This is a genomic window from Mycobacterium sp. 1245111.1 (assembly GCF_001673405.1).
Taxonomy (GTDB): Bacteria; Actinomycetota; Actinomycetes; order Mycobacteriales; family Mycobacteriaceae; genus Mycobacterium.
This window is the reverse complement of the sequence record NZ_LZLV01000147.1, coordinates 1-47873: the sequence shown is the minus strand read 5'-3', so window position 1 is coordinate 47873 and position 47873 is coordinate 1. Positions and strand designations below refer to the sequence as shown.

Genomic DNA, 47873 nt, shown 5'->3' with positions numbered 1-47873 from the left:
AATCGAGTACGAAAAGATCGCTGCCATCCAGTCGGAGGCAGCATAAAGAATGCCTCCACGATTTCGGGGGAAGCCCACGTCGGCTGGCGCGCCAGTCTGGTTGCTAGTCTTTCGCGATGACCCCGCCGGCACTGCTGCGGATCAGCATCGCTGCGCTTGTTGCCTTCTCCATCAGCGTCCCGAGCGCGTCTGCGGCCCCGAACATCGCGGGGACGACCGTGTTCATCGACCCGGGCCACAACGGAGCGCAGGACGCCTCGATCAGCCGCCAGGTTCCGAATGGCCGCGGTGCGACGAAGGACTGCGACACGGGCGGCACGGCGACTGCCGGCGGCTACCCCGAGCATGCGTTCGACTGGGACGTCGCCCTGCGCGTGCAGGCAGCGCTCAACCAAACGGGTGTCCGAACTGAGATGTCGCGCGGCAACGACAGTTCCGTGGGACCGTGCGTCGATCAGCGGGCCGCGCTGGCAAATGCCATGCACCGCGACGTCGTCGTCAGCATCCACGCGGACGGCGGCCCCACAACCGGCCGTGGGTTCCACGTCAATTACTCCAGCCCACCGCTCAACGAGGTGCAGTCCGGACCCGCCGTCCAATTGGCCCAAACGATGCGGGATACGCTCGCCGGTGCCGGCATGCAGCCATCGACCTACATGGGATCGAATGGTTTGTACGGGCGCGCCGACCTGGCCGGGCTCAATCTGGCCCAAAACCCCGCTGTCCTAGTCGAATTGGGCAACATGAAAAACAGCACCGAGGCCGCTCAGATGGAGAGCCCTGACGGCCGCGCGGCCTACGCCGCGGCGGTCACGCAGGGCATCGTGGCCTACCTCAGCCACCAGGCCGCATCCAGTTAATACAATACTTTACAGATCGGCCGCTTTTTGTAACGCTGCTCGGGTGAACAACGTCGTGCCCGCCCTCGGGTTGGCCGCGCATCTGGGCCGCGGACTGCAGCGGGTGGCCACCGACGCAGCGCTCGGTCGCTTGCGCTCGCTGCCGCGATCGGTCAACGAGCTTGACGCCCAAGCACTCTCGAAGATTATCGGCCGCCAGGTCACCTCGGTCTCGATTATCGGCGGAGACGCCGGAACCTCCTCACGCGCCCGGCTGGCCCTGACCGGCGACGGCGTACCCGCCTCGGTCTTCGTCAAGATGCCCGCCGAGACCGCCGCCACCCGAATGATGGGCGAACTGGGCCGGCTCGCCCACACCGAGGTGATGTTCTATCGCCAGCTAGCCCCAGAGCTCACCGGGCTACCCGAGTGCTATGGATCGGCGTTCGACTCGCTGACCGGCCGCTTCGTCCTGGTCCTCGAAGACCTGGCGGTCGACCCCTGCGTATTCCCAGACACGCTGCATCCCCTCGACCATGATCAGGCGGCCAAGCTCGTCGAACTGCTTGCCGAATTGCACGCAGCGTTCTGGGAACGACTGCCCGCCAACGCAAGTCGATGGGTGTACTCGGCCTCCGGCGATCACACCTCCTTGCTGACCGGACCGCTGCTCAACACGTCGGCCCGGCGCCTCGCCGAGAGAACTGATATCCCCGTCGAAGACGGTCGCTTCATCATCGACAACTACCGCGCGGTCGCGAAACTGATTGACGAGCAACCGAACACGGTCACACACGGCGATGCACATCCGGGCAACGTCTACTTCCGCAACGGCCAAGCCGGCTTGCTCGACTGGCAGGCGGTGCGTCGCGGGCACCCCGGCCGCGAACTGTCCTACACACTGGTCACCGGAATGACCACCGCCGATCGCCAGGCCTGCCAGCGTGATCTGCTGGCCGTCTACCGTCGTGCACTGGCCGCCGCGGGCGGCCCAGACTTGGACGCCGACGAGCTGTGGCTGCGCTACCGGCAAGGCGCGCTGTACGCGTATGTGGCGCCGCTGATCACCGCCGGGATGGGCGGCATGCAGGACGAAAGCATTGCGCTGGAAGGTGTTCGACGCGGTGTGGCCGCGCTGACCGATCTGGAGACCGCCGCCGCGCTGCGGCTATCGTTGGCGTCATAAACGCTCTATCCATGCGGTTGACGGTTCTCGGGAGCGGTGGATGGATACCCACCAGCTCCCGCCAGACCAGCTGCTATCTGATCACCTCGGGCACCGAGGCGTTAATACTCGACGCCGGAACCGGTTTCGGCACCCTACACATCAACCCCTCGCTGCTCGACGGCGTCGAAAAGGTGACCGTCGCGCTCAGCCACTTCCACCTCGATCATGTGGCCGGCCTCGGCTTCGTCAGCGCACGCGCGCTGGGCGGCCGCGACCTCACGATCGCCGGGCCGGGCTCGATGGCGTATGGCCATCCCACCCGCGCGATCGTCGAGGAGCAGCTCCTGGCGTCCCCGTTGCAGACCACGTCGCCGTTGGCATCGGCGCGCTGGGCGGAATTGGGTTGGGACACGTTGGGGTTTGCCGGACACGAGATCCAGACCTGGGAGCAGACTCGCCACCCGCTGCCATCGGCGGGCTTTCGCGTCGGGGACCGCTTCGCCTACTGCACCGACACCGAGTTCGATCCGGAGACCATCCGGCATGTGGCAGGTGTGGCCACATTGCTGCATGAGGCGTGGGAGCCCAACAGCGCCGAACGCGGGCACACGTCGGGCGAGCAGGCCGGCACGATCGCCGCGGAGGCCGGGGTGTCACGCCTGCTGATCACCCACAACCATCCCCTGCCCGGTGTGGCCGAACGCACCGCCGAGGCAGCCCAGGCCCATTTCGACGCCGCGCTGTCGGCCCTCGACAGGGCCATTTTGGACCTCTAGCGGCACGATTTGGCCACAATTGGTACGCAACTGCAGAAACCCTGTGAGCGCACATCACCGCAGCTCAACCCGCTTTTGACCTAGTCGTCAAATTGAGAAGTTAGCTGGCTCACAGAACGCTGCTCAGCAAACTGCCGCATACTAGACGGCAAGTACCAATCAGCGCACATACATTTCATCCAGGGTCAGGCGCGGACCCCTACTACAGCCGAGATTGTCATGGGAGACGTGCAGCGACCCAGCTCCAAGCATCGCCACCGTGCGACGACGCCCACCAAGGGGCGCCACTCGCTGGCGCATGCCATCGGGGCGATCGTCGCGACGGGCGCGCTGCTGATGACCGCGTCGGGCTACTGGATGGCGCACGGCATGCTGAGCGGGATCACCGTCTCGCAAGCCCTGAGCCCCGAGGACCCGAAGTCCAACGGCAACGGGATGAACATCCTGCTGATCGGGCTGGACTCGCGCAAAGACCAGAACGGCGACGACCTACCGTGGAGCCTGCTGAAGCATCTGCACGCCGGCGACTCCGATGACGGTGGCTACAACACCAACACGTTGATACTTGCCCACATCGGCCCCGACGACAAAGTGTCCGCGTTCTCCATCCCCCGCGACGACTGGGTCGCGTGGAACGGCGTCCCGGGCTACAACCACATCAAGATCAAAGAGGCGTACGGCCTGACCAAGCAGTACGTCGAGCAGAAAATGATCAACCAGGGTGTCAGCAACCAGAAAGAGTTGGAGACCAAAGGCCGCGAGGCCGCCCGCGCGGCGACCCTGAAAGCCGTCCGCAAACTCACCGGGGCACCGATTGACTACTTCGCCGAGGTCAACCTGGCCGGCTTCTACGACCTGGCCAGCAGCCTGGGCGGTGTGGACGTCTGCCTCAAGCATTCCGTGTACGACGAGTACTCCGGCGCCGACTTCCCGGCCGGGCGCCAAAGACTCGATGCCGCACAGGCTTTGGCATTCGTCCGACAGCGCCACGGCCTGGAGAACGGGGACCTGGACCGGACGCACCGTCAGCAGGCCTTCCTGTCATCGGTCATGCATCAACTGCAAGACGCGGGCACGTTCACCAACATCGGGAAGCTGAAAGACCTGATGGCGGTAGCGCGCAAGGACGTTGTGCTGTCGGCGGGCTGGGATGAGGACATGTTCCGCAAGATGGGCGAGTTGGCCGGCGGTTCCATCGAATACCGGACCCTGCCGGTGGTGCGCTACGACAACATCAACGGCCAAGACGTCAACATCGTCGATCCGGCGGCGATCAAAGCCGAAGTAGCCGCGGCGTTCGGGACGTCCTCGGCGTCGACGCCATCGACCACTGCCGATGCACCCAGCCCATCGACCGTCGTCGATGTCGTGAACGCCAGCAGCACCGGCGGCCTGGCCAGCAAGGTGGCCCGCACGCTGAAGCACGACGGGTACACGACCGGCTCAGTGCGTGACCGGGTCAAGGGCGAACCCACCTCCACCACAATCGAATACGGGCCCGGCGCCGACGCTGATGCACGGGAAGTGGCAAGCCTGCTGGGCATCGACGCGCCCGACAAGGCCAACCACGAGCTGCAGTACGGCCACGTCCAGGTGGTCGTCGACGACAGCTTCTCCGTCCCCACCCAAGACGAATCTCTGGCGGAATCCACCACCGAATCCACCACGCCGTCAACGCTTTACGGCAGCTACGGGTGGAAGTCGAACATGACCACCACCACTGATCCTTCGCCCGATCAGGGTGCGCCGATCGATGGCGGCGGCGTCCCCTGCGTCAACTGACCTCTTTACGCAGCAAGAACGCCAACACCGCACTCTCGAAGGCCTCTTTCGCCTCGATCATCGCCCAGTGACCGCAGTTCGGGAACACATGCAATTCGGCGTTCGGAATGGTCCGCATCGGGAGCAGCGCCATATCCAGCGGGCTGACCCGGTCGTCGCGACCCCAGGTGATCAGCGTCGGCGCCTGCACCCGGTGCATGACCGCCCACGGTTGCGGGCCTTTGGACGACTCGAGAGCCTTCATCATCTGCGTGAACGCTTCTTTGCCGTACATCCGTCGGGCGCCGGCCAGTGTCGCCGGATCGGTGGCGTGCGTCCAGCGCTCCTCGATCAGCTCCTCCGTCACCGTGGCCGGGTCGTAGACCATGGACAGCAGCCAACGAACCAGTCCCTCCCGGGTCGGCTCATCGGTGAACTCCTGCAACAACCGGATACCTTCAGCGGGTGCGGGAGTCAGAATATTGCGGCCGATCCCGCCGATCGTCACCAACCGGCGCACGCGCTCCGGATGGGCGATCGCATAGTTGATCCCAACCCCGCCGCCCATCGAATTACCCAGGATGTCAACAGTTTCCAGGCGCAGCGCGTCGACGAATTGCACAACCGCGTCCAGCGCCGTGACCATCGGGTGGCCGCCGAAATCGTCGCTGACTCCGAATCCGGGGAACTCCAGGACCAGACAGCGGAAAAAGTCGGCGAACGCGCCCAGCACGCCGCGAAAATTACGCCAGCCCGTTACGCCCGGACCGGAGCCGTGGAGTAGCAGCAGCACTGGGCCGTCGGCCGCGCCGGCTTCGTGATAACGCAGAACGCCTGTGTCGGTGGCGATTTCACGAAGGGTGCTTTCATAGGTGAAATCTGTCGTCACGCGTGCGTACCGCCGTCGATCCGGATTTCGGTTCCGGTGATGAACGCGCCGTCGTCGGACACCAGCATCGCGATGACGCCGGCAACCGCGTCCGGACTGGCCATCCCGGCCCCACTGGATTCCTCGGTCGTGGGCAGGATCGGCATCAGCCTGGTGAACAGACCCCAATCCGCGTCCTGCGGAATGTATCCGCCTGTGGCATCGGTGATTCCGGACTTGATGCTGCCCGGCGCCACACAGACTGCTCGAAGACCCTGGCTGGCGTACTCCAGTGCCAAAGCGTGCGTGAAGGATTGAACCCCGCCCTTGCTCGCCGCGTACGCGGCCATGTACGGGTGCGCGAATGCCGCAGAGGTGGAACTGAAGTTGACGATCGCGCTGCGCGGGTTCTCCAGCAGGCTCGGCAGCGCCTCGCGGACCACCAGGAACGTTCCCGTCAGGTTGACCGCAATGATCTGATTCCACAGCTCCAAGGCCATCTGCTCGGTATGAACCGCCCGCAGAATTCCGGCGGCGTTGACCACGGAATCCAAACCGTGTAGGGAGTCGACCGCCGATTTCACCCCATCGACGACCGAGCGCTCGTCGCCGATGTTCATCTCCAGCGTGGTCAGACGATCACCATCGCCGGCTTCTGCGGCCTTCGCGCGGGTCTTCTCCAGTCCATCCGCGGCGACGTCGGCGGCAACCACCTTGGCCCCTTCGCTGAGCAGGCGCAGCGCGGTCGCCTGCCCGATGCCCGAGGCCGCCCCGGTCACCAGAATCCGGTTGTCTGCTAGTCGATTCATCTGCGCACTCCTGTCTAATGTCACTGGCCCATTGCATATTTCAACGTCGGCCCGGCGGTCCATCCCCCGTCGACGGCAATCTCCGCGCCGTTCACGTAGGCAGCGTCATCGGATAGCAGATAGCCGACCGCCCCGGCGATCTCCTCCGGCACCGCGATGCGGCCCATCGGGACGTCGGGGTAGTTGCCCTCACCGACCTGGACACCGACATGGGCGGTCATCGGGGTGGCGGTCATGCCGGGATGTACCGAGTTCACCCGGATCCGCTCGGGGCCCAGCTCGACGGCGGCGATCTTCGACAGACCGCGCACACCCCACTTCGAGGCCCCGTAACCCGCGGTGAACGCCAGGCCGAACAGGCCGGCGGCCGACGAGATGTTGACGATCGACCCACCGCCCACTGCACGCATCGGCTTGATCACCGCCTGTATCCCGTTGAACACACCAACCAGGTTGATGTCCAAGACCTTTCGGAAATGTGCAAGTGGCTCGTGCTCGAGAAACTGTCCGGTCGAGATGCCGGCGTTGTTCACCAAACCGGTGAGCGAGCCGAACTCCTCGACCGTGAGCTGCACGGCCGCCGCCCACTGGTCCGGGTCGGTGACGTCGAGGTGGGTGTAGCGCGCCTGAGCGCCGAGTTCACCGACCAGCGTGCCGCCCTCGTCGTCGAGCAGATCAGCGAGCACGACGCTGCCCCCGCGGGCCAGGATGTGACGCGCAAACGCCGCACCGAGGCCACCTGCCCCGCCGCTGATCAGCACCACCTTGTCCGCGAGCTGGCCGGAATCACTCTGCATAGCAACGGAATCCCTTGTATCCGGCGTCGGCCACCCCGGCGCAGATTTCGTTATAGACGGCGAAGCCGCCAACGAACAACATGAAGACACGCGGCTTGCCGGGGACGTTGGCACCCATGTACCAGGAGTTGGCTTTGGTGAAGAGCGTCGAGTCAGCGCGGCGGGCGCATTCGGAAACCCATTCGTCCACCGCGTCAGTGCTGGCTTCGATGCCGATATAGCCGCGGGCGTCGAGGTAGCTGATGCAATCGGCAATCCAGTTCACGTGTGCCTCGGCATGCAGAACCATGTTGGCCAGCACCGCCGGTGCACCGGGACCCGACACGATGAACAGGTTGGGAAACCCGTCAACACCCAGTCCCAGGTACGTTCGCGGTCCATCTCGCCAATTGTCGCGCAGCACCTCGCCATTTCGGCCGACAATGTCGATCTTTGCCAGCGCTCCCGTCATCGCATCGAAGCCCGTGGCGAAGATGATCGCATCCACGGCGTAATGGGCTTCACTGGTGTTGATGCCGGTGGCATCGATCGACGTGATCGGCGTCTCGCGCACACTGATCAGGCTCACGTGTGGCTCGTTGAACGTCTCAAAGTAGTTGCTGTCGGTGCAGATTCGCTTAGTTCCAATTGGGTGATCGGATGGAATCAGAAGATCTGCCACCTGCGGGTCATTAATGACCGCCCGGACCTTCTCCTCGTAAAACCTCCGGGCCTCTTCGTTGGCCTCGGGGTCGATCATCTGGTCCGGGAAAGTCTTGCTGAACAGCACACCACCTAGCTGCCAACGCTTTTCGAACGCGGCACGCCGCTCCTCGGGTGAAACCTCCATCGCCATTCTGTTGGTGCCGAGATACGGCGAACCCCCACCGCTGCGCCAGGACAGCCGCCGGCGCTCGTCGTAGCACGCTTTGATCTCGTCGACTTGCGCGGGAGTTAGTGGCTGGTTGCGAGCCGGGACGCTGTAGTTGGGAGTGCGTTGAAAGACGAAGAGCTGGTCGGCCTGCTCTGCGATCACGGGCACCGTCTGGATGCCGGATGATCCGGTCCCGATCACCGCGACACGCTTACCGGTGAAGTCGACAGCCTCGTGTGGCCAGTGAGCGGTGTGGTAGACGTCGCCGCCAAAGGTGCTCAAGCCGTCGAAGTCCGGTGTCATCGCGGCCGATAGCGCACCGGTGGCCATCAGGCAGAACCGGGCGGTGACGACGTCGCCGCTGTCGGTCGTGACGGTCCAGCGGAGCGTCTGCTCGTCGAGGACGGCGGAGGTCACTCGGGTGCTCAGCCGGATATCACGACGCAGGTCGAACCGGTCGGCGACGTGGTTGATGTACCGCAGTATCTCGGCCTGCGTCGCGTATTTCTCGCTCCATGTCCACTCCTGCTGGAGTTCTTCGGAGAACGAGTAGCAGTAGTCGACACTTTCCACGTCGCACCGCGCGCCGGGATATCGGTTGTGGTACCAGGTACCGCCAACGTCGGGCGCCGCTTCAAACACCCGGACCGTAAGCCCCTTGGAACGCAGTTTGTGCAGCGCGTACAAGCCCGAGAAACCAGCTCCGACGACCACGGCGTCGACGGTGGCTGTCGTCGGGTCAAGACTGTCGGTCACAACTTCGCAAGTTACGCGCTACTCCCACGACCCCGGCGAGCTATCCCAGTCAATGGACCCTCACCGGAGCGTTTTTGTCCGCTCACCGGGATCGCCCTCGAATTGGGCACGGCTGCGGTAGACCATTACTTAGCTCCCAAACTTAAGGACCAACAACATGACCGAGCGGGTAATCGACCGGGTGATGGCCATGGCCGATCAATTGCGTGACCAGGCCGCGGAAGCCGAGAACATCGGCCGGCTCACGGACGACAGCGTCAAGCTGATGAAGGGCGCCGGACTGATCCGGCTGCTGCAGACCAAGCAATACCAAGGCTTCGAGGTACACCCCCGCGAGTTCGCCGAGACGACGATGGCGACTGCGGCGCTGGATCCGGCCGCCGGCTGGATCGTTGGCGTAGTAGGCGTACACCCGTACCAATTGGCCTACGCCGACCCGAAGGTCGCGGCCGAAATTTGGGCCGACGACGTCGACACCTGGATGGCCTCTCCGTATGCGCCGCAAGGTGTGGCGAAACCTGTTGACGGTGGCTACATCTTCAACGGCCGATGGCAGTTCAGCTCGGGCACCGACCATTGCGACTGGATCATCCTGGGCGCGATGCTCGGCGACGACAAAGGCATCCCATTGATGCCGCCCCAGATGCTGCACATGATCCTGCCACGCAAGGATTACGAGATCGTCGAGGACTCGTGGAATGTGGTGGGGCTGCGGGGAACCGGCTCCAAGGACGTCATCGTCAAGGATGCGTTCGTCCCGAGCTACCGGACGATGGACGCGACAAAGGTCATGGATGGCACCGCCCAGCGCGAGGCCGGCATGACCGAGCCGCTGTACCTGATGCCGTGGTCGACGATGTTCCCGCTGGGCATATCCGCGGCCACCATCGGCATCGCCGAAGGCGCACTCGCCGCGCACCTGGACTACCAACGAGCGCGCGTCGGCGCCACCGGGACCGCGATCAAGGACGACCCCTACGTCATGCACGCGATCGGCGAGGCGGCCGCCGACATCAACGCCGCCCGCCAGGAGCTGCTGGCCAACGCCGACCGCATCTACGACATGGTCGCGGCCGGCAAGGAGGTGTCGTTCGCCGATCGGGCGGCCGGTCGGCGCACACAGGTGCGCGCGGTCTGGCGCGCGGTGTCGGCGGTCGACGAGATCTTCGCCCGCTCGGGCGGCAACGCGGCGCGGATGGACAAGCCTCTACAGCGGTACTGGCGCGACGTCCATGTCGGGCAGATGCATGCCATCCATGTCCCCGGAACCACCTATCACGCGGCGGCGCTGAGTTCGTTGGGCGTCGAGCCGCCGGATGGTCCACTACGGGCCCTGATCTAGAGAGCTTTAGGAAAGCATGCCGATGAGTGACTTGAAAAGCCTTGGCTACATTACGATTTCAACTAATGATGTCGAGCGCTGGCGGCATTTTGCGTTCGGCGTCTTGGGTTTCGCCGAGGGCAAGGGGCCGGACGCTTCGGCCCTGTACCTGCGGATGGACGAGCGTGCCGCCCGGCTGATCGTGGTGCCCGGTGAGACCGACCGGGTGCTCACCGTGGGCTGGGAAGTGCGTGACCATCCGGCACTGCAGCGGGTCAAAGCCGCACTCGACGGCGCCGGAATTGCGTTCAAGCAGCTGTCCACCGACGACGCCGGGGCCCGTCGTGTGGAGGAAGTGATCGCCTTCGAGGATCCTGCCGGCACCACATTGGAGGTGTTCCATGGCGCGGTGCTCGACCACAGCCCGGTGATAACGCCGTTCGGCGCGAAGTTTGTCACCGGCGATCAGGGACTGGGCCACGTCGTGGTGCCCGCGACCGATCCCAACGGGCTGTTCGATTTCTACACCGAGGTATTGGGATTTCGTTCCCGAGGGGCGTTCCGGGTGCCATTGCCGAAAGAGTTTGGCCCAGTGCGGGTTCGCTTCCTGGGGATCAACGAACGCCACCACAGCCTGGCGATTGTGCCGGCCGCGCACCAGCGTGACCCACGCCTGGTGCACATCATGGTCGAAGTCGACACGCTCGACGCGGTGGGTCAGGCATTGGACCGTGTCAACGCCGAGGGCTTCCAGTTGTCCTCCACGCTCGGGCGTCACACCAACGACAAGATGGTGTCCTTCTATGTCCGCGCACCCGGTGACTGGGACATCGAATTCGGCACCGATGGCATGCGGGTGGATGAAAACTATTACACCGCTGAGGAAATCACCGCCGACAGCTATTGGGGCCACCAATGGGTCGGCGAGATGCCCGCGGCCATGAGGCTATGACGCCAGACTTGGACGTCACACCGGTCCCGGGCGCGTCGATCACCTCCTGGGACGACGAGGCCGACGTTGTGATCGCCGGCTACGGGATCGCCGGCGCCGCCGCAGCGGTCGAAGCGGCCCGCGCGGGCGCCGACGTCCTGGTCCTCGAGCGAACCGGTTCATGGGGTGGAGCCGCCTCGATGGCCGGGGGCTTCATTTATCTCGGCGGCGGCACGCCGATCCAAAAAGCCTGCGGTTTCGAGGATTCCGTCGAAAATATGGCCGCGTTCCTGAACGCGGCGATGGGACCCGGCGCCGACGAGAACCGCATCGCCGACTACTGCGAGGGCAGCCTTGCCCACTTCGATTGGCTGGTCGACTGCGGTGTCGTGTTCAAACCCGAGTTCTTCGCCGAGCCCGGCTGGGAACCGATGGGCGATCAAGGCCTGATGTACAGCGGCGGCGAAAACGCGTACCCGTTCAACACGATCGCCACCCCCGCGCCGCGAGGACACGTCCCGCAGATGCAGAACAAGAAGCAAGGCGAAGCCAGCGCCGGCTTCATGCTGATGAAGCCGTTGGTCGATACCGCGACAGCGGCCGGCGCCCGGGGTCTCTACGACGTGCGGGCGCAGTGCCTGATCGTCGAATCGGACGGCAGGGTCGTCGGTGTGCGCGCCCGCCGGTACGGCACCGAGATGACGATTCGGGCACGCCGCGGCGTGGTGTTGGCGACCGGCAGCTTCGCCTACAACGACGCGATGGTGGCCCGATTCGCACCCCGGATCGCCGGTCGTCCGGCCGCGTCGATCGAGCAGCACGACGGTCAGGCGATCCGGATGGCCCAGGCGCTCGGCGCCGATCTGGCCCACATGGACGCCACCGAGGTCGCGATCTTCATCGACCCCCAACAGCTGGTGCGCGGCATCTTGGTCAACGGCCGCGGACAGCGATACGTCGCCGAGGACACCTATCCCGGCCGCGTCGGCCAGCTGACGCTCTACCAACAGGACAACACCGCTTACCTGATCATCGACAGCGACGCCCAGGACAACGCGATGAATTCGTGGTCGCCCAAGATGATGTTGCGACAGCCGACCTGGGTCGCCGACACCGTCACCGACCTGGAACGCGACATCGGTCTGCCGCCGGGATCGCTGCAGGCGACCGTTGCCGCCTATAACGAGGGCGCCGTCCGCGGTGAAGATCCGCTGCTGCACAAGAAGCCGCAGTGGATCAAGCCGATCGGGTCCCCGGTCGGCGCGATCGATCTCCGGGAGAGCACCGGCGGCTTCACGTTGGGCGGACTCGCTACGACGCTGCAGGCTGAGGTGCTGCATGTCAGCGGTGAGCCCATCCCCGGGCTCTTCGCCGCCGGCCGTTCGACCGCCGGGCTGGCCGCGTGGGGTTATGCCAGCGGTGTCTCGCTCGGCGACGGCAGCTTCTACGGCCGCCGCGCGGGCTGGTCGGCCGCTAGGGCCTGACCTGCGCTGATTCACCTCTCGCCGTCGAACACCGATTGTGTCCGAGGGCAAATGTGCGCGCCTAGTGACAACGACCACATTCCCGGTGTATTACTAATAGTCATATACCACTCAGGAATAGAGCAGTCGGGAGAACGCGATGTCCGGGACCGTAGAAGCCGTCTCTGTCGAACCAGCCACCCCCACCGCCGTCATCGACCGAATCTCACTGGTTCTCGATGCATTCGAAGGACCGGGACGGCTGACGCTCGCGCAGATCGTGCGTCGCACCGGTCTGCCCCGCTCGTCGGCGCACCGGATGCTCGAGCGCCTGGTGCAGCTGCGGTGGCTGCGCCGCAGCGGTCGCGATTACGAGCTCGGGATGCGGCTGGTGGAGTTGGGCTCGCTGGCGGTGCATCAGGATCGTCTGGTGCGAGCCGCCGGCCCGCTGTTGTCCGAATTGCACCGTGCCACAGGCCTGGTCGTGCACCTCGCAGTCCTCGACGGACCCGACGTCGTCTACCTCGACAAGGTGGGCGACCGGATGGTCGGCGCACTGCCGACCCGCGTCGGCGCCCGCCAGCCCGCCCACTGTACGGCCGTGGGCAAAGCGATCCTCGCCTACCGCAACGAGGAGGCGGCCGTGGATCTGCAGGCGCGGAACACCAAGTACTCGATTGCGAGCAGCTCGCAACTGGCCGCCGAGTTGGCCAAGGTGCGGGCGCACGGCATCGCGTTCGAGCGCGAGGAGTCGCTACTCGGATTCGGTTGCGTCGCAGCGCCTATCGGAAGTCCGGGTGAGGCCGTCGCCGCCGTCTCGGTGTGCGGCCCGATGAACCGGATGGTGTTCGACCAGCGTTTGGCGGCCCCGGTGCGCGTGACGGCGATGGGCGTCTGGCGCAACGTCGAAGACGGCCCGCAACGGGTGGCACCGACCCTGCAGCCGCTGCGGCCTCTGCGTCCTGCGCGGCCCGCAGTGCAATACGCGTGAGGCTCGATCCACAAATCGCCCCGCTGATCGAGGCGCTGGACGCGGGTTTCCCGCCGGTCCACACCATGACCGGGGCGCAGGCAAGGGCGACCATCCGCTCCCGCTTCGTGCCACCGCCCGAGCCGGAACCGGTGGCACAGATCGTCGACGACACCGTCCCCGGGCCCGATGGCAATATCCCGGTACGGATGTATCGGCCGGTCGGCGAGGAGCTGCCGATCGCGGTCTATGCCCACGGCGGCGGTTTCGTATTTTGCGACCTCGATAGCCACGACGGCCTGTGCCGCAATATCGCCAATCGTATTCCCGCCATTGTTATTTCGGTCGACTACCGGCGGGCGCCCGAGAATCGGTGGCCGGACGCGGCCGAGGACGTCTACGCGGTCACCCAATGGGCGGCGCAAAACGCGCACGCCATCGGCGGCGACGCACGGCGAGTCGTGGTGGGTGGGGACAGCGCAGGAGGCAACCTCGCCGCCGTCACTGCGGTGATGGCGCGCGACCGCGGCGGACCTTCGATCGCGGCGCAGCTGCTGATCTACCCGGTGATCGCCGCCGACTTCGACAACGAGTCATATCGGTTGTTCGGCACAGGTTTCTACAATCCGAAGCCGGCGCTGCAGTGGTATTGGGATCAGTATGTCCCGGCGCATGCCGATCGGGAACATCCGTATGCCTCGCCGCTTCACGCCAACCTGGCCGGACTGCCGCCCGCAGTCATCGTCACCGCCGGACACGATCCCCTTCGCGACGAGGGCCACGCCTACGCCGACGCCCTCGAGGCCGCGGGTGTGGTTACGGTGCGCTGCCCGTTCCAGGGTGGCATCCACGGATTTATGACGATGCCCATGCTCGACATCGCACACGAAGCCCGTCGCCAGGCGTGTTCGGGACTGTCCCGAGTGCTGACCCATGGCTGAGGGCCGGGTGTTCGTGATCGACCGGGTGGTGACCAAGCCCGGCTCCGCGAAAACATTCGTCGACACCTACCTTGCCGAGTATGGACCCGGTGCCCGCTCCCGCGGCATGACATTGTGCAACGTCCTCGTCAGTCCGCCGATCTGGTCCGATGATCTCGCCAACGTCGTCACCATCACCTGGACGCTGCCCAACGTCCACGCATGGTGGGAGATGACATGGAAGGGTCGCTCGGATTCGGCGCTGAGCGAATGGTGGTCGCAGATCAGCGAACTGGTCACGGAGCGGTCCCGGTCTTTCGCCGCCGCCGCCGATGACGTCGAAGGCCTCTGCGATGTATAGCGTCACCAGGCTCATCGACGTGGCCGAGGAAGATCGCGGCCCCGTACTGGCGGGCCTATGTTTAGCGGCCGAAGCCAGCGGTGCGCACCACCATCTCGTCGAGCCAACATTGCCGGGCTCACGCAACGGCGGTGACATCCTGGTCCACTTGAGTTTCGAGTCCCGATCCCAATGGCTGTCGGCGGCAGATGATTTCGCTGCTGCGCTTGGGGACCTCGGAATCACCAGAGTTAACGGCGCCACTTACCCAGGTACTCCGACGCGCAACGACGACGAGCCGGGCAGCGTCTATCGTGCCTTGTTGTTGCGGGTATCGCCGGCGACCGACGCAGCCACGCTCGCACGTTTTGAAGCCGAGCTGTCCTCGATGCCCCACTACATACCGGCCATCAGAGCGTGGCAACTGAGCCGGGTCGACGATGCGATAGGAACATCGCCGTGGACGCACGTATTCGAGCAGGAGTTCATCGATCTCGACGGGCTGATGGGCCCGTACCTGATGCATCCCATCCACTGGGCCGTAGTGGACCGGTGGTTCGATCCGGAATGTCCTGAGGTAATCGTGCGGGATCGCGTGTGCCACAGCTTCTGTCGATGCGACGCAGTCTCGCGCAAGTAGCTGCGGGCTATCGCCCGGCGGCGAGGACATTGGGGTTGGCGGACGCCGGCGGTTCCAGTGGCGGCAGCTCGGACTTCCCGTCGAGGCTATGCACCGGTAGTTGTTGCGACCACGGGTAGTGCAGGCTGAAGGCCACCAGGCCGGTGCGGTCCGCGGCGGGCAGATGACACATCGCGAGCACGGTCTCGGCCAGATACTCCACCGGTTCGGTGAAGAATTTCTCCGGAATCAACTGTGCTGCACCAGGTGTGCGAATGGCTGTCGACGGACCGACACAGTTGACGGCGATGTTGGCGTCCAGCAACTCGGCGGCCACACCCTGGGTGAAGCGGTGCAGAGCGGCTTTACACGACGCGTAGACGACGTCGCCGGAGGCCTTGTTGTACTCCCGGTATGGCCGCACCGGGGCCACACCGGTGATCGAGCCGATGTTGACGATCCAACCGCCGCACTGTTGGCGCATGTGCGGCACAACGGCTTTGGTCAATACAAACGGCGTCCGTAGATAGTGCTCGACGGTGCGGTCGAAGGTCTCCAGCGACATGTCCTCGACCAACGAGTAGTCGGCGAAACCGGCGTTGTTGACCAGGATGTCTATCCGGCCGGTGCGGTCGAGCACCGCGTCGATCAGCCCGTCGCGCGCGGTGCTGTTCTCGAGGTCGGCGGTCAGCCCGAATGCAGATCCGCCGCCATCCTGGATCAGGGCAACGGTTTCGTCGATGGTTCCCGGTATCGCCGACGTGATCCCACCCCGGGTTGACTGGGACGGTTGGTAGGCGCGCGCCGTAACCGCGACGGTGGCACCCTCCGAGGCAAGCCGCTGGGCGATCGCGCGTCCAATCCCTCGGCTGCTGCCGGTGACCAAAGCCGTTTTACCGGAGAGTAATTGGCTCATCGCAACGTGAAATCCTCTTCGATCGGCGCGCGATGCTGATGCCAGATGTCGACCAGTCGATACGGGTTCGCCACCACCACGCGGCCGGAGCCCGAGCGGTAGTAGGTATGCGCATTCGGGGTGTGGCACCATACGGTGCCGCTCATCGTCTCGTCGATCGCCTCGACGTAGTCCTCGTAGGCCCGCTGCGTGACCTCCATCGTGCTGGCGCCGCGCAGCGCCATCAACTGCAGGCATTCGATGATGTAGTGTGCGAGCACCTCCATCGAGAAATTCGCGCCTGCACCGTGACCGGGACTGTAGTTCGGCGCCGACATGGTGAACAGGTTGGGGAAGCCGGGCACAGTGCCGCCGCGGTAAGCGCGCGGGCTGTCGCCCCATTCGTCGGTAAGCTTCATGCCGTCGCGCCCGCGGATGTCGATTGTGGACAGGAAGTCCAGGTGGTAGCCGGTGGCATAGATGATCACATCGAGATCGATCTGCCGACCGTCCTGTGTGACAATGCCTTTCGCGTTAATCTCGGCGGGTTCGCTGGCCTCGACGTCGACATGATCGCGCGTCAACGCCGCGTAATACCCGCCCGGATCGCGGATGATCCGCTTGCCGTACGGCGCGAAATCCGGCGTGACCTTCTTGGCCAGCTCGGTGTCATTGCCGAAAGTCTGCTCTATGTACTCCAGACACATCTGCAGCAGCACATCGTTGGCCGCCGATATCGACAGGTGATCCTTGGCCCACTCAGGATCCTGCAGAATCACCGGATAGTTGTTATCCGCGGTGCCCCAATACGATTTCAGCCGATTCCAATTCGCGTAATACGGCAGGTAGCGGCCAAGGTACCGTCGATGCGCCGGAACTTCGTCGGTGGGACGTCTACGGGGTGCCACCCAGTGCGGCTGGCGCTGGAACACCGTCAAGTGGTCCACCTGGTCCACACAAGCGTCGACGATCTGCACCGCTGTGCAACCCGCCCCGATGATCGCCACTTTCTTGTCCGTGAGATCCAGCGACGAATCCCATCGCGCCGAGTGAATACTGATGCCCGCGAACGTGTCCCGGCCCTTAACCTCTGGCCAGCGCGGGCGGTTGAGGTAACCGGCCGCGGTGACCACGACGCTGGCGTAGCTCACGTCGCGACGGCCATCAGCATCCACGGAATGGATCTGCCACTGGTTGCGATCGGAGTCCCACCGCAACGCATCGACCTCGGTGCGGAACCGGGTCCGCTCGCGCAGCTTGTACTTGTCGGCCAGCGCCACCAGATAGCGTTGATACTCCGCGCCTTGCGGATAGTAGTTGCTCCAGTCGGGGTTGACTTCACACGACAGCGAGTAGTACGCGGACGGTGTGTCGACGCCGATGCCCGGATACGTTGTGGTCAGCCACGTTCCGCCGACTTCGTCGTTGCGGTCGAAGACCTCATAAGACACGCCCTCGGCTGCGGCCGCCAGCGCGACGCTCATCCCCGCGATGCCCGCGCCGACAATCGCGATGCTGACGGTATCCGGGATCGGTACCGTGCGCGGCAATGTCGGCTGTGAACGGTGAAAGCCGCCCTGCTCGAGCAGCAGGTCCACCTGTTCGTCGTCGACGGGCGAACCCAATGCCATCGGAAGCAGTCGGGCGAACATGTCCCGATCGGTGGCTTGCACCTCCTTAGCATGAGGCTGCTCCAGCGCGTCGACGACAGCGTTCACCAGCGCCTCGGCGGTATCGGGATCGGTGACGCCGGCCCGTTCGGGCGGGTCGGGAACGTGTGAGATTTTGGGCGCGTACGTATCGATCACCGATGCGTCGCCGCTGAGCTGAGCCAGCACCGCCACCAGCACACCCGGATCAGCCTGACGCAGGTTGTCCCGCAACTCGACAGGGTCGGGACGGGCGGGGCCAGTGGGCGACATCGATTCCGTGGCGGCCGTCATGCCGTCGAGTATCGAGGCGAACTGCCGCGTCGGGCAGCCGGCTGTCTACTCAGCGGGAGGCAGACGCCACATGATGTTCCACTGACCGGGCATTCGCGGTGTTATCGGGGCCTGGCCAGGGTTGACTCGGCGACATGAGCTACGACGTCACGGTGCCGGAACTGCAGGAGTTCATCGGCACCTTCTGGTACCACTACGACGAAGCGCACTACGACGAGCTCGCGGCGAGCTACGCCGACGACATCCACTACATCACCCGCAGCGATTCGGGTGCCAGCCCCTTCGAAGACCTGATGTCACCCGAACTGCACGGACGCGATGCGGTGATGGAATGGTTGGCCGACCATCGCAAGCAGAGCCCATACCCGTTGCGCCACCACGCGACCAACGTGCACCGCACTGGAACCGACGGTGACGTCACCCGCGCGCGCTTCTATATCCTCGTCAACCAAATCGCCAACTTCGTACCGTTCGCGGTGTCCAGTGGAGTGGTCAACGTCGTTGTCCGGCGCGCGGCGAGCGGACTGGTGTTCAGCGAAATGGAAGTTGTTCTGGACACGCAGAACTCCGTCCTGCTGTCGGAGCTGGCCGCCAACGGCGCCACTGGTTCGTGAGCGCGCACGAGACATTCTCTGGCGGCGTCGCCGTCATCACCGGCGCCGGTGCCGGGATCGGTGCCGGACTGGCCAGGCACGCAACCCAATTGGGCATGACCGTGGTCCTGGCCGACATCGACGCTGGTGCCGTCGCCGCGTTGCGCGCCGAACTCAGCGCAGCGGGCGGCACGGCGATCGACATCCAGTGCGACGTCACCGACCCGGACGCCGTGCAGGAACTCGCCGACCGCGTCTACCGTGACGTCGGTCCGGTGCGGCTGTTGGTGAACAACGCCGGCATCGAACAGTTCGGCTACCTCTGGGACACACCGCTGCCGAACTGGCGGCGCATCGTCGACATCAACATCAGCGGAGTCTTTTTCGGCGTCCGGGCGTTTCTGCCGAAGATCATGGCCACCGCCGAGCAGGCCTGGGTGTGGAACCTGTCATCGGTCGGCGGTGTGGTGGCAATTCCGTTGCAGGCGCCCTACATCATGAGCAAGCACGCCGTGCTCGCATTGACCGAATGTCTGCGTCTGGATGTTCAATCGGCTGGGCACGACGACCACATCCACATCCAGGCCGTGTTGCCTGGCGCGGTGGTATCCAACATCTTTGAGGCTGCGGGCGGAGTCGACCCTGACGCCGGCGATATCGCTGCCGCCGAGGCACAGCGCTCCGCGATGCTCGACATCAAAGCGGCGGCGATGGATCCGCTGGCTGCCGCCGAGAAGGTGTTCGAGCAGGCCGCGGAGGGCCGCTTCTACTTGCTCACCCAGCAATCCGTCGCATCAGCCATGACAGAGCGCGCCAACGTACTTGCCGCGCAACGACCGCCGGCACTGAGATGACACCGGCACTTGATCCCGACGCCGCTGCGCGGGTCGCGGCGTTCGGGCCGATTCCGCCGATGCGCCAACGTGGCCTGGCCGCGGTGCGCGCCGAGATCGAAGCCGCGCCGATGCCCGACAAGATGCCCGTGATGGCGGACATCGCCGATGCGGCCATTCCCGGACCCGATGGATCGATCCCCGTCCGGATCTACCGTCCCACAAACGATTCCGTTCAACCAGTGCTGGTCTACTTTCATGGCGGCGGCCTCGTCATGGGCTCCAACCACTCGTTCGAACCGCTGGCCCGCCAGCTCGCGTCGGCGTCGGGCGCCGCCGTCGTCGCCGTCGACTATCGATTGGCTCCGGAATCGCCGCCGCCGGCGCAATTCGACGACGCCTACACCGCGACCGAGTGGGTATCCCGGAACGCCGGCGACCTCGATGTCGACCCCGGCCGCGTTGCGGTAGTCGGCGACAGCGCGGGCGGATCGCTGGCGGCCGCAGTCGCGTTGGCCGCACGCGACCGCGGCGGGCTCGCGATCTGTGCGCAGGTGCTGCTGTATCCGGGCCTGGACCGCGACATGGCGGCTCCGTCAATCACCGCACTTTCCGATGCTCCGATGCTCACCCGCGACGACATCGACTACATGCACGCCCTTGTCGACGGGACCGCGGGCGCGCCTCGCGACCCGTACCTGGTTCCTGCCTACGCGTCAGACCTGTCGGACCTGCCGCCGGCGATCGTGGTGACCGCGGGCTGCGATCCGATCCACGACTGGGGGGAGCGGTATGCGGCCCGGCTCCAGGAAGCCGGCGTGCAGACCACCAGCACCCGTTATCCCGGTATGTACCACGGTTTTCTCATGCGCGCAGACGCTACCGCCCGCGGACGATTGGCCATCGCCGAGATCGGCGCACTGCTGCGGGCGAAATTCGCGCACCCGGTCCGTTTCGGCCTCCCGATCACCGGACATGACACCGCCGCAGCGCAATAACGCGGCGCAGAATCGCACCAATCGCAGACCTGCCTGAAGGAGACAGCTGATGCTCACCGACGAGCGACGGATGGAGCTTTCCGACGTGCTGCGGCCGGCGGCACCGCCGCACGAGATCGACAACGTCTACACCGACGACCAACGCGAGCGCCTGCTCGACGTCGTCCGTACCGAGGGCCCGTGGAAGTTGATCATCGCGCAACACTTCGCGTCGCCGGAAGAACTGATCGCGACCATGAGCGGTGTCTTCCCTGAGGGTTTTCAACCGTCGTTGGATCTGTTCTTGACCCCGACCTTCCGTGGCTACCTGGCGAACTACGGCGCCGTCTTGTACCCGGAACTGCACGACTGCTTCTATAACGCTCACTTCCTGGAGATGGCCAAGGCGTACTGGAAGGCGGAATACGCCAAGCCGCAGCTGATGCTGTTCAACATCAACGGCCCATGTGCCAATCGTGATCCGGGGCACCTGGATTCGCCGAGCTTCCGCGGCGTGCGATACGAGAACGCGCCGACCTGGCTCACCAGCGTGATGGGTAAGTCGGGCCTGTTCCAGGACTACCTGATCAAGATGGCGCAGGTGATCACCTGGTTCTCGCTGGACGGCGGCAGCGGATTCACCTACTGGCCCAACGGACCGCTACAAGCGCCTGAGCGAGTCCTGCCGCCCATCAACAACCGCGGCGTGGTGGTGCAGAACGAGATGATGGTGCACCGCGGCGAGGCGAACGGCCCACTCGAGCAACAGATTCCGGCTGGCCTGGCGTTCGACACCGTGTTCACTGGCGACCCCGATGACCGCGACCACTGGTTACTGAAGAACGGTGACGAGCCGATCGCGCGGCACCACACCGACGAGTTGCGATTCCTAGTGCATTGGTCGGCGGAGGTGTTCTCCGACTTCGACGAGCTGAAGAAGAACATGGAAGGATCCCACGACCTGACCATCGAGCAAGCGATCGGCACCATGGTCAAGGACGTCAACGCGCAGGGCATAAAACTCGCCATGCCGGACGATCCGCTGCACGACCCGGAGTTCATCCGCACCCTCAATGCGGCCTACGACCTCGGTGGCCCGTCGGTTTATCCGCCAGAGGCGCCGATCAGCGCCTTCCAGCTGGCGTGATGCCGCTCAGATCAGACTGCTGCACTTGCCGTCTCGTCGACGATCGGCAAGTCGCCATGTCGGACTGCGGCGACGATCGAATCATTGAGCGCCGTGCACGCGAGGAATAGCTCTCGGCCGTACAGGCTGCGCTCAGCACATCGCGACGATGCGTCGGCATTCCACTGCACGCTGGTCTGATTCCAACTGCTCTTGCGTACCAGTACCCGCGCGCCGCAGTTTCGACACGTCACTGGCGCCATCGGCATCGTGGCGAGCCTGTTATCGAGCACCACTACCGTGAACTTGCTGTCTTGGCAACCATATTCGACTCGACCTCGGCCATCCACGCCTCGTAGGGACGTGTGGTGTCCAGCTCGAACTCGAACCGGTCGACCATGTCGGGTTGCACGTCGGCGATGTCGACGTAGAACTGCTGATACCAACGACGCAGCTGGTAGACCGGCCCGTCTTCCTCGACCAGCAGTGGATTGTCGATGCGGGCCTTGCTTTTCCAGATCGCGACATCCTGCTCGAAGCCCAGCTTGACGAAATCGCCGAGACTGATCGCAGTCTGCATCGCGAGGTCGCTGGGCACCGAGTGCGATTTTTTCACGATGATCCCATATTGCAGCACAAAGGAATTCGCGTCGATCGGATAGTGACAATTGATCAGTACCGTCTGGTGGTCGGCATCCTGATAGTGATACGTCAGATCGTCGATCATGAAGGACGGGCCGTAGTAAGACGCGACCGATGTCGTGCCGAGCATCCGTGCACCCTCGGTGTCGCCGAGGTCGGGACGCCCCGCGCTGTTCATGTACTGCGTCGCGATGTGACCCTCGAAGATGTTCTTGAATTGTGTCGGCAACGAGCCGTGGATGTAGAAGAAGTGCGCCATGTCGACGACATTGTCGATGATCTCACGACAGTTGGTGTTGACAATTGTTGTATACCAATGCCATTCGGTCCACTCGTCGCTCAGGGCGCCTTCGATACGCGGGACCGTCACCTCTGGTGGCGGCGGATTACCTTCGGGATCGTTCCACACGAACAACATTCCGTCTTGCTCGAGCGTCGTCCACTTCGTGGTGCGGGCCAACTTCGGTACCCGCTTGCTGTAGGGCACACGCTTGCAACGGCCGTCTCCGCCCCAGCGCCAGTCGTGGAAGGGGCATGCGATCTCGTTCCCTTTGACCTGGCCCTCGGTGAGGTCACCGCCCATATGACGGCAGTACCCGTCCAGGGCATTGATTTTGCCGTCGCCGCTTTGGAACACCACCAGTTTCTGCCCGAACGCGTGGACGGCGTGCGGCTCGCCGTCGCCGAAGTCTTTGAGCAGGCCCAAGCAATGCCAGCCGCGCGCGAATCGGGACGGGGTGGCCGCGGCTTCGATCTGCCGAACCTCCTCGGTATTGTGCTGCAACGTCATGTCGGTGTTGTACAACCGTTCGCCGACGCGTGACACCGACCGTCCCGCTGGCAGGGAGAAAGCGGTCACGGCGGCGATTCCGCGGCTTAATGTCATGTCCGTGACGACAGCTCCATCAGCCACGATCCCCGCCGGTCTGCCGGTGCGCGACAGCGTGGTCGACCTCCTCGTGGTGGGGACGGGCACAGGTATGGCGGCAGCATTGGCGGCCCACGAACGCGGAATGAGCGTGTTGATCGTGGAGAAGTCGTCGTACGTCGGCGGCTCGACGGCGCGCTCCGGTGGTGCGCTGTGGCTGCCGGCGAGCCCGATCCTCGCGGATAGGGGCGGCGCCGAAGACACCATGCAGCGTGCCGAAAACTACCTGCATTCGGTGGTGGCCGGAACGGCGCCGGCCGAACGATCCGCCGGCTACCTGCGGAACGTGACGCCGACGGTCAACTTGCTGTTGCGCACCACCCCGATTCGGCTGAGTTGGGCCAAGGACTATTCCGACTACCACCCGGAGGAGCCGGGTGGAACCGCCGCCGGCCGCACATGTGAGTGCCGGCCGTTGAACTCCGCAATACTCGGGGAGTACCGAACCCGACTGCGACCCGGTGTCATGGAAGCCAACGTCCCGATGCCGACCACCACCGCCGACTATCGCTGGATGAACCTGGTGGCCCGCGTGCCGCGCAAGGGCATACCGACCATCGCCAAGCGGCTGATCCAAGGACTGAGTGGACTGCTGATCGGGCGCCGCTATGTCGCGGGCGGTCAGGCCCTGTCCGCAGGACTGTTCGCCGGTGTTGTGCGCGCGGGGATTCCGATCTGGACCAGCACCGAGCTGCACCGGCTGACGACAGATGACGGACGGGTCACCGGCGCAGTCTTAGCCCACGACGGGCACGAAGTTGCCGTCACCGCTCGGCGCGGTGTGGTGTTGGCCGCCGGCGGGTTCGACCACAGCATGGCGATGCGGTGGAAGTTCCAGTCCGAGTCGCTTGGCGAACACCTCAGCCTGGGCGCCGAGACCAACACCGGTGACGCGATCCACGCCGCTCAAGACGTCGGTGCCGCAACCGATCTGATGGACCAAGCGTGGTGGTTTCCGGCAGTGTCGCCGCTGCCGGGAGGTGCCCCGTCGGTGATGTTGGCCGAGCGCTCATTACCAGGTTCGCTGATCGTCGACCAGAACGGCAACCGATTTATCAACGAAGCAACCGATTACATGTCGTTCGGTCAGTGCCTGCTAGAGCGGGAACGCTCGGGCCACCCGGTGGAATCGATGTGGATCGTCTTCGACCAGAAGTACCGCAACAGCTACGTTTTCGGTGGTGCGCTGTTTCCGCGTATGCCGATTCCATCATCGTGGTACGACGCGGGGATCGCGCATCGATCGAACGACCTAAACGATCTTGCCGAGATGATCGGTGTTCCCCGAACGCATTTCAGCGCGACCATGACGCGATTCAACGACATGTCGCGGGCCGGACACGATGCCGACTTCCACCGCGGCGACAGTGCCTACGACCGCTACTACGGCGACCCCACCATCGCCCCCAATCCCAACCTCCGCGCACTCGACCACGGGCCGTTTTACGCCGTGAAGATGGCGTTGAGCGATCTGGGCACGTGCGGCGGTCTTCGGGCCGATGAGCGGGCGCGAGTGCTGCGCGAAAACGGCACCGTCATCAGCGGTCTGTACGCGATCGGGAATACCGCCGCCAACGCGTTCGGGACCACTTATCCAGGCGCGGGTGCGACGATCGCCCAGGGACTGGTGTACGGCTACATTGCCGCGCACGACGCCGCGGGCGACTGATCAATCGGGTTCTTCGGCGTCGGCCTTCTTCTCGATTTCGTACCAGAATTCCGGTGGGGGCCAAGGAATCCTCCTCGGTCCGCCGTCTCGGGCCTGCGGGAAGGTAGCCTCCGCCTCGTCGAGTTCTTTGATCATCGTCAGGGCAAGTTCCCGCTCGTTGGCGTAATACCGCTCGGCCCAGTGCAACGCCACGCGGGCGTATGCCCAGGACGGGTCCGCGCCGGCCCACCGGGCGTCCTTGGCGGCCCTGCGATGCATCTCGTCGGCGAAAGCGACGTGTTCCTGCAGCACCTCCTTCAGCCTTTCCGGGCTGGTGAGATGTCCCAACGTCACTCGCAATAACGGGCCGTGCTTGAGCGTCGGCGGATCGACCGGCGCCTCGTTCGCCCACTGAATCGCCGCGTCGAGGCCGGCTTCGGTGATCTTGTACAGCCTGCGATTACGTGTGGCGCCGGTGTTCTCCACGCGCGATGTCACCAAGCCGAGTCGCTCGAGCTTCTTGAGCTCGGAGTAGATCTGGCTGTAGGCCGGGCTGCCGAAGTAAAAGCGCATGCTCCAGTTGATCCACTTGCGGATGTCATAGCCGGAGAGCTCGTGTTCGTAGGACAGCATGCCGAGCAGCGCCCAGCTGGTCGCCGCAAGGTTCGACTTGCCGGGCGGATCGCTGCCTTCCATTTGCCCAGGCTAACAACCTGGGCGCGGGGACTTTCGAAAACTGACCACTGGCCGGGAGACTGCGGCCGCGGGCGACGTGCGGTGACGCACGCTTTGGCGGTGGTATCAGACGGCGAGTTGGCCGATTCGGTGCGGCGCCTCATCGATGCCACCATCAGAACGCAAGCCGATGCAGCGACGCTTGCCGCCGTCAAGCAGAAGATCGATTCCGCGACGGCTGAGTTGAGCGCTGCATTAATGCCCGGCTCTTTTGGTGTTCGACAGTCAGATGACGGTCAGCCGATGGCATGGGGCAACGTGATGATCGGTCTCCGCAATCCGGTAGCTCCCCCGCTGGTGATCGAATGCGGTGCCGACGGGCTTGCCTCGGCCGACTTCACGCTCGGCGCTGCCTACGAAGGCCCCCCTGGCCACGTGCATGGGGGCGTGTGCGCGATGGTCCTCGATCATGTCCTGGGTGCAACGGCACACAAGCCGGGAAGGCCCGCGTATACCGGCACTCTCAGCATCCGCTACCTACGCGGGACACCGCTCGGCCCGCTGCACGCAGAGGCCCGCGTCGACCGGGTGGACGGCGCCAAAACTTTTGCCGTCGGCCATCTTTCCGATGCACAGGGCATCACTGTGCGGGCTGAAGGCGTGTTCTTCCACCGACAGGAGGTCCCGGGCTAGCTGCGTGCCGGAGCCAGCCGCTTGAGCGCCAGCCCCCCTTCGAAAGGCCGGTAGCCGAAGGCCGCCGGCGCTCGATAGCCGGTGTCCTCCAGCGGTGTGTGCACCTCGTCGACGGTGGGCCCGATCTTGGCGGCAATCGGCGCGAGTGCTTCAAGGTCGAACCGGTACAGTCGGCCGGCGTTGCCGCCCAAGATCTTTCGGCAGTCGTCCTGTGATCGGTTGTGAAGGGCCCAGCGGATGGCCAGCTTGGAGTGCGGTGTGAAGCCCTCTTCGTGCGGATAGTCGCTGCCCCACATGATGTGCTCGGGGCCCATGAAATCGATCATGCCCGCGTCGAACGGCGCGAGTTCGCTTGCCAGATAACAGTTGCGCTGCGCGTATTCGCTCGGCGTGAGCGTCAGAGCGTCGACCGACGACCCGCCGAACATCCCGTAGGTACGGTTGCCGGCCTCGGATTTCATGGTGGGCACCATCGCGTCGAGCATGCCGAGTTGAGCCGGCACCCACAGCGTGCCTTGCTCTGTCGGCGCGAAACGCAGCGTCGGGTGCCGCTCGAATACCCCGGCCAGGATCAGATGCCCGAGTGTGCGGTTGGCCCACATCGCCATCTCGGTGATCAGCACCGCGTTGGACGCCGGCTGGTCCATCGGCATCTCGGGGCTGCCGGCGCCCGCGTGCTGCACCACGGTCAGGTCCAGCTCCTCGCACAGCGCCCAAAGCGGTTCGTAGCGGGTGTGGAAGAGAGGCGCGACGTTGGGGTCACCGGGCGAGACCGGCGGGACGAGCACGCCGCCGAAGCAGTCTCGCTCTGCGCCCCAACGGATCTCGTTCAACGCCAGATCGATGTCGTTGGGGAAGATCTGGATCAACCCGCGGCGACGGGTCGGTGCCAGCGAACAGAAGTCGATCTGCCAGCGGTTGTGCGCCTGCACGCCCGCCCAGCGCTGCTCGAACTCGTCGCGGGTGCGCGGCAGGCTGATGGTGATGTTCGGGGTGGTCGGAAAGAACGGCGGAACGGTGTTGGGCAGCAGCACTTCCGCGGCCACCCCGTCGGCGTCCATGTCGGCGATCCGAAGCTCGCTGTCCCAGTTTCGCGCCGCGGTGGCGATGATCAGGTCGTCGAATGGGCTGACGTAGGTCTTGGCCCACGCGTCGAACTCGTCGTGCAGGGTTGCGGGCAGATACGGCTTGTAGTCACCGATATCGGCTCCGGCATGGGTGTCCGTCGAGATGACGACGTATCGATCGATCGTGTCCCAGGTAGCCATCGTGTCCTCCGACGTCGTTGGGTTTTCAGGCTAGCGTTCCGGACGGTTCGGTGACCGCGAGATCACCATCTCATTGAGCGGACCGTCAATCAGACGACTCCGCGCAGGCCGTCGGCACCGAAGACCGGTTCGAGCATCGCACTGAAGTCCGGGCCGCGTCGCAACATGAGTCCACCGTCGACGTTGATAACCTGCCCCGTCACGTAACTGGCCGCATCGCTGAGCAAAAACATGGCGAGGTTGGCGACATCGTCGACCTCGCCGGGCCTCGGCAGTGGGGTGCAGAGCCGGTAATCGTCGCTCAATTCCGGCGATTCCAGGACAGGCGCGACCAGTTCCGTGCGGATGAGGCCCGGGCGGACACTGTTCACCCGGACCCACGACGCTCCGAGTTCGTCGGCGGCCAACTGCATCAAGTGGTCGAGCGCCGACTTGCTCACGCCATAAGCGCCGAACCAGCGATGGGTGTTGCTGGCCGCGATCGAGGAGATGCCGACGAACGATCCGCCTCCACCACGCACCATCTCGCGCGCGGAATGCTTGAGCACGTACATGGTGCCGTTGACGTTGAGGTCGACGGCACGACGCCACAGCTGCGAGTCGATCTGAGTGATCGGCCCGATGGTCTCCGATCCGCCCGCGCAGTGCACCACGCCGTCCAACCGGCCGTGCCACGCCGTCACGGCCTCGACGGCGCGGGTTACCTCGTCCTCGTTGGTGACGTCGGCGGGCTCGTAGCGGATCCCGCCACCGTTGGGTTTGACCGCACCGATTTCCTCGACGGCCGTGGCGAGTCGGTCGGCGTTGCGGCCGACGATCATGACCGAGGCCCCGGCGGCGACCAAGCCGGCGGCAACTCCCTTGCCGATCCCGCTGCCACCACCGGTGACCAGGTACGTCCGGTCTTCGAACGAAAGCTGCATACCGACCCCTTCGCCCCGAAACTGAAACAGGTTCTAGCTATCGAACCATGCGCGCATCGGCGGGTCGGCTGCGGCTAGGGAGTGTCCTTGCGGGCGATCTTGGTCGGCTTCGCGTCGCGCCAATCCTCGACGTCGGGCGGTAGGCCGACCGGGTAGCGGTTCTCGTTGTGCGCCGCCCAGTGCGCGTGGCCCAGCTCGTGGATGTGGAACGCGTGCCGCAACGCCTCGGTGAAGCCCATGGCATCGGATGCGGCGTTCACCGAGTCCTTGATCAAAAGAGCCGCCATCGTTGGCCGTTCGGCGATCCGGCGAGCGAACTCCAGCGTCTTGTCGGCCAATTCGTCGGCCGCAAAGACCTTGGACACCATGCCGAGCCGGTAGGCTTCGTCGGCGTCCAGCGAATCACCGGTCAGCAGAAGCTCTTTGGCCTTACGCGGGCCGAATTCCCAAGGATGCGCGTAGTATTCGACGCCGGGCATGCCCATCCGGACGGCCACCACGTCGCTGAATTTCGCGTTGTCGGCCGCGACGATCAGGTCACACGCCCAGATCAGCATCAGGCCGGCCGAAATCGCGTTGCCCTGCACCTGGGCGATCGTGATCTTGCGTAGATCGCGCCAGCGGCAGGTGTTCTGGAAGAAGTAGTGCCACTCCTGCAGGTAGGTCTTCTCCGCGACCGCGTCGCGGGTGGCGCCGTTGATCCGGAAGCTCGGCAGCTGTTTGTCTCCGGGCGCGCGTTCGGCGAGTGCCAGCTCCGAGCCGAGGTCGTGGCCGGCGGAGAAGTTCTTCCCGCGTGCGGCCAGTATCACCACCCGCACGGCGTCGTCAGCCTCGGCACGCAGGAACGCCTCGTCGAGCTGGACCAGCAAACCGCGGCTCTGCGCATTGTGCGCCTCGGGTCGGTTCAACCAGATCCGCGCGATGCGGCCCTCGTCGAGCGTTTCGTACGCCACCAACTCGCTGGAGTCTGACATCGGCCACCTCATTCGGACACTGTCGGGAAGTTACACATTACGGCCAGGCCGTAACGCTCTAACCAGGGGGTTGCGCCACGCTATGCGCCTGATTACGCACTTCGCCTACAGTTATGTCATGCCCGCCAAATCTGACACCCATGAAATCGACGACGTGGAACCCTTGGCCGACGACACCGCCAGCCAGGCCCGGCGCGTGGTAGCGGCCTACGCGACCGACGCCGAGGAGTGCCGCACGTTCCTGTCGATGCTTGGTATTGGGCCCGCGAAGATCGAGGTGTAAGTGCCCCCCGCAGGAGACAAGGCTACGAAGAGCCCTGTTTCCGGCGCGTCCGACTTCGTCGTGGTCGCCAACCGGCTACCGATCGACATGGAACGGCTGCCCGACGGCACCACGAGCTGGAAACGCAGTCCGGGCGGTTTGGTCACCGCGTTGGAGCCATTGCTACGACGACGTCGCGGCGCCTGGATCGGCTGGCCGGGAGTGGTCGACGACGACGTGGACGTCATCGACGATCCGATCGTCGAGGAAGACCTCCAACTGCACCCGGTGCGACTGTCGGCCGAGGATGTCGAGGAGTACTACGAAGGCTTCTCCAACGCGTCGCTGTGGCCGCTGTACCACGACGTCATCGTCAAGCCGATTTACCACCGGGAATGGTGGGACCGCTACGTCGACGTCAATCGCCGATTCGCCGAGGCGACGGCGCGCGCGGCCGCCACGGGCGCGATCGTGTGGGTGCAGGACTACCAGCTGCAGCTGGTACCCAAGATGCTGCGCGAATTGCGACCCGATCTGACGATCGGGTTCTTCCTGCACATTCCCTTCCCGCCGGTCGAGCTGTTCATGCAGATGCCCTGGCGGACCGAGATCGTCGAAGGTCTGCTTGGCGCCGACCTGGTGGGTTTCCATCTCGCGGGCGGCGCGCAGAATTTCCTTTTCCTGGCCCGACGATTGCTTGGCGCGAGCACCTCGCGAGGTTCGGTCGGCGTGCGCTCACGATTCGGTGAGGTGCAGCTGGAGGACCGCATCGTTCGGGTGGGCGCATTCCCGATCTCGATCGACTCCGCCGAACTCGACCGCAAAGGCCGCGACCGCAATATCCGCCGGCGCGCCAAGGAGATCCGTGCCGAGATCGGTAACCCTCGCAAGATCCTGCTCGGCGTCGACCGCCTGGACTACACCAAGGGCATCGACGTACGGCTCAAGGCCCTTGGCGAACTGCTCGCCGAGGGACGCGTCAAAGGTGACGACACCGTGCTGATTCAGCTCGCCACGCCCAGCCGCGAACGGGTCGAGAGCTACCAGAAGCTGCGTGAGGACATCGAGCGCCAGGTCGGCCACATCAACGGTGAATACGGCGAGGTCGGCAGCGCGGTGGTGCACTACATCCATCGCCCGGTCCCCCGTGACGAGCTCATCGCGTTCTTTGTCGCCAGCGACGTCATGCTGGTCACCCCGTTGCGGGATGGGATGAACCTGGTGGCCAAGGAGTACGTGGCGTGCCGCAGCGACCTCGGCGGTGCGCTAGTACTCAGCGAATTCACCGGCGCCGCAGCCGAACTCACGCAGGCCTACCTGGTCAATCCGCACGACCTCGAGGGTGTCAAGGACGCGATCGAGGCGGCGATCAACCAGCCCGCCGAGGACGGACGGCGTCGGATGCGGGCGTTGCGTCGGCAGGTGCTGGCCCACGACGTCGACCGGTGGGCGCGGGCATTTCTCGACGTTCTGGCCGCTGGTCATCCGTCAAACGCCTGATTCCGTGATGCAGCCAGTTGGCGTGCTGCGATACTCGACCAATGGCGATCATCTCCCGCGGCCTGACCGCCGCCGCAGCCATGGCGCTCATCGCGGTGGGAACATCGGTTCCCGCACAAGCCCTCGGCCCGCCGCCGGACGGCATCTACACCTTTACCGAAGATGGTGTGCCTCCGACCACGTGGAAGATTGTCGCGCTGTGCGATGCACCGTCGAGGCAGCGGGCGATCCCCGATTTCACCGACCCCGTCATCGCCGCCGACCTCTGCGCACTGAACGTAGCCAGCGCGACACCGCGAGCAGCGGTTAGCCGAGCCGAAAAGATGGCGAATTACGTTGGCCGGGCGCGTTTGACCAGCGATCGGTGGACCTTCGAGGTGGGCAAGCCGAATGGCGTCACGTGCCCGGACGGCAGCACCGCGGCGACGTCGGACACCTACGCCTTCGACGATGTGTCCCTCACCGGCACACACACCAGCATTCACAGCGACGTCTGCGGCCTTCAGCCCGGGATGACGAAGACCCCGTTCAGGTTGGCGTTCCAGGGGCCGCTGCCCAACCCGGTCGAGCGCTACCCGTTGGACTGCAACGAGATCGGTCAGTGCCGCTGAGCGACGCGTTACGCCGCTAAATCGGCTGAATGTAGTTGATCAGCCACTTGCCGTCGAGGCGCTGGTAATCCACCCGCAGTCGGCTGCCTTCGTAAATCGGTTGCTTCGACTTGTCGGTCACCGTGCGATTCATGAAGACCATCACCGATCCGGAGTTTCGCTTGGCAACCATGATTCCCGTGCCGGCGATGCTGACCTGGCTGACGACCTCCCGCTTACGCGCCTCCGGGATGATCGCTGCGTTGGCCTGCTTCTTGAATTCCTCGCGGTACGCCGGGGTGAGCAAGGGATACACGTCGGTCAGGCTGCGCTCGACGGTTTGATAGTCGTAGCCGAGCACCTGCGGAATCTCCTTGGCGGCCAACGGCGGAAGCGTCGCCCGGGCAGATGCCTCGCCCCGCGTTTCCACCCGGTCCCAATAAAACCAGCCGGCCACCGCTGATAATCCGACGAAGGCGGTCGTCAGTAGGCTGACAGCGGCGGCGATCAGCCATCGCATCAATTGCCTCCGTCGGGGTACTTCAGGTCGTCGCCAGTCATTCGACCGTTCTCGTCCTCGTGCACGATGACACGCATGCGATAAGCGGCAGAAGGCTTGTTGACGCCTTCGCGGTCAGTCACCGTAACCCGGATCGACACCAGCACCGACGCGTTGTCGCTGACGTTGTCGATACTTTCCAGGGCCGCACCGTTGACGGCGGCCTCCGAGGTCGAATCGGTGTGACGGTACAGCGCCTTGATGTTTTCGACGTTGTTGTTGGAGCTGAGCATGCCGCGCAGCGGTCCGCTGGTTTTGTCGACGAACCTGGCTACGCTCTGGTCGATGTTGTCCTGGTTGTAGCTGAACATGTTGACGACCAACTGCGTAGCGGTGTCGACGAAGCGCTGCGCCCGAAGCTCCTTGGCATCGGCACTGCGCTGGTCGTGCACCTCGAAACCAACGCCGACACCGAGCACCGTGAGTCCGATCAGACTGGCTGCCAACGCAATCCATGCGACCAGCCTCCCGTTCGCGGGGCGGCGCGGCGGGGGACCGAGCGGGGCGTTCGGGCGCTTTACCGGCTTGGTCTCCGTCTCGACCCGAACCGTGGTGGAGGCCGCTTCGCCCGCGTGCGGTCCGGCCGGCCGCGAAGCCCGTCGCCGCGGGGGTCGTGTCGCCGTTTCGGCTTCGGTCACGTCTTCCTCGGATCACTCATCAGGTCCACCCAGTTCTCGGCACTCGATGTCTTGCCAGCCGCGAAGATACCCGTGGCTCCTGAGGGGTCCACAAACTCCCCGGTGCTCTCGTCGTACGTGGTATAGGCCGCGCCGTTGGCCTGCGGGGCCGGGCCGGGCGGCGGACCCCACGGCTTCTCGGGTGGCGGGTATTGGGCCCCCGGCAGTCCCACCGGCGGTGGCGGCGCGGGAACGGCCTTGGGGAACGGTATCTGAGGGTTCTGGGGTGGGTACGGCGCAGGCGGAATCCACGCCTGCCGTCCATCCGTCGCACCGGTGTTGGGCGGCGGCTGGGTCGGGAACGGCTGGTGCGGCGCCGGTCCGGGTCCTTCCGCTGCTCCAGGCGGCACAAACCCTGGGGCATACGGTGTGCCCGGGTCCGGATCGTTGCCCGGCGGGATGTACGGAAACTTGTTGGGCGGCAGGATGTTCAGCCCGTTCGTCATCGGGGTGCCGTACGGGATCGGCGGGCCGCGCCATGGGTTGGTGCCGATCGGCACATACCCCTTGGGGTCACGGCACAGCGCGACGGTCGGGGCTCGCTTGCCCGGGAATTCCTGGCACGGGTAGTTGCGGGCGCCGCGCACGGTCGACGGATCGTTCTGGGCCGTCTTGCAGTACAGGTCGGTCGGCATTTCCCGCAGCGTCTCATCAGCCGGAGTGCGGATCAACGGCGGTGGAATAAACCCGGTGTTGCACGGCGGATCTATGTTGATCTTGAAGTCGAGCTTGGCGCCCTCGTCCTGGGGTTCGCCGTTGGCCGACGTGATGATCGCCGCGAACAGCGCCGGCAGCACCACCAACAGCTGCTCGATCGACTTGTGATAGATCACGCCGACCCGGCCCAGGTTGGCCAGATTTGCTGCCAACATCGGGAACGACGGACGGATACCGGAGAACGCCGTGTTGGCCTGATCGACCGCCGGCGGCACGATGGTCAGCAGCGTATGCAACTGTGGATCAGCCTGTCGCACCTCGGAAGTGAATCGCGCCAGCCCATCGGACAACGCCCGGATGTCCTTGCCGGAGTGGATTTGTGATTGCAGGAACGGTCCGACCTGATCGATTAGCCGGGATGTCTGCGGAAACTCCGTATTGGCCTGATCGACTAGCAACCGGGACGATTCGAGCAGCCTGGCCACTTCCGGGCCGGATCCGTTGAAGGCCTTGAAAGTCTCGTGCAATAACTCACGCAGCCGGGTGTCGGCGACGCTGTTGACCAGCGTCTCGGACTGGTGCAGTAGTGTCGCGACGTCCACGCTGATCGCGGTGTTGGTCCGGTCGATGCGAGATCCGTTGTGCAGCTTGGTCGTAGCCGCATGCACGGGAGGAACTAGGTCGATATACTGCTCACCGATCGCCGACACACTCTTCACCGCGGCGGTGGCGTTCGACGGGACGACGGTGCCACTGTTCAGTCGCATCACCGCATCGACACCATCGGAAGTGAGGCCGACCGAGTCGACCCGGCCCACCGCGACCCCGCGGTAGGTGACGTTGGCGTTCTTGTAGAGCCCACCACCGGCGACGAAGTTCGCCGTCACCCGGTAGGTGCCGATGCCCATCGTGGCCGGCAATCGTAGGTAGAAGATCGCCATGATCGCGACGGTGATCACCGTGACCACCGCAAAGATGGCCAGTTGAACGCGAGTCAGTCGATCCAGCATCAGTTGTTCCCTGCTGGTGTGCCCGGCGGGATCTTGAACGGATCAGCGGCCTGTCCGGAGAGGTTCGCCATTTCCCCGAGCAGGTAATCCGGCGGATTGACGATGTCCTTCATGTGCAGCATGTTCGGGTCCAGCGGCCAGGACGTCGTGAAGAACGTCTCGCCCAGTCGACGCACAGTCAGATCATACGTGGTGAACACGTTCATGTAGTCGCCGCGGATCACTTGCTTGATTCCGAAGTTCGGAAAGGGGAACGTGAGCAGAAGCTGCATCGACGTAATGAAGTTTCTGCGATTATCGGCCAGCGCCTTCACATTTGCGTAGATGTCTTTCAGGTCAGCGGCGAAATCCACCTTTGTTTGCGAAAGCACATGCGCCGCAACGGTGGCGACTTTGCCAAGGGCACCGAACGCCTCGACGATCTTGTCTCGGTTCTTGTTGAGCACACGTAGGGCTTCGGGAAGCGTCTCCAGTGTCCGGCCCAGGTTGTCCTTGTTGTTGGCCAGGATCGCCGAAAACCGGTCCAACCCGTCGATGGCAGCAACGATGTCGTTGACCTGGTTGTTCAATCCCGCAGTCACTTCGGCCAGCCGGGGCACGAGGTTGGTGAACTGACCTTCGCGGCCCGCGACGGCCTGATATGTCTCGTCGGTAATCTCCTGCAGCGCACCAAGATTGCCCTTGTTGACCACGACACCGAGCGCGGAGAACACTTCCTCGGTGGTCGGGAAACGACTGGTCCGTGCCTCTTGGATGGCCGAGCCGTCGACCAGCCTGCCCACTGGCGGCTGATTAGGCGGCGCCGCCAACTCGACGTGCTGGGAACCCAACAGGGATGTCTGCGCCACGCGGGCAATCGAATTGGCCGGCAACACCACGTTTTTGTCGAGTGCCAGTTTGACTGCGGCGTAGAAGCTTCCATCGCGGCGCTGCATCGCATCGATGCCCGAGACACTGCCAACCGTGACGTCGTCGACCATGACGGGCGAGTTCTGCGGCAGGGTCGCCACGTCGGCCAGGTCGACGGTGATCGAATACGAGCCCGCGCCATGGCCAGCGGTGCCGGGCAACGCGATCGAATTCAATCCGCCGAACTGGCAGCCCGCCAGCAGCGCGCTTCCGGCCATTAATGCGCTGCCGCGCAACATGATACGCCTCATCGGCCCGCCCCGTGCTCGGCCGGCAAAGGTCCGGCCGGGGCCGCGGGAGCCGGCCGCGGACCGAAGGGCGTATTCGCCGGGGCGGGAGCGCCGGGTGTCACGCCGTTGGGCGCTGCCTGCGGAACCATCAGTGCCTGAAGGTCCGCCGGGCTCGGCGGATGCACACCGGGTGCCGGCACCCAGTGCAGATCCGGAATGGGCGTCTGCGCCTTGGCCTGGGTCGCCGGGGTGTCGTAAATGATTTGGCCCTTATACGCGGTGATCGAGTTGAGCGGGTGGAACATGATCGGCGGGTAATTGAATGTCAATCGGCGCAGGGGCGGCCCTAACCGTTCCCGACAGATTTCGGCACGCTTGTAATAGTCCGGTGCGGATATGCCGGCCGTGGTGTCGAACGATCCGCCGCAGATGAACTGGATGGGGTTGGCGAATTCGGGGATCGAGATCAGGCCGTTCAGTGTTCCCTGCGCTGGATCATAGATGTTGTAGAAGTTGGCGATACCGGGTCCGGCGACGTGGAGCACCTGCTCGATGTCTTCGCTCTGGTCGCTGAGCACCTTGGTCAGATCGTTGAGCTTGTCAACTGTTCCGATCAGCGTCGAGTTGTTCTGCTGCAGAAAGCCTTTGACGTCAATCAGCGCCTTATTCAGGGTGCCGAGGGTGTTGTCGAGGTGGTTCGAGCTCTTGGCGAGCACCTGTGATACCGAGGCCACGTGCCCGGCGAACGACACGATCTGCTCGTTACTCCCTGACAAAGCGTCGACCAGCACTCGCACGTTCTTGATCGTTCCGAAGATGTCGGTACGCGAATCTCCCAACCTCCCGGCCGCTTGCGAGAGCTCACGTAGCGAGGATCGGAACGAATCGCCGTTGCCGTTGAAGGTATCCGCGGCTTGATTGATCGCCTTGCCCAACGGGCCCTGCAACTGCCCGGCAGCGGGACTGAGTTGCTTGGCCAAATCGGTCAGCGACTCTTTGACCTCGTCCCACTCCACCGGGACCGCGGTTTTGGCCAGCGGGATGGTCGCCCCGTCGGGCAACGCCGGACCACTGGTATAGGCCGGGGCCAGCTGAATAAACCGTGCCGCAACCAAATTCGGCGACATGATGACCGCTCGAGCGTCTGCGGGGACCTTCACACCGCTATCCACCGACATCGTGATTTTCACGTCTTCGGCGCGCGGTTCGATCGACGTGATGGTGCCGACTGGCACGCCCACGATGCGGATCTGGTCGCCCGGGTAGAGGCCGACAGCGGAGGTGAAGTAGGCGACGACCTTGTTGCCGCTACGGCCCGGCCACACCACATAGACGCCGGCCGCGACCAACACGGCCAGCAGCACCACCAACGCCTGCCGCAGGCCGCGGCGACGTTCCCGTAAAGCGGAAGAAATTGTCATGGTGACTGCGGCCGTAACTTCCAGCGGTCCTGGACCATGCCACGCAGGTAGTCGGCAAAACTGGCAGGAAGCTTGCCAGGCTGAAATACCGCGTCGAACATCATGCCGACGATGGGCGCCGGCACCAGACCGTACACGTTGACGTTGAAGCCGGGCCCCGAGCCCACCACCTCACCGAGCGTGGTCGCGTAAGGGGGAAGGCGTTTCAGCGCTTCGCTGATGTAGTCACGGCGTTCGTTGAGATCGTCCAGCACGGTGTTGAGTTTGCTCAGCGCGGGACCGAACTCCTTGCGGTTGTCGGCGACGAAGCCGGACAGTTGCGCGGAGACGCCATCGATACCGGAGATCAGCTCTGCCAGCGCGGCCCGACGCGCATCGAGAGCCGCGAACAACTGATTACCGTCGACGATCAGCTTGTTCACCTGCGCGGCACGCTCAGCCAACACGCCGGTCACTGATTTGGCATGCGCCAGAAGCTGTTCGAGCGCCTCGTCGCGGTTGTTCAAGGTGCGCGACAACGACGTGATGCCGTCCAGGGCCCCACGCAGCTGTGGAGTGGCGTCGTGCAAGGCGTCGGTGAGGACCTTCAGCGACTTCTCGAACTGCGCCTTGTCCAGGTCGCCGGCATTGTGGCCGAGCTCTTCCAGAGCGGAACCCAGCGAGTACGGTGTGGTTGTCCGGCTCAGCGGGATCGTGGTGGCGATCCCCGTCCCGGCCGGGGTGATCGCAACCGCGCGCTGGCCGAGAATGGTCTCGGTGCGGATCGCTGCCAAGGACGCGTTGCCGACGTTGACGTGGCGGTCAACGGTAAATGCGACCTTGGCGGTGTCGTTCGCGAGCGTAACCGCTTGCACCTGGCCGACTTTGATCCCGGAGACGTAGACGTCGTTGCCGGGATTGATGCCGCCGGCGTCGGCGAAGTAGGCGGTGTAAGGCCGGCCCTGCGGCCAGAACGGCAGTGCGGTGTAGCCGAACGCGACCAGGACAATGCACACCACGAGAACCACCCCGAAGATGCCCGTGCGAAGCGGATCCCGGTCTTGCCTGCGGGCTGACTTATTTGGCAAAAGCGCACCTCCCTTTACTAGGATCCACCTGGCCGCCGAAGGGAATGATGATGTCGCTGCCCGCGGGCCCGTTGATCTTCAGGCTCACTGTGCAGAAGTAGATGTTGAAGTAAGCGCCGTAGGCACCAAGAGCAGACAGGCGAAGGTAGTCCTCGCCGAGTTGTTCGATGTCGTTGTTGACCTCAGGCAGCCGATCCGTGATCTCGGTGGCGAGCGGTCGAGTGTTCTCCAGGACGCCTTGCAGCGGACGGCGGGAGTTCTTGAGCAAGTCGGTCAGGTCCGACGTCGTGGTAGCCAGCGGTTGGATCGCGCCGGCTATCGCATCGCGCCCTTCGGCCAGGCCGGTGATCAGCTTCTGCAACTGGTCGACGGCATCCGAGAACTGCGCCCCCTTGGCATCCACGGTGCTCAGCACGGCGTTGAGATTGGTGATCACGTCGCCGATGGCCCGGTCTCGCGAGCCAAGCGTCGACCCGAACGCGTTGGTGTTGGCCAGCAAATTGGACAGCGCACCGCCCTGCCCCTGTAGCAGATCGATCACGTAGCCACTGATGGTATTGATCTTGTCGGCATCCAGGCCCTTGAGTACCGGGCGAAGTCCACCGAGCAGCGCGTCGAGGTCCAGCGCCGGCTGGGTGTGCCGCTCATCGATGGTCGCGCCCGGCGAAAGCTTGCGCAATTCCCCAGGGCCCGAGGTGATTTCCAGGAATCGATCGCCGACCAGGTTGTCGTAGCGGATCAGCGCGCGCGTCGACGAATACAGGGTGTAACGCTTGTCCACGGTGAAGGCCACGTCGACGGTGTTGTTCGGGTTGAGCTTGACGTCCTTCACCGAACCGACTGGCACTCCGGCGATGCGAACCTTCTGGTTGCCCTTGAGTCGGGTCGCGTCGATGAAGGTGGCGTGGTAGGTGTTCGACGGCCCGAAGCGGAATTCGCCGAAGGTCACCACCAGACCGACTGCTACCAACAGCATGGTCACCGTGAAGATGCCGACCTTGATCATCATCGAGCGCTGGGATTCGAAGCCGTCCATCAGAAGTCGTCCCGCTCGGCGAACGCACCGTGGAACAGCCATTGCAGCGTTGACGGAGCGTCTACCTGCATTTCGGTGAAGGGCTCGTAAGGGATGTTGGCGTTGTCGGTTACCAGGAACGGGGCTCGGTACCAGGAGCCTCCGGTCTGCTTGGTGGGTAGGTTCGGAAGCCCGCGGCAGTTGGGTCCACCGGAGGCGTTGACGATCGGCAGGCTCTCCGGATAGGTGTACGAGGGTGCGCCCAGGATAAAACTCGACGAGGTGAACAGACCCGCCTTCTTGACACCCAGGATAGGCGCGAATTCTTTGATACCCCGGTCGATTGCACCGAACAGGCAACCGAATTCCGGTGAGTAGTCGGCGGCGACCTTCAGTGGAGCGCGGAGGCGTTTGATCGCGTCGATCAAATTCTGCTCTGCCGGCGCCAGCGTGTCATAAGCGTTGTTGGACAAGCCGATTGCCGACAACAGGCTGGTGTTCAGGTTGGTCTGCTGGTCCACCACGGTTTTAGCGATGGTGGGGGTGTTGTTGAACACGGTGACGAGGTCCGGTGCGGCATCGGCGTAGATGTCGGCCACGGCGGCGGTCTTGCGGAAGTCCTGCTGCAGCGTGGGCAGTTTCGGATTGAGTTGCTGCGTCAAGGTATTCAGGCCTGAGAGCACTCCGCCTAGATCCTTGCCGTGTCCCCGTAGTCCTTCGGCCAATGCGCTCATGGTGCCGTTCAGCTCGACCGGATCGATCTTTTGCAGCAGGCCGATCAGCGACTGAAACAGCGTATTGACTTCGAGCGAGACCGCCGAGACCGCTAGGTGCGCACCGGGTTTCAATGCGGCGGGCGACGGGTCCTTGGGCGGGATGAACTCGACCGACTTGGCGCCGAAGACGGTGCTGCTGGCGATGTGGACGCCGGCGTTGGACGGGATGTAGTGCAACTCACCGCCATCGATGGCCAGCCGCAGTTGAGCCGCGTCTCCCGAATAGCTGACGTCGTCGACCTTGCCGATCTGGATGCCCCGGTATTTGACCTTGTTGCCGCGGTCCATCTCGAGGCCGGCGCGTGGCGCGGTGAGCGTGACGGTGTCCGTTGGCGTGAAAGCCGCTGTGTACGAGAGATAGGTCAGCACCACAAACGCCAGCAACAGAGAGGCCAGCAGCGCCGCTGCCAGCCTGACGTGAGTGCGTTGCGCACCGGTGCTTGCCACTGTCCCCCTTATCCGGAGAGGTTGAAATTACCGGACGCGCCATAGACGGCCAGTGAGATGAACAGAGTAATCACGACGACAACGATCAGGGAGGTGCGCACCGCCTGACCGACCGCTAGACCGACGCCCACCGGACCGCCAGAAGCGTTGTAGCCGTAGTACGTATGGATCAGCATCACTCCGATCGACATCACGATGGCTTGCAGGAACGACCACAGCAGGTCGGTGGGGATCAAGAAGGTGTTGAAGTAGTGGTCGTACAGGCCCGCCGACTGGCCGTTGATGAAAACCGTGGTGAACCGCGCGGCGAAGAACGAGGCCAGCACCGCGAGCGAGTACAGCGGGACGATCGCGATCAAACCCGCGATCAACCGCGTCGAGACCAGGTACGACACCGAATGCACGGCCATCGACTCGATCGCGTCGATCTCCTCGGCGACCCGCATGGCGCCCAGTTGCGCGGTGGTACCCGCGCCGATCGTCGCTGCCAACGCAATTCCGGCAACGACGGGAGCCACGATGCGGACATTCAGAAACGCCGACAGAAACCCGGTCAACGCCTCAATACCGATGTTGCCCAACGACTCATAGCCTTGGACCGCGATCACACCGCCTGATGCCAGCGTCAAAAACGCTGCGACGCCGACGGTTCCGCCGATGAGCACCAATGCTCCGGTGCCCATGGTCATTTCGGCGATCAGCCGGATGGTCTCTTTGCGATAGCGGGTGAGCGCGTTGGGTATGTAGCGCATCGACTCGCCGTAGAACAGCGCCTGCTCACCGAAGTTGTCCACCGGCCCGGCGAAGCGGTGGAAGAAGCGGCGGAAGCGCAGCGTGGCGTCGTAACTCATGGGCGTTACCGGGCCAGCACTCGAACGCCGATAGCCGTCATGATCACGTTGATCACGAACAGGCAGATGAACGCATAGACCACGGTCTCGTTGACGGCGACCCCGACGCCTTTCGGACCGCCCTTGACCGTCAGCCCGCGGTAGCAGCCGACCAGCCCGGCGACGACGCCAAACAGCAAGGCTTTGATTTCGGAGAGGATCAGCTCGCCGAGGTGGGTGAGCACGGTCAGGCCGTTGACGAACGCGCCGGGGTTGACGCCCTGTAGCAGCACCGAGAAGACGTAGCCACCGGCGATACCGATGGCCGAGACGAGGCCGTTGAGAAGCAGCGCGACGAACGTGGACGCCAGCACCCTGGGCACCACCAGACGCTGGACGGGGTCGATGCCGAGGACCCGCATCGCGTCGATTTCCTCGCGGATGGTGCGCGCGCCCAGATCGGCGCAGATTGCGGTGGCGCCGGCGCCGGCCACCACCAACACCGTCACGACGGGCCCGAGTTGGGTGATAGTTCCGAATGCGGTGCCGGCACCGGACAGGTCGGCTGCGCCGATCTCGCGAAGAAGGATGTTGAGCGTGAACGCCACCAGAACCGTGAACGGGATGGCCACCAGCAGCGTCGGGATCAGGGAGACCCGGGCGATCATCCAGGTCTGGTCGAGGAACTCACGAAACTGAAAGGGGCGCTGAAACGTCTTGCGAAAGGTGTCCAGCGACATCTCGACGAACCCGCCCACGGCCCGAGCCGGAACCGCAAGCTGTTCGATCAACCTGGTTCCCTTCTCGCGCGGGGTGTCTCCCACCTTCGACAGCGATGCTGTTGTCTTCCCCGGTTGCGCCGCCTTAGCTTCGTTCAGAGCGGCGGCGTCCGCGTGAGCGCGCCAATCGTAACTAGAACAAGTTCGGAGTGTCAAAAAACCGCAGAATTGGACAAAAGTCAGTAATTCAGCAGGTCAGAGCATTTGTGACCCAGATCATCCTGAAACGTGTTCTACTCGACTTCAGATCGATACCGAGGGTCTCGTGGGCCTCGGGCCGTCATTCCATCAATGCGGTGGCCGCGAAATTGCGCTCTGGGTCGCGACCCGCGAAGTACTCCTGCATCTGCGCACTCAGCGCGGCCGGGTCCCAGGCCTGAGCGTCCGTCGCGAACCGATGCTCGACCGTCGGCGCCGCCACCAGCGTCACCTGCGGCCCGTACACGATGAACACCTGACCGTTGACGTCCTTGGCTGCCGGCGAAGCCAGGAATCGCACCAGCGTCACCACATGCTCCGGCGAGAGCGGGTCGATCTCACCCTCGGCGACCTCAGGTGCGTCGCCGAACACGTCGGCGGTCATCGCGGTCCGGGCCCGCGGAGCGATCGCGTTGGCGCACACCCCGTAGCGGCCCAACGCCCGCGCCGCGGTCAGCGTGAGCGCGGAGATGCCCGCCTTCGCGGCGCCGTAGTTGGCCTGTCCGACCGGGCCGACCAGCCCGGCCTCCGACGACGTGTTGATGATGCGCCCGTAGATCGAACCGTCGTTGTCCTTGGCTTTCTGCCGCCAATACGTCGCGGCGTTGCGGGTCAGCAGGAAATGCCCGCGCAGGTGCACGGCGATCACCGCGTCCCACTCCTCGTCGGACATGTTGAACAACATCCGGTCCCGCGTGATGCCGGCGTTGTTCACCACGATGCCCAGCCCGCCCAACCCGTCTGCGGTGCTGATCAGTTCGTCGGCCGTGTCGCGCTGGCTGATATCGCCTGCGACGGCGACAGCCTTGGACCCCGCGGAGGTGACCTCGTCGATCACGTCGGAGGCGTTCAGGGCGGCGGCAATGTCGTTGACGACGACGGTCGCGCCGGCGCGCGCCAAGCCGATCGCCTCGGCGCGGCCAAGTCCTGCGGCCGCGCCGGTGACCACCGCGACCTTCCCGGACAAGTCGATCGCGTTCGTGCTAGCCGCCGGCGACGATGCAGACCGCCCGGCGGTCTGAGAAGGAGCAGGTTCATTGGGCGCAGTCAATTTATGAATACCTCTAGTCTTCGCGTATCAAGGCGGCTCGCGGGCACTCCGCGATCGCCTGCTCTGCCAGTGCCTCCTGGTCGGCCGGCACCGGATCGACCTTCACCACGGCGTAATCGTCGTCGTCGAGGTCGAAGATATCCGGCGCGATTCCCAAGCACACCGCGTTGCCCTCACACCGGTCATGGTCGACTTTCACCCGCACGACGTTCCTCCTTAGACGCAAGCCTGGACTGTGGCCTTGAAACGGTATGCCCACCATACGACCAGTCCCGGTCGCGTCCAGAGGAACGGTCGCTGGACCCTCGCACTAGAACGTGTTACAACCAGGGAAGCGAATGGGTAGCCGACGATGCAGGCTGCGCAGAACTCACCGATGACTGGAGGGCGGCCGGAATGCGCATCAGTTACACCCCGGAGCAGGAGGAGTTGCGCCGCGAACTGCGCTCGTACTTCACCAAGCTGATGACCCCGGAACGCCGCGAGGCGCTGAGCTCGACCTCCGGTGAGGTCGGCGAGGGCAACGTGTACCGCGAGACCGTCGCGCAGATGGGCAAGGACGGGTGGCTCACCCTGAACTGGCCCAAGGAGTACGGCGGCCAAGACCGCTCGCCGATGGACTCGCTGATCTTCACCGACGAGGCCGCGATCGCCGGCGCCCCCGTGCCGTTCCTGACCATCAACAGCGTCGCGCCGACGATCATGCACTTCGGGTCGGAGGAGCAGAAGAAGTTCTTCCTACCCAAGATCGCCGCGGGCGACCTGCACTTCTCGATCGGCTACTCCGAGCCCGGCGCGGGCACCGATCTGGCGAACCTGCGGACCACCGCGGTGCGCGACGGCGACGACTACGTGGTCAACGGCCAGAAAATGTGGACCAGCCTGATCGCGTACGCCGACTACGTCTGGCTGGCGGTGCGCACCAACCCCGAAGCCAAGAAGCATCGCGGGATCTCGATGCTGATCATGCCGACTACCGCCGAAGGGTTCTCCTGGACGCCGGTGCACACCATGGCGGGTGTGGACACCAGCGCCACCTACTACCAGGACGTCCGCGTTCCGGTGGCGAACCGGGTCGGCGAAGAGAACGCCGGCTGGAAGCTGGTGACCAACCAGCTCAACCACGAGCGTGTCGCGCTGGTATCGGCGATGCCAATCATCATGGCGCTCAATCAGGTTCGCGATTGGGCGCAGAACACCAAGGACGCCTCCGGCGCGCGGCTGATCGACTCGGAGTGGGTGCAGCTGAACTTGGCCCGTGTGCACGCCAAGGTCGAGGTGCTCAAGCTGATCAACTGGGAGCTGGCGTCGTCAGAGTCGGACTCCCCGTCACCTGCTGACGCATCGGCGGCCAAGGTTTTCGGCACCGAGTTGGCCACCGAGGCCTACCGGCTGTTGATGGAGGTGCTGGGGACAGCGGCGACCCTGCGCCAGGACTCGCCGGGCGCGCTGCTGCGCGGCCGGGTGGAGCGGATGCACCGCGCCTGCTTGATTCTGACCTTCGGCGGCGGCACCAACGAGGTGCAGCGCGACATCATCGGCATGGTGGCGCTCGGCCTTCCCCGAGCCAACCGGTAACGAAAGCTGGAGAACCCATGGACTTCAAGACAACTGAAGCCGCTGACGATCTTGGTGGTCTGGTCACCACGATCGTGGATGCGGTGTGCACACCCGAACACCAGCGCGAGCTCGACGGCCTCGAGCAGCGTTTCGACCGTGAGCTCTGGAAGAAGCTGATCGACGCCGACATCTTGTCGACCGCCGCACCGGAGTCGTTGGGCGGAGGCGGTTTTGGCGTCCTCGAGGAGGTCGCCGTGCTGGTCGGCCTCGGCCGCCAGCTGGCCGCTGTCCCCTACCTGGACTCGGTGGTGTTGGCCGCCGGTGCGCTGGCCCGTTTCGGTTCGGCTGAGCTGCAACAGGAATGGGGTGCGCCCGCGGTGGCCGGCGCCAAGGTGCTCGCCGTTGCTTTGGACGGCGAGATGGGGGATGGACCGGTGCAGGCCACGTCTTCCGGTGGCGGTTTCAAGCTGACCGGGTCGCGGACCCAGATCGCCTTTGGGCCGGTGGCCGACGCCTTCCTGGTGCCAGCCGAAACCGACTCAGGCACTTCGGTTTTCCTGGTCGCAGCCGGCGAGCCCGGTGTGACGGTGACCGCTCTGGACACCACCGGGCTGGGCAGCATCGGGCATCTGCGGCTCGACGGTGTCGAGCTACCCGCTGACCGCGTGGTCGGCGGTGAAGAGGTCGTCAGCTGGATCAAGACGCTGGGCGTGCTGGGCCACAGCGCGTTCCAGCTCGGCGTGCTGGAGCGCGGATTGCAGATGACCGCCGAATACGCCCGCGAGCGTGAGCAGTTCGACCGTCCGATCGGCAGCTTCCAGGCCGTCGGGCAACGACTCGCGGACGGCTACATCGACGTCAAGGGTCTGCGCCTGACGTTGATCCAGGCGGCGTGGCGGCTCAGCGAGGATTCCCCCGCAAGCGGGAGGTACCCCCAGCCCGCTGAGTTGGATGTCGCCACCGCGGCGTTCTGGGCCGCGGATGCCGGACACCGGGTGGCGCACAGCATCGTCCACATCCACGGCGGCGTCGGCATCGACACCGACCATCCGGTACACCGATACTTCTTGGCCGCCAAGCAAACCGAGTTCGCGGTGGGCAGCGCGACCGGGCAGCTGCTGAAGATCGGCCGTGAACTGGCGGACACCCCCGCGTAGCTGTGGCGTCCGGCGACGATGCGGCCCGCACGGCGGGCCGAGGAGGAGGCGGACCGGTGAGCAACGGCCTGCCGACTGTCGCCGATCTACTGGCACCGCTGGTTGACGTCGACGACCGAGGCGTCTACTTCGAGGACTCCTTCGTCACTTGGCGCGATCACCTCCGGCATGGCGCCGCGGTCGCTTCGGCTTTGCGCGCCCGCCTCGACCCGGGCAAGCCGCCGCATGTCGGCGTGCTGCTGGAGAACACGCCGTTCTTCTCTGCTGTGTTGGTCGCGGCCGGCATGACCGGGATCATCCCGGTGGGCCTCAATCCGGTCCGTCGGGGCGACGCGCTGCAGCGCGACATCACGCACGGCGATTGCCAATTGGTGTTGGCCGACACGAAATCCTCTGCGACGCTTGGCGACATCGAACACGTCAACGTCGATTCGCACGCGTGGAACGACGAGGTCGCAGCGCACCGCGACGCTGCGGTGCGGTTTCGGACCGCGTCGCCCGACGACCTGTTCATGCTGATCTTCACATCGGGCACCAGCGGCAACCCGAAGGCGGTGATGTGTAGCCACGGCAAGGTCGGGATCGCCGGTGTGACGATGTCCGAGCGATTCAGCCTCGGACCCGCCGACGTCTGCTACGCCTCGATGCCGTTGTTCCACTCCAACGCGGTGCTGGTCGGGTGGGCGGTGGCGCTGGCCTGTCAAGGCTCAATAGTGTTACGGCGCAAGTTCTCCGCGTCCGGCTTTCTGCCGGACATCCGCCGCTACGGCGCAACGTACGCGAACTATGTCGGCAAGCCGTTGTCGTACGTGCTCGCCACACCCGAGCGTCCGGACGACGCCGACAACCCGTTGCGGGCGGTGTACGGCAACGAGGGCGCGCCCGCCGACATCGAGCGCTTCGCTACCAGATTCGACTGCCGGGTGATCGACGGATTCGGGTCGACCGAGGGCGGCATCGCGATCGGCCGCACCCCGGACACCCCACCGGGGGCGTTGGGTCCGCTGCCGGACGAGGTGCAGATCATCGATGTCGACACCGGCCAGCCGTGTCCGGTCGGTGTGGTTGGCGAGCTGGTAAACGTCGCCGGCGCAGGACGTTTCGAGGGCTACTACAACGACCCCGAGGCCAACGAGCAACGGATGGCCGGCGGGATGTATCACAGCGGTGACCTCGCCTATCGCGACGAGGCCGGCTATGCGTATTTCGCGGGACGGCTCGGCGACTGGTTGCGGGTCGACGGCGAAAACCTCGGCACCGCACCGATCGAACGGGTGCTGGCCCGCCATCCCGACGTGACCGAGGTTGCCGTGTACGCGGTGCCGGATCCTGCCGTCGGCGATCAGGTGATGGCCGCGCTGGTGCTGGCGTCCGACGCGGAGTTCGACCCGGACAAGTTTCGTGCGTTCCTGGGCGAGCAGAACGACCTCGGACCGAAGCAGTGGCCCGCGTATGTCCGAATCAGCTCTAACCTGCCGAAGACGGCGACCTTCAAGGTGCTCAAGCGGCAGCTGACGGCCGAGGGTCTGGACTGTGACGACCCGGTGTTCGCGATCCCGCGGGTTTAGCGTGTCCGTGGACGAATTGCCGGGGACGGTCGGGATCGCTGTCGCATCGGCGGACGGACGGGCCCAGTCGTTCGGCACGTGGACGTCCGGCGTCGCGTGGTCGACGATCAAGGTGCCGTTGGCGGTCGCGGCTCTGCGCGCCGGGGTGTCGGCTCCTGTCGATCTCGTTATCACCGACTCGGACAACGCAGGGGCCGAAGAACTTTGGGCTCAACTCGGCGACCGTGCCCGCCAGCTCGTGCGCGTGCCGCCTCCGGTCACTGGCGCCCCCTTCGCGCATCCAGCCGCCCGACCGCGTCCA

Annotated in this window: 47 protein-coding genes and 1 pseudogene; 24 read left to right on the top strand and 24 right to left on the bottom strand. The window is 64.6% G+C overall.

The genetic code is table 11. The annotated features are described in order from the left end of the window. Positions 1 to 116: 116 nt before the first annotated feature. From A5658_RS24715 to A5658_RS24700, 4 genes are all read left to right on the top strand, one after another. Entirely contained in the window at positions 117 to 860 is a 744-nt protein-coding gene (locus A5658_RS24715; RefSeq protein ID WP_067341627.1) for an Rv3717 family N-acetylmuramoyl-L-alanine amidase, read from the top strand. 43 nt (positions 861 to 903) lie between these two features. Next, positions 904 to 2025, top strand: a complete 1122-nt coding sequence (locus A5658_RS24710; protein ID WP_067341625.1) for a phosphotransferase — start codon at positions 904 to 906, stop codon at positions 2023 to 2025. 11 nt (positions 2026 to 2036) lie between these two features. Next, positions 2037 to 2783, top strand: a complete 747-nt coding sequence (locus A5658_RS24705; RefSeq protein ID WP_067341622.1) for an MBL fold metallo-hydrolase — start codon at positions 2037 to 2039, stop codon at positions 2781 to 2783. A gap of 219 nt (positions 2784 to 3002) precedes the next feature. Then, positions 3003 to 4565, top strand: a complete 1563-nt coding sequence (locus A5658_RS24700) for an LCP family protein (RefSeq protein ID WP_067341618.1) — start codon at positions 3003 to 3005, stop codon at positions 4563 to 4565. On the opposite strand, the gene A5658_RS24695 is transcribed toward A5658_RS24700, so the two are convergent. The 4 genes from A5658_RS24695 to A5658_RS24680 are packed head-to-tail and all read right to left on the bottom strand — an operon-like array spanning position 4558 to position 8627. Next, positions 4558 to 5433 carry an alpha/beta fold hydrolase gene (locus A5658_RS24695; RefSeq protein WP_067341615.1) on the bottom strand — a complete coding sequence of 292 codons (876 nt, stop codon included), beginning with the start codon at positions 5431 to 5433 and terminating at the stop codon, positions 4558 to 4560. The genes A5658_RS24700 and A5658_RS24695 overlap by 8 nt on opposite strands. Beyond that, entirely contained in the window at positions 5430 to 6221 is a 792-nt protein-coding gene (locus A5658_RS24690; protein WP_067341612.1) for an SDR family NAD(P)-dependent oxidoreductase, read from the bottom strand. Before A5658_RS24690 ends, A5658_RS24695 begins: the two co-directional genes overlap by 4 nt. Before the next feature lie 20 nt (positions 6222 to 6241). Then, on the bottom strand, positions 6242 to 7018 hold the full coding sequence (locus A5658_RS24685; protein ID WP_067341609.1) for a glucose 1-dehydrogenase: 777 nt from the start codon (positions 7016 to 7018) through the stop codon (positions 6242 to 6244). Further along, entirely contained in the window at positions 7008 to 8627 is a 1620-nt protein-coding gene (locus tag A5658_RS24680; RefSeq protein WP_067341606.1) for an NAD(P)/FAD-dependent oxidoreductase, read from the bottom strand. Before A5658_RS24680 ends, A5658_RS24685 begins: the two co-directional genes overlap by 11 nt. Before the next feature lie 157 nt (positions 8628 to 8784). Between A5658_RS24680 and A5658_RS24675 the strand changes: the two genes are divergently transcribed. From A5658_RS24675 to A5658_RS24645, 7 genes are all read left to right on the top strand, one after another. After that, positions 8785 to 9969 (top strand): acyl-CoA dehydrogenase family protein, encoded by a 1185-nt coding sequence (locus A5658_RS24675; protein WP_067341601.1) that lies wholly within the window; start codon positions 8785 to 8787, stop codon positions 9967 to 9969. A 22-nt stretch (positions 9970 to 9991) separates the two neighbouring features. Next, a complete protein-coding gene (bphC, locus tag A5658_RS24670) occupies positions 9992 to 10900 on the top strand; it encodes a biphenyl-2,3-diol 1,2-dioxygenase (RefSeq protein WP_067341643.1) in 909 nt (302 codons plus the stop codon). Then, the gene (locus A5658_RS24665) at positions 10897 to 12363 is read left to right on the top strand and encodes an FAD-dependent oxidoreductase (RefSeq protein WP_067341598.1); all 1467 of its coding nucleotides are present in this window, start codon (positions 10897 to 10899) and stop codon (positions 12361 to 12363) included. Before bphC ends, A5658_RS24665 begins: the two co-directional genes overlap by 4 nt. A 139-nt stretch (positions 12364 to 12502) precedes the next feature. Next, positions 12503 to 13333 carry an IclR family transcriptional regulator gene (locus A5658_RS24660; protein ID WP_067341594.1) on the top strand — a complete coding sequence of 277 codons (831 nt, stop codon included), beginning with the start codon at positions 12503 to 12505 and terminating at the stop codon, positions 13331 to 13333. Next, positions 13330 to 14253, top strand: coding sequence for an alpha/beta hydrolase (locus A5658_RS24655; protein WP_067341590.1), 924 nt, complete (start codon positions 13330 to 13332; stop codon positions 14251 to 14253). Before A5658_RS24660 ends, A5658_RS24655 begins: the two co-directional genes overlap by 4 nt. Beyond that, a complete protein-coding gene (locus A5658_RS24650; RefSeq protein WP_067341587.1) occupies positions 14246 to 14593 on the top strand; it encodes a hypothetical protein in 348 nt (115 codons plus the stop codon). Before A5658_RS24655 ends, A5658_RS24650 begins: the two co-directional genes overlap by 8 nt. After that, positions 14586 to 15212 (top strand): Dabb family protein, encoded by a 627-nt coding sequence (locus A5658_RS24645; RefSeq protein WP_067341583.1) that lies wholly within the window; start codon positions 14586 to 14588, stop codon positions 15210 to 15212. Before A5658_RS24650 ends, A5658_RS24645 begins: the two co-directional genes overlap by 8 nt. 7 nt (positions 15213 to 15219) lie before the next feature. Here the strand turns inward: A5658_RS24645 and A5658_RS24640 are convergent, their stop codons facing one another. Both A5658_RS24640 and A5658_RS24635 read right to left on the bottom strand, forming a co-directional pair. Next, positions 15220 to 16107, bottom strand: a complete 888-nt coding sequence (locus A5658_RS24640; RefSeq protein WP_067341579.1) for an SDR family NAD(P)-dependent oxidoreductase — start codon at positions 16105 to 16107, stop codon at positions 15220 to 15222. Continuing rightward, positions 16104 to 18029 (bottom strand): NAD(P)/FAD-dependent oxidoreductase, encoded by a 1926-nt coding sequence (locus A5658_RS24635; RefSeq protein WP_067341576.1) that lies wholly within the window; start codon positions 18027 to 18029, stop codon positions 16104 to 16106. Before A5658_RS24635 ends, A5658_RS24640 begins: the two co-directional genes overlap by 4 nt. A gap of 134 nt (positions 18030 to 18163) precedes the next feature. Between A5658_RS24635 and A5658_RS24630 the strand changes: the two genes are divergently transcribed. Genes A5658_RS24630 through A5658_RS24615 form a run of 4 tightly spaced genes read left to right on the top strand, consistent with a single transcriptional unit; the run spans position 18164 to position 21579 of the window. Next, the gene (locus tag A5658_RS24630) at positions 18164 to 18643 is read left to right on the top strand and encodes a nuclear transport factor 2 family protein (RefSeq protein WP_067341573.1); all 480 of its coding nucleotides are present in this window, start codon (positions 18164 to 18166) and stop codon (positions 18641 to 18643) included. Next, entirely contained in the window at positions 18640 to 19476 is an 837-nt protein-coding gene (locus A5658_RS24625) for an SDR family NAD(P)-dependent oxidoreductase (protein WP_067341570.1), read from the top strand. Before A5658_RS24630 ends, A5658_RS24625 begins: the two co-directional genes overlap by 4 nt. Next, positions 19473 to 20453 carry an alpha/beta hydrolase gene (locus A5658_RS24620; RefSeq protein WP_067341567.1) on the top strand — a complete coding sequence of 327 codons (981 nt, stop codon included), beginning with the start codon at positions 19473 to 19475 and terminating at the stop codon, positions 20451 to 20453. The genes A5658_RS24625 and A5658_RS24620 overlap by 4 nt, the downstream gene beginning before the upstream one ends. 49 nt (positions 20454 to 20502) lie before the next feature. After that, on the top strand, positions 20503 to 21579 hold the full coding sequence (locus A5658_RS24615) for a hypothetical protein (RefSeq protein WP_067341564.1): 1077 nt from the start codon (positions 20503 to 20505) through the stop codon (positions 21577 to 21579). A gap of 11 nt (positions 21580 to 21590) precedes the next feature. Here the strand turns inward: A5658_RS24615 and A5658_RS29010 are convergent, their stop codons facing one another. Both A5658_RS29010 and A5658_RS24605 read right to left on the bottom strand, forming a co-directional pair. After that, positions 21591 to 21827, bottom strand: coding sequence for a ferredoxin (locus A5658_RS29010; RefSeq protein ID WP_067341640.1), 237 nt, complete (start codon positions 21825 to 21827; stop codon positions 21591 to 21593). A gap of 26 nt (positions 21828 to 21853) precedes the next feature. Further along, positions 21854 to 22990, bottom strand: coding sequence for a Rieske 2Fe-2S domain-containing protein (locus tag A5658_RS24605; RefSeq protein ID WP_067341561.1), 1137 nt, complete (start codon positions 22988 to 22990; stop codon positions 21854 to 21856). Between the two features lie 94 nt (positions 22991 to 23084). Here A5658_RS24605 and A5658_RS24600 point away from each other — a divergent pair, with 94 nt between their 5' ends. Then, on the top strand, positions 23085 to 24797 hold the full coding sequence (locus A5658_RS24600) for a 3-ketosteroid-delta-1-dehydrogenase (protein ID WP_197503215.1): 1713 nt from the start codon (positions 23085 to 23087) through the stop codon (positions 24795 to 24797). Here the strand turns inward: A5658_RS24600 and A5658_RS24595 are convergent, their stop codons facing one another. Next, positions 24798 to 25472 carry a PadR family transcriptional regulator gene (locus A5658_RS24595; RefSeq protein WP_067341557.1) on the bottom strand — a complete coding sequence of 225 codons (675 nt, stop codon included), beginning with the start codon at positions 25470 to 25472 and terminating at the stop codon, positions 24798 to 24800. Between the two features lie 117 nt (positions 25473 to 25589). Between A5658_RS24595 and A5658_RS24590 the strand changes: the two genes are divergently transcribed. Next, positions 25590 to 26144 (top strand): PaaI family thioesterase, encoded by a 555-nt coding sequence (locus A5658_RS24590; protein ID WP_231997436.1) that lies wholly within the window; start codon positions 25590 to 25592, stop codon positions 26142 to 26144. Here the strand turns inward: A5658_RS24590 and A5658_RS24585 are convergent. The 3 genes from A5658_RS24585 to A5658_RS24575 form a co-directional block, all read right to left on the bottom strand. After that, a complete protein-coding gene (locus A5658_RS24585) occupies positions 26141 to 27412 on the bottom strand; it encodes an amidohydrolase family protein (RefSeq protein WP_067341550.1) in 1272 nt (423 codons plus the stop codon). The two genes, A5658_RS24590 and A5658_RS24585, sit on opposite strands and share 4 nt — an antisense overlap. A gap of 89 nt (positions 27413 to 27501) precedes the next feature. After that, positions 27502 to 28335, bottom strand: coding sequence for an SDR family oxidoreductase (locus tag A5658_RS24580; protein WP_067341547.1), 834 nt, complete (start codon positions 28333 to 28335; stop codon positions 27502 to 27504). A gap of 74 nt (positions 28336 to 28409) precedes the next feature. Continuing rightward, entirely contained in the window at positions 28410 to 29309 is a 900-nt protein-coding gene (locus A5658_RS24575; RefSeq protein WP_197503214.1) for an enoyl-CoA hydratase, read from the bottom strand. A 118-nt stretch (positions 29310 to 29427) separates the two neighbouring features. Between A5658_RS24575 and A5658_RS24570 the strand changes: the two genes are divergently transcribed. Genes A5658_RS24570 through A5658_RS24560 form a run of 3 tightly spaced genes read left to right on the top strand, consistent with a single transcriptional unit; the run spans position 29428 to position 31682 of the window. Next, positions 29428 to 29592, top strand: a complete 165-nt coding sequence (locus tag A5658_RS24570) for a hypothetical protein (protein ID WP_156751637.1) — start codon at positions 29428 to 29430, stop codon at positions 29590 to 29592. Next, positions 29593 to 31071: a trehalose-6-phosphate synthase gene (locus A5658_RS24565; RefSeq protein ID WP_067341537.1), complete on the top strand. Its 1479-nt coding sequence runs from the start codon at positions 29593 to 29595 to the stop codon at positions 31069 to 31071. A gap of 41 nt (positions 31072 to 31112) precedes the next feature. Continuing rightward, a complete protein-coding gene (locus A5658_RS24560) occupies positions 31113 to 31682 on the top strand; it encodes a hypothetical protein (RefSeq protein WP_067341534.1) in 570 nt (189 codons plus the stop codon). A gap of 16 nt (positions 31683 to 31698) precedes the next feature. Here A5658_RS24560 and A5658_RS24555 read toward each other — a convergent pair whose 3' ends face one another. The 12 genes from A5658_RS24555 to A5658_RS24500 form a co-directional block, all read right to left on the bottom strand. Continuing rightward, positions 31699 to 32181 (bottom strand): mammalian cell entry protein, encoded by a 483-nt coding sequence (locus A5658_RS24555; protein WP_067341531.1) that lies wholly within the window; start codon positions 32179 to 32181, stop codon positions 31699 to 31701. After that, positions 32181 to 32858, bottom strand: a complete 678-nt coding sequence (locus A5658_RS24550) for a mammalian cell entry protein (protein ID WP_067341527.1) — start codon at positions 32856 to 32858, stop codon at positions 32181 to 32183. The genes A5658_RS24555 and A5658_RS24550 overlap by 1 nt, the downstream gene beginning before the upstream one ends. Further along, positions 32855 to 34564 (bottom strand): MCE family protein, encoded by a 1710-nt coding sequence (locus tag A5658_RS24545; protein ID WP_067341524.1) that lies wholly within the window; start codon positions 34562 to 34564, stop codon positions 32855 to 32857. The genes A5658_RS24550 and A5658_RS24545 overlap by 4 nt, the downstream gene beginning before the upstream one ends. Beyond that, a complete protein-coding gene (locus A5658_RS24540; RefSeq protein ID WP_067341521.1) occupies positions 34564 to 35724 on the bottom strand; it encodes an MCE family protein in 1161 nt (386 codons plus the stop codon). The genes A5658_RS24545 and A5658_RS24540 overlap by 1 nt, the downstream gene beginning before the upstream one ends. Beyond that, entirely contained in the window at positions 35721 to 37124 is a 1404-nt protein-coding gene (locus A5658_RS24535; RefSeq protein ID WP_067341519.1) for a virulence factor Mce family protein, read from the bottom strand. The genes A5658_RS24540 and A5658_RS24535 overlap by 4 nt, the downstream gene beginning before the upstream one ends. Next, complete coding sequence (locus A5658_RS24530; protein ID WP_156751636.1) at positions 37121 to 38191, bottom strand: MCE family protein; 1071 nt, start codon at positions 38189 to 38191, stop codon at positions 37121 to 37123. Before A5658_RS24530 ends, A5658_RS24535 begins: the two co-directional genes overlap by 4 nt. Further along, a complete protein-coding gene (locus tag A5658_RS24525) occupies positions 38181 to 39227 on the bottom strand; it encodes an MCE family protein (RefSeq protein WP_067341513.1) in 1047 nt (348 codons plus the stop codon). Before A5658_RS24525 ends, A5658_RS24530 begins: the two co-directional genes overlap by 11 nt. After that, positions 39227 to 40429, bottom strand: a complete 1203-nt coding sequence (locus tag A5658_RS24520) for an MCE family protein (protein ID WP_067341510.1) — start codon at positions 40427 to 40429, stop codon at positions 39227 to 39229. Before A5658_RS24520 ends, A5658_RS24525 begins: the two co-directional genes overlap by 1 nt. An 8-nt stretch (positions 40430 to 40437) precedes the next feature. Next, positions 40438 to 41280: an ABC transporter permease gene (locus A5658_RS24515; protein WP_067341507.1), complete on the bottom strand. Its 843-nt coding sequence runs from the start codon at positions 41278 to 41280 to the stop codon at positions 40438 to 40440. Positions 41281 to 41285: 5 nt separating this feature from the next. Next, complete coding sequence (locus A5658_RS24510) at positions 41286 to 42050, bottom strand: ABC transporter permease (RefSeq protein ID WP_067341634.1); 765 nt, start codon at positions 42048 to 42050, stop codon at positions 41286 to 41288. A gap of 268 nt (positions 42051 to 42318) precedes the next feature. Then, positions 42319 to 43287, bottom strand: a complete 969-nt coding sequence (locus A5658_RS24505) for a 3-oxoacyl-ACP reductase (protein ID WP_082993403.1) — start codon at positions 43285 to 43287, stop codon at positions 42319 to 42321. 13 nt (positions 43288 to 43300) lie between these two features. Beyond that, entirely contained in the window at positions 43301 to 43492 is a 192-nt protein-coding gene (locus tag A5658_RS24500; RefSeq protein WP_067341501.1) for a ferredoxin, read from the bottom strand. A gap of 191 nt (positions 43493 to 43683) precedes the next feature. On the opposite strand from A5658_RS24500, the gene A5658_RS24495 reads away from it, so the two are divergent. From A5658_RS24495 to A5658_RS24480, 4 genes and pseudogenes are all read left to right on the top strand, one after another. Beyond that, entirely contained in the window at positions 43684 to 44865 is a 1182-nt protein-coding gene (locus A5658_RS24495) for an acyl-CoA dehydrogenase (protein ID WP_067341498.1), read from the top strand. A gap of 17 nt (positions 44866 to 44882) precedes the next feature. Further along, the gene (locus A5658_RS24490; RefSeq protein ID WP_067341495.1) at positions 44883 to 46004 is read left to right on the top strand and encodes an acyl-CoA dehydrogenase family protein; all 1122 of its coding nucleotides are present in this window, start codon (positions 44883 to 44885) and stop codon (positions 46002 to 46004) included. Between the two features lie 56 nt (positions 46005 to 46060). Further along, on the top strand, positions 46061 to 47572 hold the full coding sequence (gene fadD17 / locus A5658_RS24485; protein WP_067341631.1) for a long-chain-fatty-acid--CoA ligase FadD17: 1512 nt from the start codon (positions 46061 to 46063) through the stop codon (positions 47570 to 47572). Position 47573: 1 nt separating this feature from the next. Continuing rightward, positions 47574 to 47873, top strand: a pseudogene (locus tag A5658_RS24480) (hypothetical protein); the annotation flags it as partial.

Bases quoted from the DNA above. Each gene is read 5' to 3' on its own strand.
- A5658_RS24575 (WP_197503214.1), bottom strand. From the start codon at position 29,309: ATGTCAGACTCCAGCGAGTTGGTGGCGTACGAAACGCTCGACGAGGGC.
- A5658_RS24585 (WP_067341550.1), bottom strand. From the start codon at position 27,412: ATGGCTACCTGGGACACGATCGATCGATACGTCGTCATCTCGACGGAC.
- A5658_RS24535 (WP_067341519.1), bottom strand. From the start codon at position 37,124: ATGACAATTTCTTCCGCTTTACGGGAACGTCGCCGCGGCCTGCGGCAG.
- A5658_RS24635 (WP_067341576.1), bottom strand. From the start codon at position 18,029: ATGACGGCCGCCACGGAATCGATGTCGCCCACTGGCCCCGCCCGTCCC.
- A5658_RS24570 (WP_156751637.1), top strand. From the start codon at position 29,428: ATGCCCGCCAAATCTGACACCCATGAAATCGACGACGTGGAACCCTTG.
- A5658_RS24640 (WP_067341579.1), bottom strand. From the start codon at position 16,107: ATGAGCCAATTACTCTCCGGTAAAACGGCTTTGGTCACCGGCAGCAGC.
- A5658_RS24605 (WP_067341561.1), bottom strand. From the start codon at position 22,990: ATGACGTTGCAGCACAATACCGAGGAGGTTCGGCAGATCGAAGCCGCG.
- A5658_RS24595 (WP_067341557.1), bottom strand. From the start codon at position 25,472: ATGGAAGGCAGCGATCCGCCCGGCAAGTCGAACCTTGCGGCGACCAGC.
- A5658_RS24600 (WP_197503215.1), top strand. From the start codon at position 23,085: ATGTCCGTGACGACAGCTCCATCAGCCACGATCCCCGCCGGTCTGCCG.
- A5658_RS24525 (WP_067341513.1), bottom strand. From the start codon at position 39,227: ATGGACGGCTTCGAATCCCAGCGCTCGATGATGATCAAGGTCGGCATC.
- A5658_RS24705 (WP_067341622.1), top strand. From the start codon at position 2,037: ATGCGGTTGACGGTTCTCGGGAGCGGTGGATGGATACCCACCAGCTCC.
- A5658_RS24580 (WP_067341547.1), bottom strand. From the start codon at position 28,335: ATGCAGCTTTCGTTCGAAGACCGGACGTACCTGGTCACCGGTGGTGGC.
- A5658_RS24540 (WP_067341521.1), bottom strand. From the start codon at position 35,724: ATGAGGCGTATCATGTTGCGCGGCAGCGCATTAATGGCCGGAAGCGCG.
- A5658_RS24660 (WP_067341594.1), top strand. From the start codon at position 12,503: ATGTCCGGGACCGTAGAAGCCGTCTCTGTCGAACCAGCCACCCCCACC.
- A5658_RS24615 (WP_067341564.1), top strand. From the start codon at position 20,503: ATGCTCACCGACGAGCGACGGATGGAGCTTTCCGACGTGCTGCGGCCG.
- A5658_RS24560 (WP_067341534.1), top strand. From the start codon at position 31,113: ATGGCGATCATCTCCCGCGGCCTGACCGCCGCCGCAGCCATGGCGCTC.
- A5658_RS29010 (WP_067341640.1), bottom strand. From the start codon at position 21,827: ATGCCGATGGCGCCAGTGACGTGTCGAAACTGCGGCGCGCGGGTACTG.
- A5658_RS24715 (WP_067341627.1), top strand. From the start codon at position 117: ATGACCCCGCCGGCACTGCTGCGGATCAGCATCGCTGCGCTTGTTGCC.
- A5658_RS24665 (WP_067341598.1), top strand. From the start codon at position 10,897: ATGACGCCAGACTTGGACGTCACACCGGTCCCGGGCGCGTCGATCACC.
- A5658_RS24650 (WP_067341587.1), top strand. From the start codon at position 14,246: ATGGCTGAGGGCCGGGTGTTCGTGATCGACCGGGTGGTGACCAAGCCC.
- A5658_RS24630 (WP_067341573.1), top strand. From the start codon at position 18,164: ATGAGCTACGACGTCACGGTGCCGGAACTGCAGGAGTTCATCGGCACC.
- A5658_RS24690 (WP_067341612.1), bottom strand. From the start codon at position 6,221: ATGAATCGACTAGCAGACAACCGGATTCTGGTGACCGGGGCGGCCTCG.
- A5658_RS24495 (WP_067341498.1), top strand. From the start codon at position 43,684: ATGCGCATCAGTTACACCCCGGAGCAGGAGGAGTTGCGCCGCGAACTG.
- A5658_RS24490 (WP_067341495.1), top strand. From the start codon at position 44,883: ATGGACTTCAAGACAACTGAAGCCGCTGACGATCTTGGTGGTCTGGTC.
- A5658_RS24645 (WP_067341583.1), top strand. From the start codon at position 14,586: ATGTATAGCGTCACCAGGCTCATCGACGTGGCCGAGGAAGATCGCGGC.
- A5658_RS24515 (WP_067341507.1), bottom strand. From the start codon at position 41,280: ATGAGTTACGACGCCACGCTGCGCTTCCGCCGCTTCTTCCACCGCTTC.
- A5658_RS24555 (WP_067341531.1), bottom strand. From the start codon at position 32,181: ATGCGATGGCTGATCGCCGCCGCTGTCAGCCTACTGACGACCGCCTTC.
- bphC (WP_067341643.1), top strand. From the start codon at position 9,992: ATGAGTGACTTGAAAAGCCTTGGCTACATTACGATTTCAACTAATGAT.
- A5658_RS24675 (WP_067341601.1), top strand. From the start codon at position 8,785: ATGACCGAGCGGGTAATCGACCGGGTGATGGCCATGGCCGATCAATTG.
- A5658_RS24700 (WP_067341618.1), top strand. From the start codon at position 3,003: ATGGGAGACGTGCAGCGACCCAGCTCCAAGCATCGCCACCGTGCGACG.
- A5658_RS24685 (WP_067341609.1), bottom strand. From the start codon at position 7,018: ATGCAGAGTGATTCCGGCCAGCTCGCGGACAAGGTGGTGCTGATCAGC.
- A5658_RS24620 (WP_067341567.1), top strand. From the start codon at position 19,473: ATGACACCGGCACTTGATCCCGACGCCGCTGCGCGGGTCGCGGCGTTC.
- A5658_RS24545 (WP_067341524.1), bottom strand. From the start codon at position 34,564: ATGCTGGATCGACTGACTCGCGTTCAACTGGCCATCTTTGCGGTGGTC.